This is a genomic window from Marinomonas sp. A3A (genome assembly GCF_018336955.1).
Lineage (GTDB): Bacteria > Pseudomonadota > Gammaproteobacteria > Pseudomonadales > Marinomonadaceae > Marinomonas > Marinomonas lutimaris.
In genome coordinates this window covers 2842479-2900149 of record NZ_CP025532.1, presented here as the reverse complement: position 1 = coordinate 2900149, position 57671 = coordinate 2842479, and the positions used below count along the sequence as shown (strand labels likewise).

The 57671-nt window shown below is 42.6% G+C and carries 52 protein-coding genes (1 of these 52 only partly in view); 27 read left to right on the top strand and 25 right to left on the bottom strand.

Features of this window, described 5'->3' with window-relative positions:
* Positions 1 to 116 precede the first annotated feature (116 nt).
* From sdhC to CYL31_RS13495, 12 genes are all read left to right on the top strand, one after another.
* Positions 117 to 494: a succinate dehydrogenase, cytochrome b556 subunit gene (gene sdhC / locus CYL31_RS13550; RefSeq protein WP_212915734.1), complete on the top strand. Its 378-nt coding sequence runs from the start codon at positions 117 to 119 to the stop codon at positions 492 to 494.
* Positions 488 to 835 (top strand): succinate dehydrogenase, hydrophobic membrane anchor protein, encoded by a 348-nt coding sequence (sdhD, locus tag CYL31_RS13545; RefSeq protein ID WP_072839974.1) that lies wholly within the window; start codon positions 488 to 490, stop codon positions 833 to 835. Before sdhC ends, sdhD begins: the two co-directional genes overlap by 7 nt.
* 3 nt (positions 836 to 838) lie before the next feature.
* Positions 839 to 2611 (top strand): succinate dehydrogenase flavoprotein subunit, encoded by a 1773-nt coding sequence (gene sdhA / locus CYL31_RS13540; RefSeq protein WP_212915733.1) that lies wholly within the window; start codon positions 839 to 841, stop codon positions 2609 to 2611.
* 12 nt (positions 2612 to 2623) lie between these two features.
* Complete coding sequence (locus CYL31_RS13535) at positions 2624 to 3328, top strand: succinate dehydrogenase iron-sulfur subunit (protein WP_212915732.1); 705 nt, start codon at positions 2624 to 2626, stop codon at positions 3326 to 3328.
* 377 nt (positions 3329 to 3705) lie between these two features.
* On the top strand, positions 3706 to 6543 hold the full coding sequence (locus CYL31_RS13530; RefSeq protein WP_212915731.1) for a 2-oxoglutarate dehydrogenase E1 component: 2838 nt from the start codon (positions 3706 to 3708) through the stop codon (positions 6541 to 6543).
* Between the two features lie 33 nt (positions 6544 to 6576).
* The gene (gene odhB / locus CYL31_RS13525; RefSeq protein WP_212915730.1) at positions 6577 to 8106 is read left to right on the top strand and encodes a 2-oxoglutarate dehydrogenase complex dihydrolipoyllysine-residue succinyltransferase; all 1530 of its coding nucleotides are present in this window, start codon (positions 6577 to 6579) and stop codon (positions 8104 to 8106) included.
* 86 nt (positions 8107 to 8192) lie between these two features.
* Positions 8193 to 9632 (top strand): dihydrolipoyl dehydrogenase, encoded by a 1440-nt coding sequence (gene lpdA, locus CYL31_RS13520; protein ID WP_212915729.1) that lies wholly within the window; start codon positions 8193 to 8195, stop codon positions 9630 to 9632.
* An 87-nt stretch (positions 9633 to 9719) separates the two neighbouring features.
* On the top strand, positions 9720 to 10886 hold the full coding sequence (gene sucC, locus CYL31_RS13515; protein ID WP_212915728.1) for an ADP-forming succinate--CoA ligase subunit beta: 1167 nt from the start codon (positions 9720 to 9722) through the stop codon (positions 10884 to 10886).
* Positions 10887 to 10888: 2 nt separating this feature from the next.
* Positions 10889 to 11761, top strand: a complete 873-nt coding sequence (gene sucD, locus CYL31_RS13510; RefSeq protein ID WP_212915727.1) for a succinate--CoA ligase subunit alpha — start codon at positions 10889 to 10891, stop codon at positions 11759 to 11761.
* Positions 11762 to 11838: 77 nt separating this feature from the next.
* A complete protein-coding gene (locus CYL31_RS20925) occupies positions 11839 to 12042 on the top strand; it encodes a cysteine-rich CWC family protein (RefSeq protein WP_212915726.1) in 204 nt (67 codons plus the stop codon).
* Between the two features lie 72 nt (positions 12043 to 12114).
* On the top strand, positions 12115 to 13338 hold the full coding sequence (gene lhgD / locus CYL31_RS13500) for an L-2-hydroxyglutarate dehydrogenase (protein ID WP_212915725.1): 1224 nt from the start codon (positions 12115 to 12117) through the stop codon (positions 13336 to 13338).
* Positions 13339 to 13434: 96 nt separating this feature from the next.
* Positions 13435 to 13905 (top strand): hypothetical protein, encoded by a 471-nt coding sequence (locus tag CYL31_RS13495; RefSeq protein WP_212915724.1) that lies wholly within the window; start codon positions 13435 to 13437, stop codon positions 13903 to 13905.
* An 89-nt stretch (positions 13906 to 13994) separates the two neighbouring features.
* Here CYL31_RS13495 and CYL31_RS13490 read toward each other — a convergent pair whose 3' ends face one another.
* The 9 genes from CYL31_RS13490 to CYL31_RS13450 all read right to left on the bottom strand — a co-directional run bounded on the left by CYL31_RS13490 (position 13995) and on the right by CYL31_RS13450 (position 24943).
* The gene (locus tag CYL31_RS13490; protein ID WP_249411583.1) at positions 13995 to 14405 is read right to left on the bottom strand and encodes a nucleoside-diphosphate sugar epimerase/dehydratase; all 411 of its coding nucleotides are present in this window, start codon (positions 14403 to 14405) and stop codon (positions 13995 to 13997) included.
* 6 nt (positions 14406 to 14411) lie between these two features.
* The gene (locus CYL31_RS13485) at positions 14412 to 15095 is read right to left on the bottom strand and encodes a response regulator (protein ID WP_212915723.1); all 684 of its coding nucleotides are present in this window, start codon (positions 15093 to 15095) and stop codon (positions 14412 to 14414) included.
* On the bottom strand, positions 15092 to 16690 hold the full coding sequence (locus tag CYL31_RS13480) for an ATP-binding protein (protein ID WP_249411582.1): 1599 nt from the start codon (positions 16688 to 16690) through the stop codon (positions 15092 to 15094). The genes CYL31_RS13485 and CYL31_RS13480 overlap by 4 nt, the downstream gene beginning before the upstream one ends.
* A 74-nt stretch (positions 16691 to 16764) precedes the next feature.
* Complete coding sequence (locus CYL31_RS13475; RefSeq protein WP_212915722.1) at positions 16765 to 18159, bottom strand: sensor histidine kinase; 1395 nt, start codon at positions 18157 to 18159, stop codon at positions 16765 to 16767.
* The gene (locus tag CYL31_RS13470; protein WP_212915721.1) at positions 18128 to 18814 is read right to left on the bottom strand and encodes a response regulator; all 687 of its coding nucleotides are present in this window, start codon (positions 18812 to 18814) and stop codon (positions 18128 to 18130) included. The genes CYL31_RS13475 and CYL31_RS13470 overlap by 32 nt, the downstream gene beginning before the upstream one ends.
* Positions 18815 to 18918: 104 nt before the next feature.
* Entirely contained in the window at positions 18919 to 19740 is an 822-nt protein-coding gene (locus CYL31_RS13465) for a MipA/OmpV family protein (RefSeq protein WP_212915720.1), read from the bottom strand.
* A 104-nt stretch (positions 19741 to 19844) separates the two neighbouring features.
* Entirely contained in the window at positions 19845 to 22946 is a 3102-nt protein-coding gene (locus CYL31_RS13460) for an efflux RND transporter permease subunit (protein WP_249411581.1), read from the bottom strand.
* The gene (locus CYL31_RS13455) at positions 22943 to 24118 is read right to left on the bottom strand and encodes an efflux RND transporter periplasmic adaptor subunit (protein ID WP_212915719.1); all 1176 of its coding nucleotides are present in this window, start codon (positions 24116 to 24118) and stop codon (positions 22943 to 22945) included. The genes CYL31_RS13460 and CYL31_RS13455 overlap by 4 nt, the downstream gene beginning before the upstream one ends.
* Before the next feature lie 96 nt (positions 24119 to 24214).
* Positions 24215 to 24943, bottom strand: coding sequence for a nitroreductase family protein (locus CYL31_RS13450; RefSeq protein WP_212915718.1), 729 nt, complete (start codon positions 24941 to 24943; stop codon positions 24215 to 24217).
* A gap of 124 nt (positions 24944 to 25067) precedes the next feature.
* On the opposite strand from CYL31_RS13450, the gene CYL31_RS13445 reads away from it, so the two are divergent.
* From CYL31_RS13445 to leuD, 3 genes are all read left to right on the top strand, one after another.
* Entirely contained in the window at positions 25068 to 25685 is a 618-nt protein-coding gene (locus CYL31_RS13445) for a TetR/AcrR family transcriptional regulator (protein WP_212915717.1), read from the top strand.
* A 310-nt stretch (positions 25686 to 25995) separates the two neighbouring features.
* Positions 25996 to 27414, top strand: coding sequence for a 3-isopropylmalate dehydratase large subunit (gene leuC / locus CYL31_RS13440; protein ID WP_212915716.1), 1419 nt, complete (start codon positions 25996 to 25998; stop codon positions 27412 to 27414).
* A gap of 1 nt (position 27415) precedes the next feature.
* Positions 27416 to 28030 (top strand): 3-isopropylmalate dehydratase small subunit, encoded by a 615-nt coding sequence (leuD, locus tag CYL31_RS13435; RefSeq protein ID WP_212915715.1) that lies wholly within the window; start codon positions 27416 to 27418, stop codon positions 28028 to 28030.
* Positions 28031 to 28066: 36 nt separating this feature from the next.
* Here the strand turns inward: leuD and CYL31_RS13430 are convergent, their stop codons facing one another.
* Positions 28067 to 28990, bottom strand: a complete 924-nt coding sequence (locus tag CYL31_RS13430; protein ID WP_212915714.1) for a LysR substrate-binding domain-containing protein — start codon at positions 28988 to 28990, stop codon at positions 28067 to 28069.
* 197 nt (positions 28991 to 29187) lie between these two features.
* Between CYL31_RS13430 and CYL31_RS13425 the strand changes: the two genes are divergently transcribed.
* Positions 29188 to 30471 (top strand): 2-hydroxycarboxylate transporter family protein, encoded by a 1284-nt coding sequence (locus CYL31_RS13425; RefSeq protein WP_212915713.1) that lies wholly within the window; start codon positions 29188 to 29190, stop codon positions 30469 to 30471.
* Positions 30472 to 30541: 70 nt separating this feature from the next.
* Here the strand turns inward: CYL31_RS13425 and CYL31_RS13420 are convergent, their stop codons facing one another.
* The 4 genes from CYL31_RS13420 to CYL31_RS13405 all read right to left on the bottom strand — a co-directional run bounded on the left by CYL31_RS13420 (position 30542) and on the right by CYL31_RS13405 (position 33703).
* A complete protein-coding gene (locus CYL31_RS13420; protein ID WP_212915712.1) occupies positions 30542 to 31423 on the bottom strand; it encodes an alpha/beta hydrolase fold domain-containing protein in 882 nt (293 codons plus the stop codon).
* Positions 31424 to 31497: 74 nt separating this feature from the next.
* On the bottom strand, positions 31498 to 32334 hold the full coding sequence (locus CYL31_RS13415) for a MipA/OmpV family protein (RefSeq protein ID WP_212915711.1): 837 nt from the start codon (positions 32332 to 32334) through the stop codon (positions 31498 to 31500).
* 43 nt (positions 32335 to 32377) lie between these two features.
* Entirely contained in the window at positions 32378 to 32776 is a 399-nt protein-coding gene (locus CYL31_RS13410; protein ID WP_212915710.1) for a DUF4267 domain-containing protein, read from the bottom strand.
* A gap of 45 nt (positions 32777 to 32821) precedes the next feature.
* Complete coding sequence (locus tag CYL31_RS13405) at positions 32822 to 33703, bottom strand: NAD(P)-dependent oxidoreductase (RefSeq protein ID WP_212915709.1); 882 nt, start codon at positions 33701 to 33703, stop codon at positions 32822 to 32824.
* A 126-nt stretch (positions 33704 to 33829) separates the two neighbouring features.
* Here CYL31_RS13405 and CYL31_RS13400 point away from each other — a divergent pair, with 126 nt between their 5' ends.
* Positions 33830 to 34456, top strand: coding sequence for a TetR/AcrR family transcriptional regulator (locus CYL31_RS13400; RefSeq protein ID WP_212915708.1), 627 nt, complete (start codon positions 33830 to 33832; stop codon positions 34454 to 34456).
* A 17-nt stretch (positions 34457 to 34473) separates the two neighbouring features.
* Here the strand turns inward: CYL31_RS13400 and CYL31_RS13395 are convergent, their stop codons facing one another.
* On the bottom strand, positions 34474 to 35373 hold the full coding sequence (locus CYL31_RS13395) for a LysR substrate-binding domain-containing protein (RefSeq protein WP_212915707.1): 900 nt from the start codon (positions 35371 to 35373) through the stop codon (positions 34474 to 34476).
* Positions 35374 to 35487: 114 nt separating this feature from the next.
* Between CYL31_RS13395 and CYL31_RS13390 the strand changes: the two genes are divergently transcribed.
* Positions 35488 to 36648, top strand: a complete 1161-nt coding sequence (locus CYL31_RS13390) for an alpha-hydroxy acid oxidase (RefSeq protein WP_212915706.1) — start codon at positions 35488 to 35490, stop codon at positions 36646 to 36648.
* Between the two features lie 82 nt (positions 36649 to 36730).
* Here the strand turns inward: CYL31_RS13390 and CYL31_RS13385 are convergent, their stop codons facing one another.
* From CYL31_RS13385 to CYL31_RS13370, 4 genes are all read right to left on the bottom strand, one after another.
* The gene (locus tag CYL31_RS13385) at positions 36731 to 38014 is read right to left on the bottom strand and encodes a 2-hydroxycarboxylate transporter family protein (RefSeq protein WP_212915705.1); all 1284 of its coding nucleotides are present in this window, start codon (positions 38012 to 38014) and stop codon (positions 36731 to 36733) included.
* Positions 38015 to 38270: 256 nt separating this feature from the next.
* Positions 38271 to 39989: a GGDEF domain-containing response regulator gene (locus CYL31_RS13380; protein ID WP_212915704.1), complete on the bottom strand. Its 1719-nt coding sequence runs from the start codon at positions 39987 to 39989 to the stop codon at positions 38271 to 38273.
* A gap of 13 nt (positions 39990 to 40002) precedes the next feature.
* Complete coding sequence (locus CYL31_RS13375) at positions 40003 to 40428, bottom strand: response regulator (RefSeq protein ID WP_212915703.1); 426 nt, start codon at positions 40426 to 40428, stop codon at positions 40003 to 40005.
* A gap of 14 nt (positions 40429 to 40442) precedes the next feature.
* Positions 40443 to 41939 carry a sensor histidine kinase gene (locus CYL31_RS13370; RefSeq protein ID WP_249411580.1) on the bottom strand — a complete coding sequence of 499 codons (1497 nt, stop codon included), beginning with the start codon at positions 41937 to 41939 and terminating at the stop codon, positions 40443 to 40445.
* Positions 41940 to 42548: 609 nt separating this feature from the next.
* Between CYL31_RS13370 and CYL31_RS13365 the strand changes: the two genes are divergently transcribed.
* Positions 42549 to 44177 (top strand): methyl-accepting chemotaxis protein, encoded by a 1629-nt coding sequence (locus tag CYL31_RS13365; RefSeq protein WP_212915702.1) that lies wholly within the window; start codon positions 42549 to 42551, stop codon positions 44175 to 44177.
* 134 nt (positions 44178 to 44311) lie between these two features.
* Here CYL31_RS13365 and CYL31_RS13360 read toward each other — a convergent pair whose 3' ends face one another.
* The 3 genes from CYL31_RS13360 to CYL31_RS13350 form a co-directional block, all read right to left on the bottom strand.
* Positions 44312 to 44908 (bottom strand): hypothetical protein, encoded by a 597-nt coding sequence (locus CYL31_RS13360; RefSeq protein WP_212915701.1) that lies wholly within the window; start codon positions 44906 to 44908, stop codon positions 44312 to 44314.
* Positions 44909 to 45004: 96 nt separating this feature from the next.
* Positions 45005 to 46069, bottom strand: a complete 1065-nt coding sequence (locus tag CYL31_RS13355) for an FAD:protein FMN transferase (RefSeq protein ID WP_212915700.1) — start codon at positions 46067 to 46069, stop codon at positions 45005 to 45007.
* 115 nt (positions 46070 to 46184) lie between these two features.
* Positions 46185 to 47171, bottom strand: coding sequence for an AraC family transcriptional regulator (locus CYL31_RS13350; RefSeq protein WP_212915699.1), 987 nt, complete (start codon positions 47169 to 47171; stop codon positions 46185 to 46187).
* Between the two features lie 127 nt (positions 47172 to 47298).
* Here CYL31_RS13350 and CYL31_RS13345 point away from each other — a divergent pair, with 127 nt between their 5' ends.
* Entirely contained in the window at positions 47299 to 48504 is a 1206-nt protein-coding gene (locus CYL31_RS13345; RefSeq protein ID WP_212915698.1) for an MFS transporter, read from the top strand.
* Between the two features lie 110 nt (positions 48505 to 48614).
* Here the strand turns inward: CYL31_RS13345 and CYL31_RS13340 are convergent, their stop codons facing one another.
* Positions 48615 to 49286, bottom strand: a complete 672-nt coding sequence (locus CYL31_RS13340) for a LysE family translocator (RefSeq protein WP_212915697.1) — start codon at positions 49284 to 49286, stop codon at positions 48615 to 48617.
* Positions 49287 to 49367: 81 nt separating this feature from the next.
* Between CYL31_RS13340 and CYL31_RS13335 the strand changes: the two genes are divergently transcribed.
* Both CYL31_RS13335 and CYL31_RS13330 read left to right on the top strand, forming a co-directional pair.
* A complete protein-coding gene (locus CYL31_RS13335; RefSeq protein WP_212915696.1) occupies positions 49368 to 50258 on the top strand; it encodes a LysR substrate-binding domain-containing protein in 891 nt (296 codons plus the stop codon).
* 15 nt (positions 50259 to 50273) lie between these two features.
* A complete protein-coding gene (locus CYL31_RS13330) occupies positions 50274 to 50699 on the top strand; it encodes a gamma-glutamylcyclotransferase family protein (protein WP_212915695.1) in 426 nt (141 codons plus the stop codon).
* Positions 50700 to 50769: 70 nt separating this feature from the next.
* On the opposite strand, the gene CYL31_RS20845 is transcribed toward CYL31_RS13330, so the two are convergent.
* Positions 50770 to 50901 (bottom strand): hypothetical protein, encoded by a 132-nt coding sequence (locus CYL31_RS20845; protein ID WP_283248207.1) that lies wholly within the window; start codon positions 50899 to 50901, stop codon positions 50770 to 50772.
* A 396-nt stretch (positions 50902 to 51297) separates the two neighbouring features.
* On the opposite strand from CYL31_RS20845, the gene CYL31_RS13325 reads away from it, so the two are divergent.
* The 5 genes from CYL31_RS13325 (at position 51298) to purU (ending at position 57539) form a co-directional block, all read left to right on the top strand.
* Positions 51298 to 52551 carry a sarcosine oxidase subunit beta family protein gene (locus CYL31_RS13325; protein ID WP_212915694.1) on the top strand — a complete coding sequence of 418 codons (1254 nt, stop codon included), beginning with the start codon at positions 51298 to 51300 and terminating at the stop codon, positions 52549 to 52551.
* A 32-nt stretch (positions 52552 to 52583) separates the two neighbouring features.
* Positions 52584 to 52877 carry a sarcosine oxidase subunit delta gene (locus CYL31_RS13320; protein WP_212915693.1) on the top strand — a complete coding sequence of 98 codons (294 nt, stop codon included), beginning with the start codon at positions 52584 to 52586 and terminating at the stop codon, positions 52875 to 52877.
* 12 nt (positions 52878 to 52889) lie between these two features.
* Positions 52890 to 55922 carry a sarcosine oxidase subunit alpha gene (locus CYL31_RS13315; protein ID WP_212915692.1) on the top strand — a complete coding sequence of 1011 codons (3033 nt, stop codon included), beginning with the start codon at positions 52890 to 52892 and terminating at the stop codon, positions 55920 to 55922.
* Positions 55915 to 56568: a sarcosine oxidase subunit gamma gene (locus CYL31_RS13310; RefSeq protein ID WP_212915691.1), complete on the top strand. Its 654-nt coding sequence runs from the start codon at positions 55915 to 55917 to the stop codon at positions 56566 to 56568. Before CYL31_RS13315 ends, CYL31_RS13310 begins: the two co-directional genes overlap by 8 nt.
* 104 nt (positions 56569 to 56672) lie before the next feature.
* Complete coding sequence (purU, locus tag CYL31_RS13305; protein ID WP_212915690.1) at positions 56673 to 57539, top strand: formyltetrahydrofolate deformylase; 867 nt, start codon at positions 56673 to 56675, stop codon at positions 57537 to 57539.
* 120 nt (positions 57540 to 57659) lie between these two features.
* Here purU and CYL31_RS13300 read toward each other — a convergent pair whose 3' ends face one another.
* Positions 57660 to 57671: the final stretch of a LysR family transcriptional regulator gene (locus CYL31_RS13300; RefSeq protein ID WP_212915689.1), read on the bottom strand. 894 nt of this gene lie beyond the right edge of the window; 12 of the gene's 906 nt are visible here — the last part of the coding sequence; the start codon falls outside the window, past its right edge; it ends in the stop codon at positions 57660 to 57662.

Below are 57671 nucleotides of genomic sequence, written 5' to 3'. Positions count from 1 at the left end.
AGATTTTCAAAGCAGGCCTATGACGTGATTGCGTTACTCTTTTTAAAGATTGTGTAATTGCGTATAGACATTGGGTCGTGATTGACCATTCAATCGATAAGATGGTGTAAAAAGTCGTGAATAAAAAAAGACCAGTCAACCTTGATATTTTAACAATATCGATGCCCGTCACAGCAATCGTGTCTATCCTTCACCGTGTAACAGGAATCATCCTTTTTGTGGGGTTAGCTTTCTTGTTTTATGCGTTCGATCTTTCTTTAGAATCTCAAGAAGGTTTTGATCAGGTGGTTAATGCACTGCAAACTAACTTTTTAGTTAAGTTTGTTATTTGGGGTGTTGTTTCTGCGCTGATGTACCACTTCGTAGCGGGTGTGAAACACTTGTTTATGGATATGGGGTATTTTGAAGAATTAGAAAGCGGACGTAGTGCTGCTATCGCAAATATTGTGATTGCTGCAGTTCTTATTGTATTAGCAGGAGTGTGGATATGGTAACTCAAATCACAAGTTTTGGTCGTTCAGGCCTTTACGACTGGATGATGCAACGAGTTTCTGCCGTTGTATTGTCTCTATACACGGTTTTCATTATCGGTTACTTGCTGCTTAATCCTGATCTTACATACGATCAGTGGAGCGCTTTATTTGAAGCAACATGGATGCGCATATTTAGCTTGATGGTGCTTTTATCTATTGGTATGCATTCTTGGATTGGCTTGTGGTCTATTTCTACAGACTATATTAAAGCAACTGGTGCTCGTTTCTTTTTTCAATCTCTATGCGGCCTTGTAATGTTTGTTTACATCGTATGGGGTGTTCAGGTTCTTTGGGGGCTATAAGTAATGGCAAATATTCGTACTATTTCTTTTGATGCCATTGTTATCGGTGGTGGTGGCGCAGGTATGCGTGCAGCACTTCAGTTAACTGAATCCGGTTTGAATACCGCATGTGTTACTAAAGTATTCCCAACGCGTTCACACACTGTGTCCGCTCAAGGTGGTATTACTTGTGCGATTGCAAGTGATGATCCAAATGATGATTGGCGCTGGCACATGTATGACACCGTAAAAGGGTCGGATTACATCGGTGACCAAGATGCTATTGAATACATGTGTTCTGTAGGTCCTCAGGCTGTTTTTGAGCTTGAACACATGGGTCTACCATTTTCTCGTACAGAGCAAGGTCGTATTTACCAGCGTCCATTTGGTGGACAGTCTAAAGATTTTGGTAAAGGTGGTCAGGCTGCTCGTACTTGTGCTGCTGCTGACCGTACAGGCCACGCTCTTCTTCATACGCTTTATCAGGGTAACCTTAAAGGCGGCACGACATTCTTAAATGAATGGTATGCGACTGATCTTGTGAAAAATAGCGAAGATGCGGTTGTTGGTGTTATTGCAATCTGTATTGAAAATGGTGAAACCGTCTATCTAAAAGCTAAGGCAACGGTTATCGCGACTGGTGGTGCTGGCCGTATTTATCAATCTACAACCAATGCTCACATCAATACAGGTGATGGTGTAGGTATGGCGTTGCGTGCTGGTTTCCCTATGCAGGATATGGAAATGTGGCAATTCCACCCGACGGGCATTTACGGTGCAGGTACGCTTGTAACGGAAGGTTGTCGTGGTGAAGGTGGATACCTAATTAATAAAGACGGTGAACGCTTTATGGAGCGTTATGCTCCAAACGCAAAAGACCTTGCTGGTCGTGATGTTGTTGCTCGCTCAATGGTTCTTGAAATTTTAGAAGGCCGTGGCTGTGGTCCTGATGGTGATCACGTATTGCTTAAATTGGATCACTTGGGTGAAGAGACGTTGAATAAGCGTCTTCCTGGTATTCTTGAGCTTTCTCGCACTTTTGCTCACGTCGACCCAGTTAAAGAGCCAATTCCAGTTATCCCTACTTGTCACTATATGATGGGTGGTATTCCAACGAATATCGGTGGTCAAGCAATTAAGATTAACGAAGCGGGTGAAGACGTTATCATTGATGGTCTTTATGCGTGTGGTGAGGCTGCTTGTGTGTCTGTACATGGTGCAAATCGTCTTGGTGGTAACTCATTACTTGATTTGGTTGTGTTTGGGCGTGCAGTTGGTATTCAAGTTAAAAAATCTTTGGATGAAGGTTTTGAATCGCTTGATGCTGACGATACCAATATCGAAAAAGCGTTGGTTCGTCTAAATCGCTTAAATAACACAACAGGTGGTGAAAGTGTTGCCGCTGTTCGTGCGGACCTTCAGCGTGTAATGCAGCTCTACTTCGGTGTATTCCGTGATGGCGAGGCAATGCAGAAAGGTTTGTCTCAACTTAAAGATATTCGTACTCGTGTTGAGAACTTGCACCTTGAAGATAAGAGTCAAGCCTTTAACACTGCTCGTATTGAAGCTCTTGAGCTTGAGAACTTATTGGAAGTTGCTGAAGCTACTGCTATTCCTGCTGAATTCCGTAAGGAAAGCCGTGGGGCTCACGCGCGTAATGACTTTACTGAACGTGACGATGAAAACTGGTTGAAACATTCTTTGTTCCACCCAGCTGATAAGAAAGTGACTAAGCGTGATGTAAACTTTGCGCCAAAAACTATGGAAGCTTTCCCACCTAAAATTCGTTCATACTAAGGAGTTGTGTCAATGTTAGTTAGTATTTATCGCTACAATCCTGAGAAGGACGACGCTCCTTATATGCAGGATTATGAAATTGAGTTGCCAGCAGGTAAAGACCTAATGGTGCTTGATGTTTTAAACTTGTTGAAGGCTCAAGATCCTAGTATTTCTTACCGTCGTTCATGCCGTGAAGGTGTATGTGGTTCAGATGGTATGAATATGTCAGGCAAAAATGGTCTAGCTTGTATTACGCCAGTTTCTGAAGCGGTTAAAAAAGGTAAGTTGGTATTGCGTCCACTTCCTGGTTTGCCTGTGGTTCGTGATCTTGTCGTAGATATGGGGCAATTCTATAAGCAATATGAGAAAATTCGCCCGTTCTTGATCAATGATGCGCCAGCACCAGCGATTGAGCGCTTGCAAAGCCCTGAAGAGCGTGAAAAGCTTGATGGCCTTTATGAATGTATCTTATGTGCTTGTTGTTCAACGGCTTGCCCATCTTTCTGGTGGAACCCAGATAAATTTGTTGGTCCGTCTGGCTTGTTGCAAGCATATCGTTTCTTGGCGGATAGTCGTGATACGGCAACTCAAGAGCGTCTTAGTGATTTAGATGATCCATTCAGCGTTTTCCGTTGTCACGGTATCATGAACTGTGTCAACGTTTGTCCTAAAGGATTAAATCCTACTAAGGCAATTGGTAATATTCGTACTATGCTTTTGCAGAGAGCGACCTAATAGTGCTCCGTGTGGTTCATAATTGCGTTTTGATGTGACCACCGAAAGTAGGCGGCTTGAATATTAATTTCAATGCCGCCATTTTTGCATATTCTTATGTAGAGAATGTAACAAAAAGAATTTAAAATTCGATCTTTACGAGCAAGGATGTACTAAGAAAAGCTACTGACTCAGTGATTATGGATTCAGGGTATTTTATTTAACTAAATAAAATACTTTTAGTGGCTTAGTATTAAAACGTAAAAGGGCGAAAGTAGCTGGAAATAAACAAAAAATCGAGGCTTTAATAGCCTTACGGGCCTGATAAAATGATCGACCTTAATCATAGGTTGATACCGGGACCCCGGTAGCTGGCTCGAACATAAGGGTGATCGAGAATGCACGAAAGTTTAATGGAGTTGCTGTGGAGCACCTCTCATTTTTCAGGTGGAAACTTGGAATATGTTGAAGGGTTGTTTGAAAGCTACCTCGTCGATCCGAACTCAGTGTCGGAAGAATGGCGTAAATGTTTTGATCAATTGCCTCGCGTAAGTGAAGCGCAATCAACTGATCTTCCTCATTCAGTGATTCAAGAGCAGTTTCTGCAGATTGGTAAGAATAAGTTCCGTTCAATGCCTGTTTCTACGGGTGTGGTAGCTAGTTCTGCACATGAACAGAAGCAAATTAACGTGTTGCAACTGATTAATGCTTATCGCGTACGCGGGCATCAACATGCGACACTTGATCCACTTGGATTGCAAAAGCGAGAAAAAGTTGCCGACCTAGATATTGGTTATCACCAATTAACTGGCGCTGACTTAGATACAACATTCAATGTAGGTTCTTTGTTTTTCAATAAAGACTCTCTCAAATTAAGTGAAATTGTATCTGAACTTGAAAAAACCTATTGCGGAAGCATAGGTTATGAATTCATGCACATTGTTGATACGCAAGAAAAAGCGTGGCTTCAACAGCGTGTTGAATCGGTTCGCTCGCATCCAGAATACTCACAAGAAACCCGTGAAAATTTACTAGAGCGTTTAACTGCAGCGGAAGGTCTAGAAAAATATCTTGCTAGCCGTTACCCAGGTGCAAAACGTTTTGGTCTTGAGGGTGGCGAGAGTCTGATCCCTATGGTGAATGAGTTGATTCAACGATCTGGCGCACTTGGCGCTAAAGAAGTTGTAATCGGTATGGCTCACCGTGGCCGTCTAAACGTCTTGGTTAATACACTAGGTAAAAACCCGAAAGACTTGTTTGATGAGTTTGAAGGTAAAAAACTAGTTAATACATCTGGTGACGTTAAATACCACCAAGGTTTCTCATCTAATGTGATGACAGCGGGTGGGGAAGTCCATATCGCCCTGTCTTTTAACCCATCGCATTTGGAAATCGTTTCTCCTGTTGTTGAAGGTTCGGTGCGAGCTCGTCAGGATCGTCGTAAAGACACGACGGGTAAAACTGTTGTTCCTATCTCAATTCATGGTGATGCTGCTTTTGCTGGTCAAGGTGTTGTTATGGAGACGTTCCAAATGTCTCAAACTCGCGCTTACCGCACTGGTGGTACGGTTCATATCGTTATCAATAACCAAGTTGGCTTTACTACTAACCGCCAAGAGGATTCTCGCTCTACTGAATACGCAACAGATGTTGCTAAAATCATTCAAGCGCCTATCTTCCACGTTAATGGTGATGATCCAGAGGCGGTGTTGTTTGTCACTCAGCTAGCATTGGATTACCGTTACGAATTTGGTCGTGATGTTGTGATTGACATGGTTTGTTACCGTCGTCGTGGTCATAATGAAACGGATGAGCCTTCTGGTACTCAGCCACTGATGTACAGCGTAATTAATAATCTGAAAACAACACGTACTCTTTACTCTGAGCGTCTAGTTGCAGAGTCTGTTGTTACACAAGAAAAATCAGACCAAATGGTCAGTGAGAATCGTGAAGATTTAGACAATGCTCGCCATGTTGCGAAAAGCCTTGTTCTTGAATCTCAAACTGGCTCATTTGTCGATTGGAAGCCTTATCTTGGTGTTGAATGGACTGATGCAGGTGATACGACATATCCATTGGCTAAATTACAGGAAGTCGCTAAGAAATTAACGAGTATTCCTGATGGTGTGGTTGTTCAGCGTCAAGTTCAAAAGATTTATCAAGATCGTGACAAAATGACAGCAGGTGCTTTGCCTCTAAACTGGGGTTACGCAGAAACATTGGCGTTTGCAACTTTGCTTGAGCAGGGTTATCCGATTCGTATTACGGGTCAGGATTCTGGTCGCGGTACTTTCTCGCATCGTCATGCGGTCATTCATAGTCAAAAAGATGGTAGTACTTATATTCCACTGAAACATTTGTCTGAAGATCAGCCTACACTAGATCTTTATGACTCTTACCTTTCAGAAGAAGCGGTATTGGCCTTTGAATATGGTTACGCAAGTACTTCACCGAAAGGTTTGGTTATTTGGGAAGCGCAGTTTGGTGACTTTGCCAACGGTGCACAGGTTGTTATTGACCAATTTATCACCAGTGGCGAGCACAAATGGGGTCGTTTATGTGGTTTGACTATGTTGTTGCCACACGGTTATGAAGGTCAAGGTCCTGAGCATTCATCAGCACGACTAGAGCGCTTCTTGCAGCTTTGTGCTGAATATAATATTCAGGTTTGTGTGCCGACTACACCGTCACAAATTTTCCATATCATTCGTCGTCAAGCGATTCGTCCAATGCGTCGTCCGCTTATCATCATGTCTCCTAAGAGTTTGTTGCGTCATAAACAAGCGATTTCGACACTAGAAGACTTGGCGGAAGGAAGCTTTAAAACGGTCCTACCAGAATCATCTGAAACAGTTACTGCGGATAAAGTGAAACGTATTGTCCTATGTAGCGGTAAGGTTTATTTCGACTTGATTAATCGTCGTGAAGAGCTACAAAAAGATGATGTTGCTGTGATTCGTTTGGAGCAATTGTATCCGTTCCCATACGCTGACCTTGAGTCTGAGTTAGAACAGTACAAAAATGTTGAGAGTTTGGTTTGGTGTCAAGAAGAGCCGAAAAACCAAGGTGCTTGGCATGCCAATCGTCACCGTATGAATCGAGTATTGGAAAAATTGTATCCAGAGTTAAAAATCCGCTTTGCAGGTCGAATTTCGTCTGCTGCACCAGCGGCTGGTTACATGTCTATCCATGTTGAAGAACAAGAAGCGCTGGTCAACGACGCATTAGTTGGTTAGTACCATAGCCTGTCAGAGAGATAAGGGTATAAAATGAGCATTGAAATTAAAGCACCTACTTTTCCAGAATCTGTAGCAGACGGCACCGTTGCTACTTGGTACAAACAGCCAGGCGAAGCCTGTGCACGTGATGAGCACATTGTAGATATCGAGACAGATAAAGTTGTCTTAGAAGTCGTTGCACCTGCAGATGGTGTGCTAAAAGAAATTTTAAAAGCGGAAGGCGACATCGTATTGAGCGATGAGGTTTTGGCTATTTTTGAATCTGGTGCAGCCGCTTCTGCTGCTCCAGCTCCAGCTGAAAAAGCAGCAGCCCCTGCAGCTGCTTCTTCTTCAAAAGAAACCGTTCAAATTAAAGCGCCAACTTTCCCTGAATCTGTTGCTGATGGTACGGTTGCTACTTGGTACAAACAACCAGGCGAAGCTTGTACACGTGATGATCATATTGTTGATATCGAAACCGATAAAGTTGTTCTAGAAGTTGTGGCGCCTGCTGATGGCGTGATCGGCGAAATCTTGAAAAACGAAGGCGATACTGTTCTTAGCGATGAAGTTCTTGCTAACTTCTTGGTAGGAGCATCTGGCTCTGAAGCGGCATCTGCTCCAGCAGCGTCTACTTCTGCTTCTGACGCAGAGGAAGACGGTGTTGCCGGTCCTGCTGCTCGTAAGGCTCTTTCTGAAGCTGGTCTAACTGTTGCTCAAGTTAAGGGCACAGGTAAAGGCGGTCGTATTACTAAAGAAGATGTTGATGCTGCTGTTAAAGCAAAATCAACCGCTCCTGCTACCCCAGCTAAAGCAGCGTCTGCAACTGCTGCTAAAGCGGCTACTGCGCCTACATCTACAGCACTAGGTGCTGAAGGTCGCATTGAAAAACGAGTTCCTATGACTCGTCTTCGTGCAACTATTGCTAAGCGTTTGGTTGAGGCTCAGCAAACTGCTGCTCTATTGACGACTTACAATGAAGTGAACATGGGTCCAATCATGGAACTTCGTAAGAAGTACAAAGATGAGTTTATCAAAGCTCATAACGGTACTAAGCTTGGTTTTATGTCGTTCTTCGTGAAAGCTGCAACTGAAGCGCTTAAACGCTTCCCAGCTGTAAACGCATCTATCGATGGCAACGACATGGTTTACCATGGTTACCAAGATATCGGTGTTGCTGTTTCTACTGACCGTGGTTTGATGGTTCCTGTTCTTCGTAACACTGAAGCGATGGGGCTTGCGGATATCGAGTCAGCAATCATGGATTTCGCACTTCGTGGTCGTGATGGCAAGCTTGGTATGGATGACATGCAAGGCGGTACTTTCACTATTACTAATGGTGGTACTTTCGGTTCTTTGCTATCTACTCCAATCATTAACCCACCTCAAACGGGTATCTTGGGTATGCATAAAATCCAAGAGCGCCCAATGGCTGTTAATGGTCAAGTTGTGATTCAGCCAATGATGTATTTGGCCTTGTCTTATGATCACCGTATGATTGACGGCAAAGAAGCCGTACAATTCTTGGTAACGATCAAAGACCTGCTTGAAGACCCAGCTCGTCTTTTACTTGAAATCTAAGTATTCGTACCAATTATTTGTATGAATTGAATACTGGACTGCATGTGTTATATGCAGTCCAGTTTGACTGAAAAATGGGACCTCTTATGTCTGATAAATTTGATGTTGTTGTAATTGGCGGCGGCCCTGGTGGCTATGTAGCCGCAATCCGAGCTGCTCAGTTAGGTCTGAAAACGGCTTGTATCGAAAAATGGTTAGACAAAGACAACAAGCCTCGTCTTGGCGGAACTTGTTTGAACGTTGGCTGTATTCCTTCTAAAGCCTTACTAGACTCTTCACAAAAATACCATGACGCAAAAGACGCTTTCGGCGTACACGGTATTAGTATGAAAGATGTCGCTATGAACGTTGATACTATGGTTGATCGTAAAGATAAAATCGTAGATCAATTGACTGGTGGTATCACAGGTCTGTTCAAAGCAAATGGCGTTACTAGCTTTGAAGGTTTCGGTAAAGTTTTAGCGAACAAGAAAGTAGAATTTACTGCTCATGACGGCACTGTGACTGTTATTGAAACTGAAAACGTTATTTTAGCAACGGGTTCTGTACCAGTTAACATTCCACCTGCTCCTCGTACAGGCGATATTATCGTTGATAACGAAGGTGCTCTTGATTTCCGCGCTGTACCAAAACGTCTTGGCGTTATCGGTGCTGGTGTTATCGGTCTAGAGCTTGGTTCTGTATGGGCTCGTCTAGGTTCTGAAGTAGTAGTGCTTGAAGCACAAGACTCTTTCCTTAGCCTTTGTGACCAAGACCTTGCTAAAGAAGCAGCGAAAATCTTTAAGAAACAACATCTTGATATTCGTCTTGGAGCCCGCGTTACTGGCAGCCAAATCAATGGCGAAGAAGTTGAAGTGACTTACCTTGATGCGAAAGGTGAAGAGCAGAAGCAAACGTTTGATAAGCTAATCGTAGCTGTTGGTCGTAAGCCATTCACTCAAGGTTGTTTCTCTGAAGACTCTGGTGTGAAACTAGATGAGCGTGGTTTTGTCTTTGTTGACGAGCAGTGTCGCACTTCTGTACCAGGCGTTTTCGCTATTGGTGATATCGTTCGTGGTCCAATGTTGGCTCATAAGGCGTCAGAAGAAGGTGTAATGGTTGCGGATATTATCGCTGGCCATAAAGCACAAATGAATTACGACTGCATTCCATCTGTTATTTATACTCACCCAGAGCTAGCTTGGGTTGGTAAAAATGAGCAAGAGCTAAAAGCAGAAGGTGTTAAGTTTAAAGTGGGCAAATTCCCATTTGCAGCGTCTGGTCGTGCTATGGCGGCTAATGACACTGATGGTTTCGTTAAGATGATTGCTTGTGAAGAAACTGATCGTATTTTAGGTTGCCATATCATTGGTGGTCATGCGGCTGATTTGATTGCACAAGCGGTTATTGCAATGGAATTCGGTTCTACAGCAGAAGATATTGCTTTGACTGTCTTTGCTCACCCAACAGTAAGTGAAGCAGTTCATGAAGCAGCGCTAGCGGTAGATAACCACGCGATCCATATCGCAAACCGTAAAAAGCGTTAATAAATTAGATTTGCCGGCTTCGAGCCGGCAATTTCTGTCTTAGCGGGCAGAGCTTATGTCAATCATTCAGATGAGCGGAAGAATCAAATGAACTTACATGAATATCAGGCTAAACAGCTTTTTGCTGAATACGGCCTGCCAGTATCTACAGGGTACGCAGTAGACACGCCAGAAGCGGCAGTTGAAGCAGCGAAGAAAATTGGTGGTGACAAGTGGGTTGTTAAAGCTCAGGTTCACGCTGGTGGTCGCGGTAAAGCAGGCGGTGTAAAGCTTGTTGATTCTTATGAAGAAGTTGCAGCGTTTACACAAAACTGGTTGGGTAAAAACCTAGTTACTTACCAAACAGATGCAAATGGTCAGCCTGTTGCTAAAATTCTAGTTGAATCTTGCACTGACATTGCTAACGAATTGTACCTAGGTGCAGTTGTTGACCGTTCTACTCGTCGCGTTGTTTTCATGGCGTCAACTGAAGGCGGTGTTGAAATTGAGAAAGTTGCTGAAGAAACTCCAGAACTTATCCACAAAGCGATTATCGACCCTCTAGTAGGTGCACAACCTTACCAAGCTCGTGAATTGGCATTTAAATTGGGTCTTAACCCAACTCAAATCAAGCAATTCACTAAAGTATTCCTTGGTTTGTCTCAAATGTTCCACGATTACGATTTCGCACTTCTTGAAATCAACCCTCTAGTAATCACTGATGAAGGTAACCTTCATTGTCTAGATGGCAAAATCGGCATCGACAGCAACGCTGTTTACCGTCAGAAGAAAATGCAAGAGTTCCACGATCCATCTCAAGAAGATGAGCGTGAAGCGCATGCAGCTAAATGGGAACTTAACTATGTAGCTCTAGACGGAAACGTTGGCTGCATGGTAAACGGTGCCGGCCTAGCAATGGGTACTATGGATATCGTTAACCTACACGGCGGCAAACCTGCTAACTTCCTAGACGTTGGTGGCGGTGCAACTAAAGAACGTGTTGCTGAAGCATTCAAAATCATCCTTTCTGACAGCAATGTTAAGGCGGTATTGGTTAACATCTTCGGTGGTATCGTACGTTGCGATATGATCGCTGAAGGTATTATCGGTGCGGTAGAGCAAGTAGGTGTTAACGTGCCTGTTGTTGTTCGTCTTGAAGGTACTAACGCAGAGAAAGGCCGTGAAGTTCTTGCAAATTCAGGTCTAGACATCATCGCTGCAACAAGTCTAAAAGACGCGGCTGAACAAGTTGTTAAAGCTGCGGAGGGCAAATAATAATGTCTGTTTTAATTAATAAAGATACTAAAGTAATCTGTCAGGGTTTCACTGGCGGACAAGGTACGTTCCACTCTGAGCAAGCGATTGCATACGGAACGAAAATGGTTGGTGGTGTTACTCCTGGTAAAGGTGGTCAAACTCACCTAGGTCTACCAGTTTTCAACACTGTTAAAGAAGCCGTTGAACAAACAGGTGCAGAAGCTTCTGTTATCTACGTTCCAGCTCCTTTCTGCAAAGACTCTATCCTTGAAGCGGCGAATGCTGGTATCAAACTAATCGTTTGTATCACTGAAGGTGTTCCGACTCTTGACATGCTTGACTGTAAAGTTAAATGTGACGAGCTAGGCGTACGTCTAATCGGACCTAACTGCCCAGGTGTTATCACACCAGGTGAGTGTAAGATTGGTATCATGCCTGGTCACATCCACATGCCTGGTAAAGTAGGTATCGTATCTCGTTCTGGTACTTTGACTTATGAAGCTGTTAAGCAAACTACTGATGCTGGTTTCGGTCAATCTACTTGTGTAGGTATTGGTGGTGACCCAATTCCTGGTACTAACTTCATCGACGTATTGGAAATGTTCCAAAACGATCCACAAACTGAAGCGATTGTTATGATCGGTGAAATTGGTGGTACTGCTGAAGAAGAAGCGGCTGCTTACATCAAAGCAAACGTAACTAAACCTGTTGTTTCTTACATTGCTGGTGTAACTGCACCTGCTGGTAAGCGTATGGGTCACGCTGGCGCAATCATTTCTGGCGGTAAAGGTACAGCTGACGAGAAATTCGCAGCTCTACAAGATGCTGGTGTTAAAACTGTTCGCTCTCTAGCGGACATCGGTACTGCACTTAAAGAAATCACTGGCTGGTAAGCTAGTATTCTAAAGTGTTGCTGATTATAAAATCCCTGCTTCGGCGGGGATTTTTTTTGCCTACATAGGTGTCAATTATGATGTGTCCCTTTTGTTTGAGTGATAATGCATGCGGTGTTGCCAATATTGAACCTTGTTGGTGTTTTAATATCATCATTCCTAAGGAAATGTTAGCACTGCTTTCTTCAGAGCAAAAAGACAAGATGTGTGTTTGTCGGCAATGTATTGATTGGTATGAAAGAGATAAATCAGGCTTTTTAAAGAAATTTCATTTAAGTTAAGGTTGTTTCTATAGCTTGTTTCTGGCCTGAGTTTAGACAGGTGTTTTTTAAAAAAATAAAAAGGATTGGGTGATGAGTAATGAATTAAAAAAATCAATTTATGACATTACTGTCATTGGTGCAGGTATTGTTGGTCTATCTACTGCGTGGCAGTTGCTTCAGCGTTATCCTAAATATCGCATTTTATTGGTCGAAAAAGAATCCGAAGTAGGGGTGCATCAAACAGGGCACAATTCTGGTGTTATACATGCTGGTGTGTATTACGCGCCAGGTAGTCTTAAGGCGGATTTTTGCCAGCGTGGAGCAAAAGCGACTAAGGCTTTTTGTCTCCAGCATGATATTGAGTTCGACGAATGCGGTAAGTTGTTGGTTGCGACGAATGCGCTTGAAGAAGAGCGTATGGAAGCCTTGTACCTGCGTTGTCAGGACAATGGTTTGGAAGTGCATAAGTTAGATCAGGCTCAATTAAAAGAGCGTGAACCGAATGTTAAAGGCGTTGCTGCACTGTTTGTCCCATCTACTGGGATTGTGAACTATCGGAAGATTTGTCAAAAGCTGGCTGAGCTTTTTGTGCAAAAAGGTGGAGAGTTACGTTTAAGTGCCGAAGTCCAGAATCTTGAAGAAAGCTATGAGCGGGTTGCAATCACGTTAAATAACGATGTGGTTCATACTTCCTACCTTGTTAGTTGTGGTGGTCTTATGGCTGACCGTTTGACTAGAATGCTCAATATTCCGACTGATTTTCAGATTATTCCTTTTCGGGGCGAATACTATCAATTGCCAGCGAAACATAATCAGATTGTGAATCATCTTATTTATCCTATTCCGGATCCAGGCTTGCCTTTTTTAGGAGTACATCTGACTAGGATGATTGATGGTTCAGTGACGGTTGGTCCTAATGCGGTACAAGGATGGAAGCGAGAAGGGTACGGTCGAATCAATATTGATTTGCGTGATATTTTCGACATGGTGTGTTTTCCAGGTTTTTGGAAATTGCTAATGAATCATTGGCAAACAGGGTTGGTAGAGACAAAAAACTCTTGGTATAAGCCTGGCTATTTAGCCCAAGTTCGAAAGTATTGTGATCTTATTTCTCTGGATGATTTACAGTCCTATCCTGCTGGAATAAGAGCTCAAGCCGTAATGAGCGACGGCAGTTTGGTGCATGATTTTCTGTTTGCCCAAAGCGCTCGAACCTTACATGTTTGTAATGCGCCTTCACCTGCAGCTACCAGTGCATTTCCTATTGGTGCTTATATCATCGACAAACTCGATGAACAAATTACGTCTGTTTAGTACGAAAGCATTGTGAAATAAAGGTGGCTTGGTTTGTGCTATGTAAGGGTTTCGATATAGAGTAGAGTACGTAATAATCACTGATAAGGAATAAGTATGACGGGTTTGAAGAAAAATCTAGGCTTTACTCATCTGGCGCGAGGTATTGCAGCCGCGTTGCTTATTACTCAAGTGACGGCATGTGGTACTTTGCTTTATCCTGAGCGTCGTGGTCAAACAAATGGCCAAATCGACGTGGGTGTTGCTGCATTAGATGCTATTGGTTTGTTGTTCTTTTTTGTTCCAGGTGTTGTGGCGTTTGGTGTGGACTTTATTACCGGTGCAATTTATTTACCAGGCGGCGGTATGGCGAGTTTAACGGAAGATGAATTGAACTCGATTAAAAATGGCCCTGATTCGATAGACGTTGAAAAGTTTAAAACTGTGATGGCTCAGCGTAGCGATATTAAACTGCCAAAAGATGCTTACACAGATCAATTGAATGTGATGGCCATGTCGTCTACTCAGTCTCTTAAAACGGCAATGAACATGTCTAATGAGCGAGTTGCTTCTGCTCAAGCTTACTAAGCCGTTAAAGTAAAAGAGTAAGTTTGGATTTATAAGCCAATTGAATCTTTAAACTAAAGAATGGATTTTTTAGTTTAAAGATTTAAAAACTACTCAGCCGTACACGCCTGATAAATGATTTTTTGCATGGCTGTTATATCTTGGCCTTGGTCTAGTGTTACTAATTTAGCCTTTGTCTTAAAAATATATTCCCAAATATTGTCAGCGATGCTGATAGATTCTCCCTTAATTTGTATTATTAATGCGACATCGTGCTTTCGAACGAGGGCGGATATTTCACTTGGTGAAAATACGGTTGCCCCAAGAACCTGAGTTCGGTTATTCCATGGTTCATCATCAATGAACGCCGTAATTTCGATAGGTTGCTGTGCATGTTTGTTGTTGTCTAGTAGAGATTTCGATAAAGAAAAACATAGATAATCTATTCCAATAACAATCACTTTTTTGGGTGTCGCATTACTCTGAAAAAGTCGCCTAACAAAATGCATTAGTTGAATCATGTCTCATTAAACCGTTTTGCTATAGCGTTGTTTTGGTCTGCCACCCGTCTTGTAGTCTAGCGTCATGCTGACTTGGCCTTGGGCTTCTAAGTACTCAAGATAACGTCTGGCAGTAATTCGGCTAAGGTTGATAGCTTCGCCTATGTCTTCTGCAGTGAACGGACTCTCATCCATGGTGTCAAGATACTGAGTGAGTTTGTCTAGGGTGTTTTCATCAATACCTTTTGGTGTTTTACGGCTTCCGTCTAACGCTGCACTTTTTCTAAATAGGGCATCTATATCTTGCTGATCAATTTTATCATTTTTAGTAAGGCGTTTTTTAAAGTCCAAATAATCATCAAGTGCTTGTAAGACACGAGACATTCGAATGGGCTTTACAAGGTAATCCATCACACCAAGCTGAATGGCTTTTTCAATAGTCGCCGTTTCTCGCTCAGCTGTGGTCATAATAAAGGCCGCTTTCATGCCTTTGCTTTTTAATAATTTTACTAGATCAATTCCGTTACCATCGGGTAGGGAAATATCCACCATAATAAGCTCCGGATCGAAAGCTTCTGCTTTTAACTCCGCTTCTATAAGGCTTTCGCAAGCTGCGACAACATAGAAATCTGTGTGTTGGTTGATGGTACTTTCTAATACATAGCTAGCACGTAGATCATCTTCCACTATCATGACCGGAATGCGATTCATCTTGTTAGCGCTCGTTTTTCTAAATAAATACTAAAAACAGTGGTGTTAAACTCACTGCGTTCCCAATCAAGACTGCCGTGATATTGATCGACAATTTTTTTGACCAAATAAAGCCCAATGCCGTGTTGTTCTGTATTGTGTTTGCTGCTGACGCCAAAGTCTAATATTCGACTTTCCAGCTTTTCATCAACTCCAGCGCCACTGTCTTCAATTTGGATCATGATGTGGGCATTTCGGTCACTAATATACAGCTTAACAAAAGGTGGTGTAAGTAGTCTGTTAGACCAAGCGGCCAATAAAGCGTTGTCGATTAGATTTCCTACTAATGTGACTAATGCTTCGTTGGTTTTGGATGGATATCGGCCAAGCTGGCAGTCGCTTTCGATCAGCATGTCGACTTTTAGGTCTTTAGCTTTATTGTGTTTGGCGAAAATTAGCCCTGCAACAGCGCTGTTCTCAATAGTTTTTATAATGCGTCTTAGTGCGACTTGATCGCCGTCGCTTTCCTGCTGAAGAAATTCGATTGCATCATCATAGCGTTCTGCCTGCAACATGCCGGATAACACGTTTAAGTGATTGGCATACTCATGGGTTTTTGCACGAAGTAGGTCTGCATAGTTTTTGGTAGACGTGAGTTCTTGTTCTAAGGATTTTTCACCGTGGTCTGGAAAAAATACAATGACATAGCCAATATCGCCTTTTTGGATTTTTATCGGATATAAAGTCGCAATGAACTCTAATTTTCCTAAATTAAAACGGTTTTGTGTGATTTTTCCTTTGGCTTCTAGTGCGAAGTGAGAAAGACTTTGTGATTGTTCGCTCAATGGTTTACTAACAACCTGAGGGGCATTCAGCACATTCATGGTTAGCCACTCAATTGCCATGCTGTTGATTGCCGTGATGTTTTGTTCATGATCGATCGCCACAATGCCATCGCGAATACTGTCTAAAATTAATTCATGCTCTTTGAATTTTTGAACAATCTCTTCTGGTTCTAGGCTTAAAAACGTACGCTTTAATTTGGCAATTAAGACGATAGCGATAATGACACCAAGTAGGTAAACGAATGCTACTAATAGGCCCGCTTCACGAAGGTGCTGATGAATCAATTCGCTGGTGGTCTTGGATAAATAGCCAACACTGACGGCACCAATAATGCCTGTTTCGTCTCTGATTGGGGTAAAGTTACGAATGGCTTCTCCCAGTGAGCCGCTGGCCATACTGGTAGAGTCTATGCCTTGTTGTAATGTTGGGTAGACATCATCACCGATAAATGCCTTACCGATAAGGGAGGCTGTGGGATGGCTAAGACGAATGGCTTTTTGGTCAACTACCACAATGTATGAGGCATCGGTTTTGCTGCGTAAATTTTCAATATGATTTTCAATAGAGGCCGGTTGCCCGCTATTGCTGGCACGTGCAGCCTGAATGACTTTGTCATCTTGAGCGACAACACGAGCCAGCTCTAATCCGCGTTTGCCAATGCCATCTAAATACGCATGTTGCAAGGAGTAACCAAATACTAACGCGACAGCCACTACAATAATGGTGATGGTCGCAATGGTAATTAAGGCAAGGTAAGACTTGAGTGTCATCGGCGCTTCATTAACATGAAAAAAAGAAGCGTGATTATACAGCATACGTTGAGATCACTAAACATTACGCGAAATTAGGTTGGAATTCTTGTTAATTCGTTCTCTGGTCCTTGTGGTGAAGTATATAAAACGAATGACGCGCCTGGCGATGAATTATACGCAGCGATTTTCCAACCATGAATCGAAGCAATTTCCAAGCAAATAGCCAAACCTAAACCTGCACCGCTGATTTTTTGCTTAGGTGCACGCCAAAAACGATCAAATAGCAATGCCATGTGTTGTTCGTCAATTCCTTCGCCATAATCTCTAATGACTAGTGCATTATTTGTGATAGTGATATCGACAGGGATGTCGGCTGGTGAGTGATAAATGGCATTCTCAATTAGATTTTTGAGTAGTATGAAAAGTGTACTGGGGTCTGCATTGAGGTGAATGCTTTTGGTATCATCATGTACTTGAATTGAGGTGTCATGTGTTTTAGCAAGGCGCGAGAGGTAATGTGTTACATCATAGACCACATCCATAAGCGCTACTTTTTGGAAAGCATAATTGTGTGATTCACGAACTTCAGCCAGATGCAGTAACTGGTGAATTTGGCGTGAGATATGATCAACGTCTTTTAGCATTATATTTTTAGAGTTGACTCCTTCAAGCATCTCTATTTCTCCGCGAATGAGTGATAAAGGTGTTTTTAGTTCGTGTGCGGCCGTTGCTAAAAATTCTTGCTGTACTTTGTATCCTTGCTCTAATCTCTCAAGTGCTGCATTTAATGCGCTGATGAGCGGTACTAATTCTTCTGGCATGCCTGTTATGGATAATCGTCCTTGTAGATTTTGCGGCGTGATCTTTGAGGCCACTTCTGATGCTCTTCTCAAGGGGTGCAACATGAAATGTATGGTAGCGATGACAGCGAAACAGACAATCAATAATGAGAGTAAGGAGACGAGTAAAACGGTTTTGGATATAGGCGAAATATTGGTTATTTGGAATACATCTAATAATCTCAAGCTTGTTGCTACTTGTAAGGTATAGCCATCGAAAGGTGTGTCGAGTGGTCTGTTTAGCGCGTAGAAAAACGCGTTGTGATGTGTAAAAGTAAAGTGAGTTGTGCGGGCATTGTAGGGCATATTATCTGTAGTAAATGGTTGAGAAGAATTGCTTGACGCAGAAAAAACGCCTCCGTCTTCATCGATAATTTGGTAAAAAATATCGTCTTTTAATGTGAGGTATATCCAGTTACTGCGTTCATTGTCTTCTTGTGAAATGTAAGGTTTTCCATGACTATCAATGACAATATCATCGACTATGAAGTCCACTTGTTTATTTAAAATATGCTCTATGAGAATGTTAGGATTGAGAACAAATAAATAAGTATAAGTACCGCTAACAAGCACAGTCAAAGCGGTAACAAAGGTGATAATTAGGCGAAATTTAAGACTATTCTTGATGATTCTGTTTAGACATAGCATAACCAAGCCCTCGAACATTGGAAATTATCAACTGCGATCCTACGTTGAACAGCTTGCGACGAATTCTGTGCAGTGCAACATCTAGTGCATTGGGCGTGACCGCTTGCGTTAATCCCCATGCGCCTTGTTCTAGCTTATTTCGATTGACCGTTGTGCCAGAGGATTGCATCAGTATGTGTAAAATTTGAACTTCGGCAGGGGCAAGAGCGACAGACTTAGTGCCGCATTTAAGTTGGGCATTATTGACATCTAGTGTTAGGTCTTCAAAAGTGGGCGAAAGAGACATTATATTAGCCGGTCTGCGAAGTAGAGCACGTACTCTTGCAACCAATTCATCCATGGCAAAGGGCTTAACTAGATAATCATCCGCACCGCTTTCTAAGCCTTCTATGCGGTCGTGTATAGCATTTCTAGCCGTTAAAATTAAGCAGGGAAGAGTGATGTGTTGTTGGCGTAATGAGTTTAGTAGGACCAATCCGTCGCCGTCTGGTAATCCTCTGTCTAGAATCAATAATCCATATTCTTGCATGTCCAGCGCGTGTTTAGCCGCGGCTAAGTTGGCGAAAATATCTAATTCAATGCTAACTTTTTGCAAGGCGACCGACACCATGTGAGCTAGGCGATCATTGTCTTCAACTAAGATGATTCGATTCATAAAAATAAACGGCTATGTAAAAATAAAAAACCTGCTTTAAAACGAATGATGTCATAAAGCAGGGCTGTTCTTCTTTTTAGCTTCTTGTTTTGGTCAAAGAAGCATTATTTAAAGCGATAAATATAGCCTAGATAAGCCGCTGCAGTCGTCTTCTTATCGACTAATGGGCTATCTTCAATTTCATCACCGAATTGTTTCACACTAACATCCAATGCTAATGACTGTTGTTTATCTAAAGCATAGTTAAAACGAACACCAGCATCTAAAACTGTTGTTGATTTACCATCGTATTGTGATCTGTTTGCATTTACTTCAGAGGATTTTACGCCATAGTAATAGTTAACGTATTTATCACTATACCATGTCGTGCCAATACTTGGTTCGACCTGCAGGCGCTCACTGATTCTAAAACCTTTCGATATTGAAACAGAGGCTTGTTGGCCTTCGCTGTTGTCCATTGCGTCTACTAGAGCTTCAAGTTTTAAATCAAACATAGGGTTACTCCACGTCATTGCTGGGCCAATCCAGAGACTTGAATCTCTGCTGTCCATGCCATCAAAAATATAAGAATCTGAGTCGTCATAACCATCACCTAAGGCATATTTTCCGCGTACGCTAAAGGTGGCGCTGTTCATATTGGCTACTTTAACGTCCAACGTGGTGCCGACAAGAGAAATCCAAGAATTATCAACAAACACAAGAGGCAATACTTCGAATTCATTATCGACGCCAATGTATTCCGAATCACTAAATCCACCCCCTAGACCCAAAGCGAATGACGTTGTGCCATCAGCCATTGCATAGCTCATAGGTAGGAAGGCCGATAAAAGTGACAGGCAACCGTAACGAGAAACGGTTTTATTTAGACTGCTCAATTTCTTCATGCTGGTGTTGTTTGCTTTTGTGTTCTCGATGAGAGGTCGCATTATTTTCTCCAATGACAATTAAAATATGGTGTTACTGTATGGGCTGAAACATTACTGGATACTTACGGGCTCAAACTTTTATGTAAGAGCCCTTAAATTCACTACTATTTGCTGTCTATTATGCGGTTGTGATTAGGCGCGTCGTGTTTAATCGACGATTTACCTTTGAATAAAGAGACGAATTTGTGCTCAATGTCGTGCATGTAGGTAAACACCACTGGGACAACCAACAAACTCAAAAGTGTGGAGGTAATGAGTCCACCAATCACCGCAATGGCCATAGGTTGCCGAAAGCTTGCGTCAGCGCCTAAACCAATGGCAATCGGCAGCATGCCGGCAATCATTGCCGCGGTGGTCATGATGATAGGGCGTGCCCTTTTGTGACAGGCATCGACCAAAGCGTCGTACATAGTTACCCCATGCTGTTTCATCGACATCACGGCATACTCCACCAGTAAAATAGAGTTTTTGGTGACAATCCCCATGAGCATAATTAAGCCAATCATCGATGGAATATCTAATTCACTGTCTGCTAACAATAAGGCAACAAAGGCGCCGCCCAACGATAAAGGAATGGCTGACAAGATGGTGATGGGCTGTAAAAAGTCTTTAAACAACAGAATCAGCACACACAATACACACAGCAACCCAGTAATAATCGCCGTGCTAAATCCCGAACTTAATTCGTTCATTAGTTCTGCATCACCCGCTTCCGTGAGGTGTACGTTATCAGGCAGTCCTTTGATAGTAGGTAACGCATAAACAGCACTGACCACATCGCCTAATGCGCGTCCATTGAGTTTTGCATTGATAGTAATAAAGCGCTCACGATCATATCGATCTATTTGTGATGGTCCGCTTTCAAAGGAAAGGGAAGCCACACTGGAAAGAGGAATAAGGCGTCCGTCACGTCCTGGCACACGCAGATTATTCAGTGTCTCCATATCGAGTCGATGGCTATCGGCCAACTGCACACGAATATAAACTTGTCGAGCATCCAAATTCAGCTTAGCAAGCTGAGAATCGTAATCACCACTGGTCGCAATGCGAATCGTATCGCCAATGGCGGACGTGGATACGCCAAGTTCTGCAGCACGCTGTAAATCCGGTCGCACAATGATTTCAGGGCGTTCTAAACTTGCTGTAGATTCAATGTTTGAGATGCCGCTTACACCACGTAGTTCTTTTAACAGACTGTCCGCATTGGCTTTAAGTGCAGCGTTGTCGTCACTGGCAAGAATGAGTGATAACTCTTGTCCTAGTCCACCGCCGACAGAAAACCTTGCACCCGGTACATTAATTAAAACGCTACGTAAGGTTTTCTCAATCTCACTTTGTGTCGCTCGCTCACCACGTTCTTTTAAGATCAACGTCAATTTACTTTTGCGGATATCGCCACTTGAGCCTTCGCCACCTGCAACACCAACGGTTGTAAATACGTGGTCAATGCCAGCAACTTCCATGAGTGCTTTTCTCGCCTCCTCTGATTTTTCCAACGTTGTATTGAAGGCGCTGCCTGGCGCGAGTTCAATATTGACACTGGTATACTTAGTATTAGAGGCAGGCATGAGCCCAGTATTTAACAGCGGCACTAAGGAAATAGAGGCGGCAAAAATCACAAAAGTAGCAATCAATGTGGTAAAGCGATGGGCTAAAGTCCACTGCACAATAGACAAGTAAAACGTCAGCAGCTTTCCTTGTTTTTTGTCTACTTTATGTGCTTTTGGTTTTAGCAAATAGGCTGCCATCATAGGCGTTAATAAGCGTGCGACCAACAAGGATGACAACACGGCGACCACCGCTGTCCAGCCAAACTGTTTGAAGAACAGTCCTGTTACACCACTCATCATGGCGGTTGGGGCGAATACCATAACAAGCGTCATGGTGGTTGCCATAACCGCTAAGGCGATTTCCGTAACAGCGTCTCCAGCGGCTTTCTTGATGTCTTTCCCCATGCTAGCGTGACGTTCGATGTTTTCTATTTCAACAATCGCGTCATCCACCAGAATGCCAACAATCACGGCAAGCGCGAGTAGGGTGAGTGTGTTTAATGAGTAATCAAGGAAATACATCGCGGCGAAAGTTGGCAAAATGGAGAGAGGTAATGCCGTTGCCGCTATTAGCGTCGCGCGCCAGTCACGTAGAAACCACCAAACAATCAATACTGCCAAAAAAGCGCCTTCGAACAGCATATTCATCGAGCCGGTATACTGCTCTTCGGTTTGAGAAACCTTGTCATACACCAACGTGAAATCCACTGCGTCTTTGGCTTTTAGATCTTCAAGTTCTTTTTTAATGCCCGCTGCGATTTTTGTCTCATCAAAGCCATTGGCTCGATAGACTTGGAAGCCTACGACGGCTTGGCCATCTAAAAGTGCTATTTGGCTGCGTTCTGCGGTTGTGTCTTGTACGTTGGCCACTTGGTCTAGTCGTAATTGACGGCCATCTGCCAGTACAATCGGGAAGGCGTTTAATTCTGCCGCTGTTTTCACGGTTGCTATGGTACGAACCGATTGCTCCATATTTCCCAGCTGCATTCTGCCGCCAGAAGATTCTAACTGGGCATTACTAAGGGCTTGGGACACATCACTTGCTGTCGCACCAAGTCCCGTTAATTTGGTCGGATCTAATCCAATGCGTATTTCTCGCTGTACACCACCCACTCGCTCAAAACGACCAAGTCCTGGCACACTCAAAACATGCTTGCTGATAGTATTGTCGATATACCAAGAGAGTGCTTCTTCGCTCATGCGCGGAGCACTGATTGCATAAGTGAGTAGAGTGTCAGTACCAACCGTTTCGGCGCTCACCGATGGTTCTAATAGATCATCTGGTAGATCAGAGCGAATACTGTCTAGTGCGTTTTTGGCCTCAATTAGCGCGTCGGAAAGGGATTTCTCTAAGATAAACTCAACGCGTATGTTAACAACACCGTCGGTGATCGCGGTTTGTATATGGCGAAGTCCAGACAAGGTTGCTAATGCATCTTCTGCTTTTCTAGCAACCTCTGTTTCAAGTTGAGCGGGAGCGGCACCTGGTTGCGATAACACAACTACAACAGTGGGCAATTGAATATCAGGAAATTCGGCAATAGAAAGTTGTTGGAAGCTTTTGATACCTGCGATGGATAATAAAACAAACAATAAAATCGTTGGGATAGGGTTTCGAATAGACCAAGTGGCGAAATTTTCAGTCAACTTGCTCATAGTGTCTCCTGCTTTTGCGATATTGCTGAGTCAATGCTTGATGTGCTTTCACTTACTACTTTTACAATATCGCCTTCGCTAAGAAAGCCAGCCCCTTGATTTATGACGGTAGCGTCGGCCTGTATTTTACCTGTGACTTCGACATAATCGCCTTGGCGGCGTGCTACTTCGACAGGGCGTTGTATCACTTGCTGAGTTGCTGCAACTAGCTCAAAGACATAGCTGCGGCCATCACGAATAACCACACTGGCTGCAGGCACAACAAGCGCCGATGTTTTATTAAGTTGAATATTACCAGTGGCAAACATACCGGCACGTGCTTTGCTGTTTGGCTCAATCGCCGCGTACGCTGTGATCATTCGGGTCTCTGGGTTCATCGTGGGTGAAATCTGGCGTACATACGCTGTCGCCGTACTGTTATTGGCAAGATCAAGTGTCACTTTTTGACCTACAGCTAGCTGAGTTGCTTGCATCGCAGTAAATTGACCATGCCATTCAATTCGATTGTCTCTAATGAGGCGAAACAATTCTTGTCCCACTGAGCCAATAGCACCAAGCGTCGCGGAGCGCGAACTAATAACGCCATCGTCAGGGGCAACAACATTGATATAGCTCAATTGCAGCGTGTTCGATGCGAGTTGAGCTTTAACCGCCGCTACTGCAGCGGCTGTGGTCTGTTTCTGGGTTTCGGCTTGTAACAAGTTTTGTCTGCTGATACCACCTGTTTGGCTAAGGGCGAAGGCTCTTTTGTAATCTACGTAAGCTTGTGTCACTAAAGCAGAGGCTTCATCGAGATTCGCTTTTAATAGGGCTCTTTCATTAATAAGGCTGGCGCTATTAAAGCGAGCAATAATTTGTCCTTTTTTTACTTGATCACCAACGTCAACTAAGACGTCTGCTAATTGTAATCCGGTAAGTTGGGCGCCAATAATGGCTTCCTGCCAAGCGACAATGTCTCCCGATGCTTGAAGGCTACTATGCCACTCTAGTGAGCGTACTTTTGACGTCGTCACAGTGAGTGCGGCTTCTGCTTTTATGATGTTGTCGGATGCTTGAACTGGCGACGAAAAATACAGTGCTGCAACTAGGCTACTGCTCGCCACTAGAGCGATAAGCAGCACATTTTTGTGTGTTGATATTTTTGTTGTCCCCCATCGCTTGGTAATACTCATTACGGTTATTCCTCTGTGCGGTTGTTAGGTAATACTGGCTAATTAAAGGTTTAGGTTAATTCGTTAACTCTTACCCAACACTTACTGGTGCTTTATTTAGTGTTCTATGGTGATGGTTTTTAAAGTGCGGCGTGATTGTTCTTCCACTCTGGCATTTTCTGATCGATAGCCCAGAGCGATCACAACTGGAATAACAGCGCCGCGAGGAAGATCGAGAAGTCTGCTTAATTTTGCAGCCGAAAAACCTTCCATCGGGCATGAATCAATGCCTTTTGCAGATGCTGCAAGCATTAAAGTTTGTGCTGCAAAGGTTGCGTTTCTGGCGGCCCAATGACGACTGCCCAAATGCCCAATTGGTAGTAAAGAAAGGCAAGGGCGTAACATCGATAGAAGTGAAACGATGGGTGTCCAGATTGGCAAACCACCTATTTTTAATATTTTGTCAAATTTGGTTAAAATTTTTCGATGATAGTCCTTTGATTTATCCGGCATGGTCGTTGAGCGATCAATGTTGGTAAGCTGCTCGACAATCGTCTGACGCGCATAGTCTGTATTGGCAACGATAACAATAATCTCAGCGGCGGTTGTAGCGGCTTTTTGACCGTTACAAAACTGAGCTACTTCGATTTTTTTAGCTGAATCTCTTACCCAATGGAATTGATATGGCTGAAGGTTAACGCTGGATGGCGCGAGTTGTGCTTCGGTTAGTATCGCGTAGATCTCGTCCTCTGATATTTGTTGACTGCTAAAATCTCTTATCGCTCTGCGATGATGGTTTATTGATTGGAAAATACCCCAGTTTAGTGAGTCTGTTTGCTTATTCATCTTGTTACTCTTTTTGTGTTGTCTTAGTGGTGGGTTGATTGATGTATCTGTTTTGTTGCTTATCTTGATGAATAAATAGTAAGCTATTACTTTAATTTTGAAAACTTGCATTCAGGAGCGTGTTTTGGACAACAAAAAAGAGCCCTCAAAGTCGCGTAAAATGCCTGTACAGAAGCGTTCTAAAGCAACCGTGGACGCTATTATTCAAGCTTCTACTTACATTTTGATGAAGTCAGGATGGGGCGGTTTTACGACAAACGCCATTGCAGAGCGAGCGGGCGTGAACATTAGTTCGTTGTACCAATTCTTTCCCAATAAAGAATCAATCGTTGCAGAATTGCAAAAACGGCATTCTGACGATATGCGCACAGACTTGTTGAATACCCTTAGTAATTTACCTGCTGGACTTACTTTTAGGGAAGTGCTTACGGAGATTATTGACGTGCTTGTTAAAAAGCACCAAATGGAGCCAGAGGTTCACAAAGTCCTTAATAAAGAAATTCCGTTTACGGTGAGGTCCGTTTTAGACGAAGCAACCGAATTGCGTGATCGGCTTTTATTTATCTTAGAACCTCACATGGTGAATGTGCCAGACCGAAAACTGTCGATTTATATTATTGGTGTGTCTATTGATGCGGTGATAAATGAAGTGATATCCAGTCGACCCCATATGCTCTCGGAAGCAGCTTTAACAACGGAGTTGGTGACTTTATTGGAGCGTTTTTTGGTTCGACCTGTTTAGAAAAGGTGCGAACATGCTCTCTTGTTTTGGGCCTTTCAGAGAAAATGTTATGTGTTTCTTTGAAAGGTACCTACATTCCTTCCTTCAAATTCGTACTTTCCTTAGCTTAAACGCTTTTCTCAGGGTTCTTTTTCGATTAGCTAATGTCTTTAGTATGTTTCAGTAAATAATTGATAAGGCCGTTAGTTTTGTAGTTTAAACACGAAGTGTGAATCATATGCTTATATTTTTGATATTGATAAACAATTTGAATTCAATATGCTGATATGCAGTACTGCTAAAGATCAAAATAAAAAGCGAGATATTCAGAATGAATCAGCCAAAAACACTATATGACAAACACATAGACTCTCATACTGTTTGCAGACTTGATGATAAGGGACATGTTCTTTTATATGTTGATCGTCAAGTTGCCAATGAATACACAAGTCCACAAGCTTTCAGTGGACTAAGAGAGGCAAATCGAGAGGTGTGGCGACCCTCGGCTACATTGTGTGTAGTGGATCATGTCAATCCTACGTCACCTAATCGCATTGCGGCTATTACAGATCCAGGTGGGGCGAATCAAGTTACTTACTTTGAAAAAAACTGTAAGGACTTTGGTCTAGAGCTTTTTGATGTGTTGGATAGCAGGCAAGGAATCGAGCATGTAGTGGCTCCTGAGCAAGGATTTATTTTACCCGGGATGGTGGTAGCAGCAGGAGACAGCCACACAACAACTTATGGGGCTTTAGGTGCCTTTGGGTTTGGCATTGGCACATCGGAAATTGAACATTTACTTGCTACTCAGACTTTAGTTTATAAACGGCTAAAAACCATGTTGGTTTATGTACATGGCGACATGTCTGAAAACATTACTTCTAAAGATATCATTATGGCACTTATTCGTAACATTGGTGCCTCTGGAGCAACGGGTTATGCTATCGAATTTTCAGGTCCTGTTATCAATTCATTAAGTGTTGAAGCGAGAATGACCATTTGTAACATGGCCGTTGAAGCGGGTGCTCGTGGTGCATTTATGGCTCCCGATGAAAAGGTATTTCAATATTTAGTAGATAAACCTAGAGTTCCTAAAGGTGAGCTTTGGAAAAAAGCTGTTGATAAATGGCGCCATTTAGCAAGTGATCCCGGAGCATCATTTGATTTAACAGTAGATCTTAATGTAACTGATTTGTCTCCGATGGTCACTTGGGGAACCAGTCCTGATCAAGCAATTATGATCTCGGAAAGTATTCCAGATCCTTTAACTGAACAAGATGAAGTGAAAAGACTTGGTATGCAAAGAGCACTTCAATATATGGACTTAACTGCTGGTTGTCCTATTTCGGAAGTGAAAATTAGTCATGCCTTTATAGGTTCGTGTACTAATGCTCGTATTGAAGATTTAAGGGATGCAGCCCGTATTGTTGGAGAGCAAAAAGTCGCAAAAGGCGTAAGAGCTATTATTGTTCCGGGTTCTACTAAAGTCCGAATGCAAGCTGAACAAGAAGGCATCGCTGACATATTTATTAAAGCAGGATTTGAATGGCGTCAATCAGGTTGCTCTATGTGTCTTGCTATGAATGATGATGTACTAGAGCCAGGAGATCGTTGTGCTTCAAGTACCAATCGAAACTTTGAAGGTCGTCAGGGGGCTGGGGCTAGAACTCACCTTATGAGTCCTGCAATGGTTGCAGCTGCAGCTATCTCTGGACACCTTACCAGCATTCAACTACATAATGGAGCATGATATGGATTCTAAATCTTTAATTTCTTATGATGGTATTGCGGCTCCATTAATGACCGCGAATGTAGATACAGATGTAATTATGCCTAAGCAGTTTTTAAAAGGAATTGATCGTAGTGGCCTAGATAAAGGCGTGTTTTTTGATCTTCGTTTTTTGAAAAATGGCTCACCTAATCCAGATTTTATTTTGAATAAAGCTCCTTGGGATGATTCAAGTATTCTTGTTGTTGGTGAAAACTTTGGATGTGGATCTAGTCGTGAGCATGCTGTATGGGGACTGAAGCAATTGGGGATAAAGGCTATTATCGGTACGACCTTTGCGGGAATATTCTTTGATAATTGTCAACGTAATGGTGTGTTGCTAGTTCAATTGAAGGCTGAAGAAGTTAAAAAAATAGGTGAGATAATTCAGTCGGAAATTTTCTCTTTTTTGAGTATTAACTTAGAAAAGCAGGAAGTATTAATGGCTGATAAATCCCGTTTTTTATTTGATATAGACCCATTACGAAAAGAGCAGCTAATTTTAGGATTAGATGCTATAGATACTACGTTACAGAAGGAGTTGGAAATAAAGAAGTTTGAAGAGCAGCACTTACTTGATAATCCTTGGCTAATATAAGTTGTAAAGGTCGCCTTATTTTTATGGCGACCTCTTCTAAATAGATAGGGTTTTAAAATGTTCTTCAAGAAATTCCACGCAAACGCGCAGTTTAGCTGAATTAGATAGCCTTGTTGGGTATATTGCCCATACGTTAGCATCTTGACTATATTCTGTAAGGACTTGTACTAAAGAGCCATCATCTAAAAATGGTTTTACATCCCATAAAGAGCGTAAAATTAGCCCTCGTCCATGTAAGGCCCACTGCAATACAATCTCTCCATTATTTGAAGATAATGAACCATTTATTTTAATGGTTTTCTGCTCATCATTACTACTAACTAACCAAACACCAAAAGGGTTATTTCTTTCTTTTATTACTAGACAGTTATGATGAGTTAGTTCATCAATATTTTTGGGCTCACCATATTTTGATATATATTTAGGAGAGGCACATATTACGCGTTTGTTACTAATTAGCTTTTTGCATATATGTTGTTCTGGTAAATCATTGCCTATTCGAATTTCAAGATCAAAACCTTCACTGATGAGGTCAATAGATTTATCTGAAACTTCTAATCTAATATCTAATTCTGGATATTTTTCTGCCAAATCAGAGACTGCGGGAGCAACATGATTACGACCAAAACCAAATGTACTGGTGATATAAATATGCCCTCTAGGAGTGAGCTTTGATAATGATAAATCATCCACAAAATCGTTCAGATCTCCTAAAAGGCGAGTGGCCCACAGCCTTGCTTTTTCACCATCGTCTGTTAATGCTAATCGCCTAGTGGATCGATGTAATAATTTAGTTTGAAGCGTCGTTTCTAAGACTTGAATGCGCTTGCTAATATAGGCTGGAGAAACGCCGAGTTCATCGGCTGCCCCTGCAAAACTTTGTTTGCGAATCACTGTAATAAAAACGCGTAAGTCCTCAGGTAATGGCCATTGTTCACGAATTGTGTTTTTATAAGTCATAAAATACCCATTAATTTATGTTTTAGGTTGCTATATTATAGATTTTGCTTGCTTATGGTAAGTGAAATATCAACTATAAAAACAAAAGGTATTTGAAAATGTCAAACTCACTTAGAAAAACCTGAACTAAATTAGTAATTTAATGTTTTTATTCTTATTTCAATTATAAGTTTATTTGATTTATAGGTCAGGTTTTTATGAAAGTTAATTTAATTTCGAACTCTATATTTAATCAAAAAATATATGGTCTTCCATGGCAGTATTTTTTTTGTATTTCTGCTCTTCTTATCGTTTCCATTTATTTAGAAGTTATTCCTGCTGGTTTAACTGGAAGTTTATTGGTTATGCTTGTGTTTGGTGAGGTTTTGGGTTTTGTAGGTGATAGAGTGCCTATATTGAAATCTTATCTAGGTGGTGGTGTTATTTTAGCTATTTTTGGTGCCGCATCTCTTGTTTATTTTAATGTGCTGCCTTCTAAGATAAGCGAAAACATTACTAATTTTATGAAAGTTGGTGGTTTTTTGAATTTCTATATTGTTGCCCTAATAGCGGGCAGCATTTTAGGTATGGACTCTAAAGCACTAATTAAAATAGGTGGAAGGTATTTTATCCCAATTATTGGGGCTACCTTATGTGCAGTTTTTTTTGCGACTATCGTAGGTGCGTTCTTCAGTTACTCTTTACAAGATTCTGTTTTGGTTATTGCATTGCCTATCATGGGCGGAGGGATGGGAGCTGGTGCAATACCAATGAGTCAAGTATATGAGCAATTGTTAGGTCAGCCCGCCAGTTATTATATTTCCCTTCTTGTTCCAGCTTTAGCTCTTGGTAATGTTTTCTCCATTATTATAGCAAGTCTTTTAAATAAGTTAGGAGAGAAAATTCCTACATTAAGTGGACAGGGTAAAATAATGTCAGGAATAAGTATTGATGAAGAGGAGCAAAAACTAGATTTAAGGAAAATGGGGATAGGATTAGTGGTTGCTATTGCTTTCTATCTTTTAGGGTCTATATTAAGTACTTTCATACCTCTTCATACTTACGCATTAATGATTATAGTGGTAGCAATCGCTAAAGTCTTTAATCTTGTTCCCAAGATTATTACCGATTCATCGTCTCAGTGGTTTAGTTTTGTTGCTAAGAATTTAACTTTGGCTCAGCTTTTTGGTATTGGTATTGCTTATACAAATCTTGAAACCGTGATCAATGCGTTATCAATTGAATATATTACTATCGTTTTTGCAGTTGTGCTGGGGGCCGCTTTTGGTGCTGGACTGTTCGGACGTTTAGTTGGTTTTTATCCAATAGAGTCAGCTATTACTGCAGGATTATGTATGGCAAATATGGGAGGCACGGGGGATGTTGCAGTTCTTTCTGCCGCAAAAAGAATGAATTTAATGCCTTTTGCGCAAATTAGTTCTCGATTGGGTGGGGCTTTCATCTTATTGTTATCTGGGATGATTGTTAGCTTCTTTTTATAAATTAATTGAGCCCTGCATAACAAGAACTTTATTTGTGAAAGTATGATATGTAGGGCTACTTTGATCTTAACTATATTATTGAAAAATCCGCCATTTTTTCTTGTGCTTTACGGCTTTCAGGGAAAAATAAGATTGGCCAGTCATGCATCAAATCTTCATGCTCTTCATACAGTATGTTTGGTAGGTTTGATTTGAGTGTACGAGTATCCGTTACCAAAATATCGTTACCGCCACCAAATACCAACAATGGTGGTAGATTCGACCAATTGTCCTTAAGTGGGTTAGCACGAAGATCATTTTGGCCTACATCACCAACGTACATGTCTCCTGCTGCGCGTAAGCCTTTTATGGATAAGATGGCGTCATGTGGTTCTATTACTCGTTGTTCAGGGTGATCAGGAGTGAGCTTTAACCAAGGGCTGATCAAAATGGCTTTGTCTGGCATTGGGACACCATGATTTCTTGCAGCGATTAAAGTCGCTGCAGCCAGTCCGCCACCGGCTGAGTCTCCCGCTACAATGCGTTGCTTCATTCTTGGTTGAGCCATCCAATAACGCATGAAACTAAGTGCGAAATCGGTAACGCATGCCACGGTTGAGTGTGGAGCGAGAGGGTAAAGTGGCACGGTAATATGCCAACCATAAATAGCGGCCATGCGTGCTAAAAAATCCCAATGGGCGGAGGTAGGCGGGTAGATATAAGCACCGCCATGCCAATAAAGAACATGTGCTTTTATCGCTTGATCATTGGGGGTGAGAGTCCAGACAGTATGTCCTTGAAAAGCGCTTTCTTCTATTAGGCAGGCTCTATGATTCTTGGCTGAGGGCCCATTTGCGCTGTTGAGCTGCTTTGCTTGAAAACCTGCAAAGTCAGACATATCTGTAGGTAAACGACGGAAAAAACCTGTTTTTCCCATTACATAGCTAATGACTCTTGCGGTTACACTGGCCATTTTTTATTCCTCTTGCTTTGAAATAAGAGATAGAACTAGACTAAATTAACTGTCTAGTTCTATTGTTACATTGGTTAAAAGCGATACAAATAACCTAACGTGATTTTGTTGGTTGTAGAGCTATCAACAAGCGGGCTATCTTGAATCTCATCAGCAAGGAAAGTGACGCCTACGTCGAGTAAAACAGATTGCTGTTTATCGACAATATAGGTTGCTCGTGCGCCTAGCTCGGTATTGATGGCGGCATCACCTTGATGGGCTGCGCGATCAGAGTTGGCTTCACTGTTTTTAACACCGAAGTAATAATCGACGTATTTATCATTCATCCAAGAAGTCGTAAAGCGTGGTGTTAACATGACTTTTGGTGTCACCCGCCATGTTTTTTCTAGGCCAATATTGACCATTTGTCCGTCACTGTCTCCGGATGTATCCGCTTGCCAATCGGTGCTAACATCAATGAATTCGTTATGCCATGTTACTTTTGCCCCTGTCCAAAGCCCTCCTTTACGTTTATCCATACCATCCAGAATGTCTGCGTCATCGGATTCGTAGCCGCTGCCATCAAGGCGTGCAAGAAGGCGAAAATCAAGATTTTGTGAGTCTGTGATAGGTTGGTTGTAGACCTTTAACTCAGCACTTAAACCGAATACCCGTATCCAATCGTTTTCGATATAAACTAATGGAAGGGCAAGATTGTCTCTATCCATATTGGTGTAAGGTTTTTGTGAGCTCATAGCCCCAACTCCCAATCCCCATTTTGTTTGGCTGGTGGCGGCATCTGCACTAGTTTGGTTATTGGTGTTTTCTGCTTGCGCTGCGAAAGGCGTTAGTAAAGCAAAAACCATTGCAAAGCCTGTGATCTGTTTTGCGCTAATAAACCTGTTGGTATTACTAAAATTTGAAAATAGCATGTCTTATTCCTCTAAAAATATGTGTGTTTGTTTGTCGTTCTGATCAAGATAAGGCAACCCAAATAGAGATTCCGCTCATCAGTAAAATAAAGAACGCATGTTTAAGGGCATGAATTGCCCCCATTGCAGAGCTAACAACATAGAAATCGAGTGAAGCAATTAAAGCGATACCTGCAAAAACGGCGACTAGAGCGCCTCTCATACCAGTAAGGGCTGCGAAAATAGCAATGAGGCTGATGGCAATGTTTCGTGACCCTACTGCTTGGACAAAATACAGTCCATCTGGGCTAGTAAGAGGGATTCCAAACGTTGCATCCCATCCCGCAGGAGACAGAACCTCAAGTATTCCAATGCTCAGCCAAACGAGCGCAACCGTAATGGTGATGATACGTGCTGATAATGACGGTGCTTTTAGGTTGGTAAACCTTTTTAAATGTGGCATATCATGCTCCTAGTTTACTGATTGAGTGACGAAAAACGATCTGAGTTACATTCCCGCGCGTTGACGTGTAATTTCTTGGATGGCGCTCCAGTCTTTGTCTTCCATTCCTTGCTCGATCGCCATGTCCATTTTGTTCGCTATAACACTGGCTATGTCGAGAGGGCATTGAACAGAAGAGGCGGCATCCAGCATCAAAGCAAGATCTTTTCTGCCCGCCGTCATAGTGAAGCCTGTGCCACTGTTGGTATCGCGTTTAAAAATTTTATCGACGTATACTTTCACACCAGGCAAAGGAAGTATTTTTTCTAAGAAAAACGCCAGATTTTCGCGTGGCACTCCAAGCTTTTCACCGAAGGTAAAACATTCGCCCATGGATTCAATGAGTGACGCGACAAAAAAGTTAATACAAAGCTTCTGACTGTTGGCAGTGCTTGCAGGACCGGACAAACACATGATTTGTTCTGCAAATACACCGCAAGTGTTTTTTGCTACCGCAACGGCACTTTCGTCACCAGCCAAAAACTGCACCAGTTTCCCCGCCGCAGAGGCGTCCGGACGTCCGACAACAGGGCCAGAAACATAACGAGTGCCATGAGCGTCATGCAGTGCTTGCAGTTGATCGGCATAGAGTGGGGAAATAGTCGTTACACACAAATGGATACTGTTTTTCTTCATTGCTGACAAAACAGGGCTTTGGTAGTGGAACAAGGCAGCGATGGATTTATCATCCAATAAGCTTGTAATAACAATATCAGCATCTTCAACGGCGTCAGATGGGCTGTTTGCCACCCGAGCACCTAATGACGCAAAAGGGAGAGCTTTGTCCTGGCTGCGATTCCATACAGTTAATGAATGCTCACCAGATTCGGCTAAACGAGTTGCCATGCCAGTACCCATTCGTCCAAGTCCTAAAAAGGCAATTTTCATAATATAGTCTCCTAATGTCGTTGTTTGTTGTGACACTTAAACCTAAGCAAAGCATCGAATGTAGGGATATAATATGAGTATTGCTCATATTTAAATACTCGCATTTTTATACTTATAGAGGTTTGCATGAAGGAAGATCAAGCTATTGATCCATATAGAAAAAAACCAAAACAAGTGCGTTCTGAAGAAACCATAGAAGTCATTTTTGAAGCGGCTGCTCGGATTTTACAGACAAAAGGTTTGGATAAATTTAATACAAATGCCATTGCTGGGCTGGCTGGCATTAGTATTGGCACCTTGTACCAATACTTTCCGAATAAAAACGCCATTTTGGTGGCGTTAGCAAGACGAGAGCTGGGAAAAGTAAGCGGCGTTATTATTAAAAATATCACAGCTGAGTACGCTTCTAATGAGAATGAGTTAGCACGTGTGGTTGTTCGTTCCTTATTGAAAGCCTTTGGTGGACGTCAGCGAGCACGAAAGGTATTAATCGAAGCTTTGGTTGCCAATGGTTTGTCACAAGAGCTTTCGCGACCGATTGACGATGTGATGCAAGCCATTTTTGCTCAAAAAACGCAACTGCAAACTCAGCATTTCAAGACCATGACACCAGTGGGTTTATACGTTATGACTCGTGCAGTCATTGGCACAATTCGCTCTGTCGTGATGGAACAATCGGACTATTTAGGGACAGAGGAGTTTGAAGAAGAGCTGGTGAGATTATTTCTATATTGCATGCGCAAAAATATCTAATTGATTAGATATAGGGACTAATTAATAACTAAGTAGTCTGCGAGCCATTGCCGAAAGGCTTTTAAGACAGGATGATCTTTTTTCTCTGGAGAATATAATAAATAATAATAGCGTTGAGTCGATAAACCTGAGAAAGGTAACTCGATCAGCTCCTTATTATTTAACTCATTTTCTACCAAGCAGCGAGCAATCAGGCCAAGACCTATTCCCATAACTGCAGCTTGAATAAGGTGGATAGTCGTTTCAAATTGTGGTCCAGCTAAGGTGCCTTTTGTGTTTATGTTGTGTTGGACTGCTAGTTCTCTCCATGCCTCAGATCTTGCCATTATGTGTAGCAGTCTATGAGTAAATAAGTCTTCTATGTTCCTTATGGGGGTGATCTCTAATAATTTAGGGCTTCCAACTATGATCATATCCTCAATAATGATTCGCTCGGACATTAACCCTACATATGGCTCTACTCCGACATTTATTGTTGCATCAAGTCCAGTGTCTTTAAGTTCGTATTCGCCCACACGAGAATGAATGTGAATGGCCATGTTTGGGTGTTGTTGGTAAAACCCCGCAAGTTTAGGAATTAACCATTTAGATGCGAAAGTAGGTAGTGCGCCTAAATTTAATTGACCTTCCTCACCACCATGAAAAGCAAGTGCTCTTGTGCTTGCTCCTCTAATCCTTGCCAGCGCGGGTGCTATATCGAGTGCATACCTACGACCTACTTCAGTTAGCTCTACATGTCTTCCTGATCGTAAAAATAGCGGTAAACCTAGCGCACTTTCTAGCGCCATGATTTGCCTACTAATTGCTCCTTGAGTTAAGGATAGTTCATTGGCTGCTTGGGTGAAGCTGCCAAGACGAGCTGATGCCTCAAAAGCCATGAGCATGGAAAGTGAAGGCGTAATTTTTCTTAAATTCATTATTACAATAACTCATTAAATGAATGATTTTTAATCGTTTTAGTATGCCTACAATGCATGTATAGAATGATTGAGTATTTATTAAAACAATATTTTTAATATAAAGGAGATTACATGTTCCATAGAAACTTATCACATATTTTATGTCTAGACGATTTTGAAGAAGTGGCGCGACGACATCTTCCTAAGCCATTATTTGGCTATGTAAGCGGAGCAACTGAAACTAATTTATCTTTACGAAATAACCTTATGAGCTTTCAAGAATGGAACTGGATTCCACATGTTCTTAATGACGTGTCAAAACGTCATACATCCATTAAGCTTTTTGATCAAACTTTTAGTGCCCCCTTTGGTATTGCTCCAATGGGTATTTCAGCGCTGACAGCATATCGTGGCGATCTGCAGTTGGCGATGGCATCTCAAGCTCAAAATATTCCAATGATAATGAGTAGTTCCTCTTTAATTAGCATGGAAGAGGTAGCGGAAAAAGCAGAGCAATCCTGGTTTCAGGCTTACTTGCCACGTGGTGCTGAGTCAGCACTAGCATTAGTTGATCGAGTTAATCATGCAGGCTTTAAAACTATGGTCGTGACAGTAGACTCTTCTGTTGTGCCAAATAGGGAAAACAATGTACGCAATCGTTTCAAGACGCCTTTGGAACCTGATTTACGTTTACTTTGGGATGGGGTAACTCATCCAAAATGGGCTATAGGAACTTTGCTTCAAACTATAGTAAGGCACGGCATGCCATATTTCGAAAATGTTGGAGCAGAAAGAGGAACAGCATTAATAGCAAAGCATGTAGAAAGGGACTTTTCAGGTCGAGAGCACTTAGATTGGGAAATCATTAGGGACATTCGCTCATTTTGGGATAAGCCGCTTGTTTTAAAAGGTATTGTAAATGTCGAGGATGCGTTAAAAGCTAAGAGCGTGGGTGTTGATGGTATTATTCTTTCTAATCACGGGGGGAGGCAATTGGATGGCACTATATCTCCTATGCGTGTTTTGGAAAGAATACGCGATGCAGTAGGCGATTCTATGGTAATTATGATAGATAGTGGGTTTCGTAGAGGGACGGACGTCTTGAAGGCTATTGCTCTGGGGGCCGACTGTGCGTTTATTGGTCGCCCTTTTAATTATGCTGCATCAATAGGTGGATATGATGGTGTTATCCATGCAATCCAATTGTTAAAGTCTGAGCTTTATGCTGATCTTGGCTTACTTGGTGTGAATACTCTTGGGGACTTAAATGCTCAATACCTCGAACGGATTTAACCACTTGTAGCGTAATGAAAAAAGCGGGATCGATATGTATTGATCCCGCTTTTGTTTTTAGGTAGTTTGAAAGATGGCTATATTACGCTATCGCTTGAACTACAAGTGTCGCAAGAATCAGCATAAAGGCGCCGCCAATTCGAGAAGATATCTGGGCGAAAGGCATTAGTTCCATGCGTTTACTTGCTGCAAGAACCGCTACGTCGCCTGTACCACCCATGTTAGCCATGCAAAGACCGCCAGTGATAGCCGCTTCGATAGGGTAGAAGCCCATCAACCAGCCAATCAAGCCAGCGCCAAACACTGCGCCAAGTACTGTGATTAAAACTAATAAGAAGTACATAGGAGACAAAGCGTCTAGAATTTGGTTTAGATCGGTATAAGCAACACCGATACCAACCAACAATGCCGGCGTTAGGTTGCCTACAACAAATTTATACCAAGAGAACGCTGCTTCTTCTAATGCTTTTGGCATGATGCCAGACACTTTGATGATCGCAATAGATAGGATCATTAGAGCGTATGTGTGCATGCTGATGTAATTTGATAGCAAAGTGCCAAGGAAATACATGCTTACCGCAAGTAAAGCGCCAATACCTAATGTTGTGATATTGAGAGAGGATGCTGTTTGATCTTCTTCCTCTATTGTTTTTTGACCACGAATTAGCTGGCCATTACCTGTAAGACTAGGTGCTACTTGACCAAGCTTGTGTAGCAAGCCCGCCATAACAATGGCAATAGCGTTACCAATAGCTAGTGCTGGAACCATTTGAGACATTAAAGATTCAGCACTCATGCCTGTTTTCCCAGACATGATTTCAACTAGAGGTACAGCACCTGCACCCATGCCACCGCCCATAATAGGTAGAGCGATCAGCATAACGGAATCGTAGAAGCTTTTGCTAACCAGCATGCCAATTAGACCTGTGAAGATACAAGCAAAGAAAGCCGATCCTAAAATGACAGGAATGTACTTCAACGCTGCTTTTTTAAGGGTCTGAGTATCCATACCGAATATAGAGCCGGTCACTAAGCTGGCAACATAAAAAGATAAAAAGCCGCCACTTTTCATGAATGTCGTGACATTACTTTCTGCGCTAGAAGGGAATAGGCCGCTGTGAAATAGATAAGCAGAACCAAAAATAACCACGATGGCACCGCCACCAAAAAATTGGTTGATAATCGGTGTTCTGTCCCCAATGTAATTAAGAATAAAGCCAACAATAACCATAATCCCTATGGCACCTATCATTCCGCCGGGCATCATGCCTGCAAAGGTGGCTAATAAAATAGTGATAGCGGCAATAGCTAATATGATTTTACTGGTGCGTTGATCTCGCACCGTCATTACATCATTAGTGATCATTGTAGACTCTCTTTTTTTCTGCTTGTTTTGATTATTCGCCGCAGTCTACCAACCTTCGTTCTAAGCGGAAGTTACTTTTCCTTTAATGAAACTAAAAAGCAGTTTTGAAACTTTTGTAAGGGTTTTTTTGGTGGGATTTTGCACAATTGCGAGTTTGTTTTGTCATGATCTGATTTACTGTACATCGTCAAAACACCGTTTTTTAACTATGAAAAAACGGTGTGGCGCATCAGAAAAGTATGTATTGGATAAGGTATTAGTGGATATTATTTTTTGGGCTGTACGATTGAATCCATGCTGTCATTTTATCTGCAGCCATCGGTTTGGCAATAAAGTACCCTTGACCCCGTAGGCAGCCCATGTCAATAAGTGCTTGCACGTGTTCAAGAGACTCAACCCCCTCAGCAATTAGGTGGTAGTTAAACGCTTTACTGAGCGCAACAACACAAGCGACGATAGAGCGATCCTCTTGGTTTGATAAAATGTTCTGAACGAAACTTTTATCGATTTTTAACGTGTTTAGTGGAAGTTGTTTTAAATAGCTAAGTGACGCATAACCTGTCCCGAAATCATCTAGTGCTACATGAACCCCTAATTCACAGCAAGCTTTTACCACTTCAACTGCATTGTTAATATCACAAATTGAAACAGTTTCTAGCACTTCAAGTTCTAATAAACTGGGATTGGTATTGGGAATATTTTTTAATAATTGACCCAGGCGTTGAGCGAAGCCTTTGCTAAGTAAGTGGGCTGGGGCAATATTGACGCTGACAACTAAGTCATTTTTTTGCCATAAGACGTGTTGTCTAAGAGCTTCTTGTAAAACCCATTCACCGATTAAAATTCCTGTATTTGGATGCTCCAATACCTCTGAAAACTCACCCGGATAGAGAAAGCCCATAGTAGGATGGTTCCAACGAATGAGAGCTTCAACTCCTATTAACTTATGATTCAGCATGTCTACTTGAGGTTGATAATGAAGAACAAATTCATTTCGTAAAATACCTCTTTCAGCTGCCTGCAACATTGTTCGTCGAGCATATTGGCGTCGCTCTTCTTCAGGATCAAAAAATATAATATTATTTCTTCCCATGTTTTTTGCTTGATACATGGTTTGATCAGCTCTGCGTAAAATAGTATCTGCATCTAGGCTATCGTTGGATACTAGAGCTACACCAATACTTGCTGATACTTGAACTTGGCAGTCAAATTCCGCTAATTCGATGGGAGTGTTGACTAATTCAATAAGGCGGTTGAGAAAACCGTCACATTCTTCTCTACAGTTAACATCACGAAGTAATAAAACAAACTCATCACCACCGATTCGGGCTAGAGTGTCGCTTTTTCGAAGTATCTGCTTTAGCCGATTTGCAATGGTAACTAGTACATAGTCGCCTGTATCGTGACCATAATTGTCATTTACAGGTTTAAAATTATCTAAATCAAGAAAGGCGACAGCTGCGGCATTTTGATTGAGGATAACTTGCTGTAAATTTTCGAGTAGCAAAGGGCGGCTTGCCAATCCTGTTAAGTTGTCATAATGAGCCATATCGTGCAGTTTTTTTTCTAACTCGGCCCGATGGATAGAGCTAATAATAGCGCGTATGAGCTGAGGGCTTTGTAATTGGCTCTTTAGCAGATAATCACTGGCACCAAGTCGCATTGCTTCAGCGGCGACTTCTTCATCGCCTAAGCCTGTTACCATGATCACTGCGCAGTGGCTATCCATTTTGGTGCGTATGTTATTGAGTAGAGTAAGCCCAGAATTTAGCCCTAAGCGATAGTCAACAATAACGCAGTCGTAGTCATTGTTACTGAGGAAATTCATAGAGTCCTCAACCGATGATGCTTCTGAAATATTGGTTTCTATATCGGATTTAGACAGCATTCTACGCAGGCGTTCGCGATCGACATCATCATCGTCGACAATTAAGAGTTTTAGAACGTGACCTTCATTGGTTTCTAATACTTCCATGATTTCTCCAGACCTAGCGATTGGGCTCAACAGCATTTCTATAGGCATCCATTAAAGCGGCAAGTTTTGCAAATTGTGGTCCCACAGCAGACTTGACCATATAGCCTGCTACATTATTGTCGTAAGCTCGCGAACGATCATTGTCATCATTCGAGGTAGTAAGGATAAAGATGACAGTATCTTGTAGGCTTGGGTCGTCACGTACATACTCTAAAAACTCAAAACCATTCATGACAGGCATATTCAAATCCAGTAACACCACATAAGGCGTTGTCAACGCTCTGCTTGGGTGCCTGTTTTCAAGAATTTCAATAGCAACCTTGCCATGCTCTGCAAAAACAAGGTTTATATCTGGCGCTACTTTTCTTAGGCTGCGTGTTATTGATTCTGCTGCTACATCATCATCTTCAACGATGAGTACACTTAATTCTTTAATCATGAGTGTCTTTCCTTTTAGATATGAGTATCTTTCCTTAAAAATCTAGGCCACCAGACATGGAAAGTGACGCCTCGTTGATGCTTATTTGCTTCAACACCTATACGTCCTCCATGTGTTTCTACCAAACGCCGACTGACTGATAAACCAATTCCTGTGCCGCTGCGCTCATTAGATGTCACAGTTTGAAATAGGCGAAAAATACGTGTGAATGCGGCTTCTGGAATACCAGGTCCATCATCACAAATCGTAAAATGACAAAGGTTGTTTTCAGCAACACAGCCAATGGCAATGGAGCCAGTATCTTGGTCATGATGCTTTATAGCGTTACTAATAAGGTTGCGCATGACGGTTTCGAGAGGTGTCCATACCGAAGTGAAATATTCAAGTTGGATGTCACGGGAAATTGTTATACCTTTTGGGACTTCCAAGAGTTCGAATATATTGTCGAATAGAGTATTTACATTAATATCTTGTGTGTTGGACTCCACTTTTCCTGCTCTAGCATAAGCTAATAAATTATCTATTAGCTGCTCCATGCGCTGAATACGAACGCTGATACGCTCAAGGTTTCGTGTCACATCAGGCAAGGGATCTTCACCAATATCTTCTTTAACCCATTCTAATAAATCTGCAATGCCTCTTAGTGGAGAGCGTAAGTCATGAGAGGCAACGTAAGTAAACTCTTCTAAATTGGTGTTGGTTTCACGTAGCTCCTGTTCTAAACGTTTGCGCTTGGTAATGTCCAATAAAGAAACAAGCACCATTTCGCTGTCTTCTTCGTCTTCAAATGGGCTTAGCCCTATTTCAACAGGAAATTCCCGTCCGTCCTTATGTAAGGCGGTAAGATCTCGACCCACGCCCATCATTCTTGGTGTTGGGCTTTTGTGAAAAGTATGACGTAAATGGTTGTGATGTTTGCGATAGCGTTGTGGCAGAAGCATATCCATCGACTGATTTATTAATTCCTCAGAGGTATAGCCAAAGGACTGGCACAGTGCACTATTTGTTAAATGTATAATGCCGTCAGCATCAATGACCAGTACACCATGAGGCGCATCTTGAATTGAGCGTTGGAACATATTACTTGCTCGTTGTCTTGTCGTGAGGTCAATCAAGGTTGCCAAGACAAAAGTTTGATCTCCCTGTTCTATTGGGTTTAAGCCAATTTCAATTGGAATATGTTTTCCATCTTTTTTGCGTGCATAGAGAGCCTGTCCAACTCCCATTTGGCGTTTACGAGGCTGACTGAAGAATTGCATCATGAGCTTTTTGTGGTTTGCTTGAAACTCGATAGGGAGTAAAAAATCAATATCTTCCCCTAATAGCTCTTCTGATGAATAACCTAATATTTCGGAAAGTGTTTCATTGATAAATAAGATTTTAGCGTCAGTATTGACCACCATGGCACCCATAGGTAAGCAGGTAACTAATTGCTGTAAAAAAGCATTTTCTGCCAACTGTTTGTTCTGTATCGGGTTATTGTTATTAGTGGCTTCATTATGATCCATCATGCATTCCAATTGTAAAGAAGACTCTATATATAGATAGACTAGGAATGAAAGAACAGCAATTAACCTAATTATTAGATTTGTTAAAAATAGCATCTATTACAATATGATGGCGTGAAAAACGAAGTGTAATTTTGGTTGTGTTTTTTGGAAACGCTAGTAGATGCAAGTTTGTCTGATTTTGCGGTATGCATCTCTTGGTAAGGTATGAGCAAGTCCTTCTGTCCTAGCTTCTAGACTATGCCTTTCGGGGCTCTCAGAGTAAACGTCACTTATCGTTGCTATATTTCGAAAGGCACCTTTTACGAGATACTTTCTTTACTTGAATATACTGTAATATAGCAAAATTACATCAAACCTAAATAGAGTAACATTTGTTAAAAAAAGTGATGAAAAAGTTACAAAAAAAACATGTTGAGTGATCGTAAATAGAGTTTTTGCCAATTGAATACTGCATTAATAAACGCTAGCATGCTTTCGTTTTATGAAATGTTGTTTCTTCATTTTTTAAATGAAGATGAGTTGCGTTTTGCCAGTAATGTTTTAAAGATTTAAGTCCTAAATCTTATTGGTTAATAGTAGTGGTTTATTAAATGGAGTTATGAAAAATTAATGAAAAACATTAAGTTAAGTGTATTGCTTTTTTCTAGCTATGGATTGATTGTTTTAGGCTTAATCATGATCGTTGTGTTGTCTTTCACTCGAATGAACAACATTAATAGTCAGTCGACAGTCATTTCTGAAGACTGGTTGCCATCAGTGCGTTTAGTTGAGCGTATTAACACTCAGACTGCAGATTTGCGTAATGCTGAAGCGGTTCATATTATTTCTCATATGCAAGAAGAGCAGGCGAAAGCTGAGAAAGAGATTGAAGACTTGAAGTCTAAAATTGCTAAGTCTATTGATAGCTATAGAGCGATGTCTTCTAGCCAAGAAGAAACGTCATTATTAAAGCAGTTTGAGCAAGAATACAAAAACTATTTAGGTATTCAAAATCAATTACTTAATTTATCAAGACAGAATGAAGATGAGGCTGCTCGATCTTTATTTATGTCGCAGTCTTTAATGAAATATAATCAGTACTCGGATGTATTGTTAAAACTTTCTGAAGTGAATACGGAAGGCGCCAACCTAGCAAGTAAGAATGGCGACATGGTTTATCAAGAGTCTATTTCTATTCTTGCTATCTCTGCAGCTGTTATTGTAGTGATGGTCTGTATTGTGGCTTTCTATATAACACGAACATTAACTCAGCAGGTCGGGTACATTCAAAATGCCATGACGCGTTTGTCAGGTGGTGATTTAAGTTTTCGTTTAGATAATGTCTCTCGCAGCGAATTAGGTATGTTAGCGAGTCACTTCAATACAACAATCGAACAACTATCTACAACTGTTAACGATATTCAAGATGCGGCGACTCAGTTGGCTTCTACATCAGAAGAGCTTAGTACTGTTACGGAAAAATCGACTCAAGACATGCACCAGCAAAACGAGCAGTTAGAGTTGGCTGTTTCTGCGGTAACTGAAATGACATCAGCTGTTGAAGATGTGGCGCGTAATGCGGTCTCTACTTCGAAAGACTCTGATATTGCTGATGAGCGCGCTGAACTAGGTCGAGATCAGGTTCAGCAAACCATAAAAACTATTCAGTCTTTACTGACAGAATTAAAAACTACGACTCAAGGTGTGAATGATTTAGCAGCGCAAGTTAGCAGTATTGGCTCAGTATTGGATGTCATTCGTGGTATCGCAGATCAAACGAACTTGCTGGCATTAAACGCGGCGATTGAGGCGGCTCGTGCTGGTGAAACTGGTCGAGGTTTTGCGGTTGTTGCAGACGAGGTGCGTGCCTTGGCTCATCGTACTCAAGAGTCGACAAAAGACATTGAGAAAATGATTCAGTCAGTACAAAGTGGAACAGATGTTGCGGTAAGCTCAATGCAACGTAGCCATGACAAGGCCAATGCGACATTGGATATTGCTAACTTGTCAGGTGATGCACTAAAAGCTATTGCCGAGTCTGTTTCTCGTATCAATGATCAGAATATTGCTATTGCCAGCTCGGCAGAAGAGCAAGCTTTAGTTGCACGTGAAGTAGATAAAAACTTACTGGCTATTCGTGATATTGCAAACGAAGCGGTTGCTGGGGCAAATCAATCCAGTGCAGCGAGTTTAGACCTTGCACGACTAGCAGAAAACTTAAATGGATTAACGAAACGTTTCAAACTGCTTAAGTCGTAACGTTATATCTGTTAGATTGTAACTAACATGAAATGATATTAAAAAGACCGAGTAGTTTGCTATTCGGTCTTTTTGTTTTACCTAAGTATTAACGAATTAATGAAAGGCAAGTAGCAATAATGGCTGCCTGTACGCTAGTTTATTCTATGGAATGGACGCTTAGAGTCGAGTCTGGTTGGTCTCTGTAACGTATCTTGGTCATCAGCTCCAGTGTAGAGATTGTCGTTATTGATATAAATGATGTTGTATTCTTCAGGGTAGAAGTGGGCGCCATCATATCGCATAGTGCGACTATCTACTTCGGTGACGATTGTGCCATCATTCAGCATAATGCCGTTCCCCAATGTAAATTTGCTAAGTGATGTAGGGTTCGGGGCCCCTGGTAAGGGGCTAGTGCAGCCAGCATCAATGTAGTTTTTGATATCGGTGGTGAATTCGCTACGACTGAAGGATACGGTCACGATATCATAGTGCGCTTCACCTTCTACGTGCCCACATGGCTTTCTCCAAGAGCCTTCAAGGTCACTGGTCGTCACGGTGGCGTTATATACTTTTTCGATATCGTTAGGATTGTTTTCTGTGTCGTTACCTTCGCTCTCGGTATCCTCGACTTCTGTAACAGGGCTTTCGTCGCTGCCTTTGAAATAATTCCCAATTTTGGTGTAGCTTTCATTGCCTACGCAGCCAGCCATTAGTACAGAAACTAGGCTTACCAATACAAGCTTTTCCATAGCACTTTTTCCTTACGAAATTGTCAGTTCAATATATGATTAAAATAGTCTCGCATAAGGCGAGCAGTAGTAACAAGCATTACACCTGCTTGCTTTTTAATCAAATTTCACTCTGTCTGTTTTTAGCAAAGCGGCACTGCTGGAGTTCACCAACTTGTCGCTTTTTCTTTCGATGAAGAAGACTTCTAGGTTTTCATTTTTGGCGATTTTTGCACCTTCAACTGGGCCAAGGCAAAGCATAGTTGTTGCCCATGCATCGCTGATCCTTGGATCAGTACCAAATACCGACGCTGAGACAAGGTCGTGTGTAATCGGCTTTCCTGTACTTGGATTAATGATATGGGAATACTCTACGCCGTTATCGTCGAAGTGGCGGTTATAAGTGCCTGATGTATCAAGAGTGACGCCATCTTCGTTTTTCACTGTGATGACTTTATAGACTTTTGGTGCGCCGTCAGCAGAAGGAATAGGGCTTTGGATCGCGACTCGCCATTTGTCACCATTAGGCTTGCGTCCTTTGATTTTCATATCGCCACCAAATTGCACCATGTAATTATCGTAGCCTTTGGATTCTAATACATGACTTAACTTGCCAATGGTGTAGCCTTCGCCCATGGAAGAAAAATCAAGCTGCAAAAAAGGACGTGTTTTGCGTACGCGCATATTTTCTTCGTCGACCTCTATCTTCTCTATCCCAAGTTCAGATTTTAGGGCGGTTAATTCCTCTGGTGTTGGCACATGAAGTTTGTCGGTCTTAAAGCCCCATAAATCGAACAAAGGCCCTATAGTTGGATCGTAACAGCCTTCTGATTTAGCGTGTATGTCTTGGGCAATTTTCACTAGCTCAACAAAATCTTCGGATACTGGTTGCCAGCCAACGGAAGGGCTGCGGTTAAACTCGGAAATGAAGGAATCTGGACGATAAGTGGAAAGCTCTTTATCAATCTTCGCAAGCGTATCGTTAAACGCAGCTTGTACCTCGGCGACTGGAACTTCGTCTTCGGACCAAAAGCTAATTTGATAGGTTGTGCCTTGGGCATAACCTTCCACCGTTTCAAGTTTTGGTGGTTCACTGCAACCCACTAAGAAAGTCGTCATCAATAGCGTGCTAAATCCCGTGATCTTGGTCACACTCAAACCTGATTTTATTGAAGCTGACATATTATTTTAGCCCTATGAAAAGTAAATTCAGTAAGTTTACCAGTGGATTATGATCAACTCTATTAACCAGCTTATCATCCACACTTATGTGCATTTTGTTGTTCTACTTTTGTTTTCAAAGCTCTGGAAGCAGGCCATTTCTAACGGCGCCGGGGGAGATGCCTGTCATTCGTTTGAAGGCCCGACTAAAAGATGCTGTTGAGCTATAGCCAAGGCGATCTGCGATTTCGTCAAGATTCAGGTTGTCTTGGCTGATCCATTGGCTTGCGAGTCGCATGCGCAGATTGCCTAGGTATTGCTGTGGTGTGGAGTGGGTTAATTCGGTAAAGCGCTCAGCAAAGACAGACCGTGAAACGCCCATTTCGGAAGCCATATCCGCGACCGACCATTGTCGACCTGGGTCATGGTGTAGGGCGGATAAAACCTGTGCCAATTTGGGGTCGCGCATGGCTTCAACCCAGCCACACACATCGCATCCAACTTCTACCCAACGACGTAAAATCGCAGCGGCCACGACATCGGCAAGCCTTGTTAAAATGACGCTGTATCCAGGTCGTTTGGCTTTTAGTTCTTTGGTCATGACATCAAGAATGGCCGGGATTTGAGGGTCATAATCGGGCACGGTTTCAATATGCATGACTTCGGGCTTCAAATGGGCTAGTGGATGAAGCCAGCCTAAGTTGAACTCCATCGCACAACTGAAAATATAGTTGTCTTTTGATCTACAGATTTCAGTATCACAAGCACGGATTTCAGAGGAGGCATCACACAGTGATACTTTTTCAAAGGCATCGATACTGACTAATGGCACGCCGTCTTCGCTATAAATATCGTGCGCTCCAGCACAAGGCAGCAATACAGCATCACCACAGGCAAGTTTGTGTACTGCACCACTCTTGGTTCGAAGTAATACTGAACCTTGGCCAATAAAATGAAAGTACGCCAATTTTGTATCGGCTCCTTCTCCATATTGCAGGCCGAATGGTGCTGAAATTTCGACACGCCGATATTCAAGGCCTTTAAGGCGAACACCCGACAGAAGCTCGTTTACCATGTCGTGTCGGCTTTCATTGAATTGGCTAGTTGGTAAAGAAGGTTGCATAATGCTCCGGACGAAATGGTATAAATTTAAGATATATTGGTATATATCGTCTGGACTGTCCATATTATTCTTCTCTGCATGTTGTTCGATAGGCAATGTACAAACATTTATATCCAGAGGATTTTCAATGACGAATACCGTAAATGAGCCATCCATGCAGACAAAAGAAACGCCTGCTTGGTGGGCTGTGATAGCCATGACGTTAGGGGTTTTTGGGTTAGTTACGGCAGAGTTTTTGCCTGCTAGCCTTCTTACTCCGATGGCGTCAGACCTTTCCATTACCGAAGGCATGGCTGGCCAAGCGGTTTCGGCTACTGCTATTTTGGCGGTTGTCGCCAGCCTTTTAACGGCTACCGTGACCCGCAGAATAGATCGTCGATACGTATTGCTGGGCTTCTCTGTGTTATTAATTATCTCAAGCGCTTTGGTTGCGCTTGCTCCGAACTTCTTCTTGCTGCTGGCTGGTCGGGTATTACTTGGTATCGCGCTTGGTGGTTTCTGGACTATGGCGGCCGCTGTCGTTATGCGCTTGGTTCCCGATAAAGACATTCCTCGTGCGCTGGCTATTATGTTTAGTGGTGTGTCAGCTGCGACGATTTTTGCGGCGCCGCTTGGAAGTTACCTTGGTGGTACTATTGGCTGGCGCAATGTCTTTTGGCTTGTCGCTTTACTAGGCGTTCTGGTTCTTTTTGTCCAGTTTGCGACCTTGCCGAAAATGCCGCCACGTGGGCGAGCGACATTGGGTACATTAATAGCAGTAATGAATCGACCGAGAATGAAGTTTGGCCTAATAATGCTGGTGCTTATTTTTACAGGTCACTTCGCATTATTCACCTATGTCCGACCCTTTCTTGAAAACGTAACAGGCGTTGCTACGGCTGGTATTTCTGGCATTTTGTTGGGCTTTGGTGTGGCGAACTTCATTGGGACTCACCTAGCTGGTGCGTTAATTGCGCGATCTCTGCGTCTTACCTTAACTGTTGCACCATTGATCATTGGCTTAGCAGGAATAGGGATGGTTAGCATTCAGGGCGCTGTTGCTCCAACCGCTGTATTGGTAGCGATTTGGGGTATGGCGTTTGGTGGCGTGCCTGTTGGTTGGTCGACTTGGATCACGCGTAGTGTGCCGGACGAAGCCGAAAGCGGTGGTGGACTTTTAGTTGCTGCTATTCAAGTAGGGATTGCTACCGGTGCCGCAGCGGGTGGATTGGTGTTTGATACAAGTGGTGCGTTGGGTGTCTTTAGTATCGCTGCTTTGATACTTCTGGCGGCTTCCTTGTTTGTCTCAATCGGCTTGAGAACTAAACCCACGGCAGTTGCAAAAAGCATTTGATCTAAAAAACGCCTATCTATAAAAATCATTAGCCTAATGATTAAAGCACTCTGATTATATTGTTAATAGTCAGGGTGCTTTTTTATTCATTGGGTATTAGTGTTTAAAGGTCAGTCTATTAATAATCGCAATCCGAGTGATGCCATTAGTAAACCTGTCACCCGCTCGATCCATATCTTAAAAATCAGTACTTTTTGTTGGATTCTGGCTGACGTGAGTAAACATGCGACCAGTGCAAACCAGAGAAAATGCGCTAAAGCGATATAAGCGCCATAACCAAGCTCCATCAATAAAGAGGTATCAGTAGAAATAACTTGGCTAAACAAGGATACGATGAACAACATGGTTTTTGGGTTGAGTGCGTTACAGGCAAAACCAGACCAAAATGCAGAGCTGTGTTTAGATACTTTGTTTTGAGGCGAGTCTTCTTTTTTTGATAGCTCCGATGTTTTCCTCTTCCTGAGTTTTGAGCCCAAAATGATTGCCTTTATATCGGGCCATAAGGCAGAAATGCCTAGCCAAATAAGGTACATGGCGCCGAGATAGCGCAAGGTATTCAGAACCCAAATATTATTTGCAAACACAATCCCCAGTCCCAAGAGTGTATAGGCTAAATGTACACTGATGGCAGCGCTTATTCCGATGGCGCATAAAATGCCATCTCGTCGTCCTTTTAATAGTGAGACTTTTGATACCATTGCAAAATCTGGCCCTGGGCTCATAACAGCCAATAGCGTGATAATGGCAACGGAATATAACTCAAATTGGTCGATATTTAACATGGTAAGATACTCTCATCTGTGAATAATAAGAGCATGGATGAATGGGGAAATTAATAAAATCGATAATTAATGGTAGATATTGTGAGTAATAGTCACATAAAAAGACGACTACCTCCTTTGGGCGCATTGACTGCGTTCGAAGCAGCAGCGCGCCATCAAAGCTTTTCTCGTGCGGCTCAAGAGCTTCATTTAACTCACGGTGCGATTAGTCGAGCGGTTGCGCAAATAGAAGACCGTATTGGTGTGCAGTTATTTGTTCGGCGTAATCGACGAGTGTATCTCACGTCAGCTGGGCAAAGATTGTTAAAAACCACATCTGAAGCGTTAGATGCACTGAGTCATACAGTGGAAGAAATCCATCGGCATGATAGCTCATCGCCATTTCTTACTGTGTCGTGCGAACCCAGTTTAGCGATGCGTTGGTTAATGCCACGTTTGGGGACTTTTCGGGAATTATGTCCAGAATTGAATATAGACCTTAGGATGGCGGGTGGTCCGATTGATCTCTTATCGGAAAATTGTGATATTGCGATTCGACGCATGGACTTTGGCTTTCATGAAGATTATCAAGTAACGACACTTTGTGCTGAATCAGCTGGCCCTGTGTGTTCTAAAGTTTATTGGGATGGTGTTCAGAAAGATGTAAACAAGGCTAGTTGGCTACACAGTCGTACTCGGCCTAATGCATGGAATGACTGGAAACAGGTTAATGGAATGGAAAACCTGGCCTCAAAAAATGAGCAGTATTTTGATCATTTCTTTTATGCCTTGCAGGCCGCACAAGAACAATTAGGTATGGCAATTGGTTCTATTCCGCTTGTAGAAGATGACTTAAAGGCGCAGCGGCTTATTGCACCATTAGGTATGCAATCTACAGGATATGATTACGCGATACTAACGTTGGATGACCCGAAGAAAGATCTGAGAATTGAGGCATTTGTTAATTGGTTAATAGGGCAAATTACTCGCTAAAAAGGAGCAAACTAGATGCCTAAAGTGTTTGTATTTGGAACCTTGAAGGAAGGTTTCCCTAATTTTAAAACGAATAAAGGTATTCGCTACCGCGGGGAGTTTGCAACCAAAGCACGTTACCCCTTATATCTTGTAGGCGAGCGGTTTTCGCCTTGGTTGGTGTTGAAGGAAGGTGAAGGGCATCCTGTGAAAGGGCAGGTGTTTGATGTGACGGATGACGTTTTAGCCGAGATGGACACATTGGAAAGAATTACGGCGGTAGATGGTTATCGCAAAGTTAGCCTGCCTGTTGTTTGCTTGGAATCAGGCGACGAAATTACGGTTCTCGCATACGGAAAACCACCCGAAATGTTGCAAGATGTTCAGGTGATGCAAGAGTTAGCTGGTGAGTATGGCCTTGAGCATGCGGTGCTTTATCGTAGCCGTGTGGCAGTTGAATAGTTATGTCTTAGTAAGTGCATATTGGTTCATGTTAAAAGCTCTAGGTTGTTCATCCTAGAGCTTATTTAGATCAGTCATTTTTTTCGTGCTTATGAACCTTGAGCGGTTTGTGTTTTGGTTTGTTTTCAGGGGTTACTCTCTGCCTTTTATCTTCTTTTCCTGTTGATTTTGCAATTGGTTTTGGACCTGGTTTGATTCCCATTTAGTACTCTCCAGTAGTTTTTTTAAATAATGTTCTATTTGAATATAGCTGATAAAAATAAAGTATGGCTCAACGGTATGTGTATTTAACCTGTAACTATATTTAACAAATGTAGTTAGCAAAACTTTTCCTCTAGAAAGCCCTAAATAAGAAGCTTTAAATTAGGCTTTTGTCTTTCCATCTCAATGTAATTCTTTGCCATATCCAAAGCCGTCATCCTCTCTGTCGTAAATTGTCATTCGCTGGACGCTTCCAAGCATTAGGGTAGAAATCTTTATCTCTATTATCACGGTGAACGCTTAATCTACGGCGTCTTGGCAGACTAAGACGCTGCAACCTTTTTTAAACACACCACGATAATCGTTGAAGCGATTATTTATCTAAGGAGCTGATCTGATGCAGCATTATTCCGGCTTTGGGTTGTTAAAGCACAGTTTTAGCCATCACGAGAATTGGCAGCGGGTGTGGCGTAATCCAACCCCGAAAAAGAAATACGATGTGATCATCGTCGGTGGCGGCGGCCACGGTTTGGCGACGGCGTATTACTTGGCGAAAGAGTTTGGTGTCACCAATGTCGCGGTGATTGAAAAAGGCTTTCTTGGCGGTGGTAACACAGCTCGAAATACCACAATCGTTCGTTCTAATTATCTGTGGGACGAAGCGGCTCATTTGTATGAACACGCGATGAAGTTATGGGAAGGTCTGTCACAGGATTTGAACTACAACGTGATGTTTTCTCAGCGTGGCTGTTTGAACCTTGGTCATACTTTGCAAGACATGCGCGATATTGAACGTCGCGTGAATGCCAATCGATTAAACGGTATTGATGGCGAAGTATTAGACGCGAAACAAGTGCAAGAAATTGTGCCTGTATTGGATTGTTCTGATCGTGCGCGTTATCCCGTTATGGGGGCGTCTTGGCAACCACGTGCAGGTGTTGCTCGTCACGATGCCGTTGCTTGGGGTTTTGCCCGTGGCGCTGATGCTCATGGTGTGGATCTGATCCAACAAACAGAAGTTGAAGATTTGATCATTGAAGATGGAACTGTTGTTGGTGTGCGTACTGCCCGTTACGGCGAGATTCGTGCCGATCGTGTAGGTTGCGTGGTGGCTGGTAATTCCAGTGTATTGGCGAAGATGGGTGGCTTCGAGCTGCCATTAGAGTCTCATCCTTTACAAGCTCTAGTGTCCGAACCAATTAAACCAATTCTAGATACGGTTGTTATGTCTAACCAAGTACACGGTTACGCGTCGCAATCTGACAAAGGGGATTTGGTAATCGGCGCTGGTATAGATGGCTACAACGGCTACGGTCAGCGTGGTTCTTATTCCACTATCGAGCATACGATTCAGGCAATTGTGGAAATGTTCCCAGTCTTTAGCCGTGTGCGTATGAATCGTCAGTGGGGCGGTATCGTTGATACCTGTCCAGATGCTTGTCCGATTATCAGTGAAACACCAGTGAAGAATTTGTATTTTAACTGTGGTTGGGGAACGGGCGGTTTTAAAGCGACACCAGGCTCAGGTCATGTGTTTGCTGCATCTTTGGCGAAGGGTGAAATGCATCCGTTGGCAAAACCTTTTTCTATGTTCCGTTTCCATAATGGCGCCCTTGTAGATGAACACGGCGCGGCTGGCGTAGCACACTAAACGGGCTAATACCGAATAAGGAGAGAGTTACCATGTTTCATATTTATTGCCCGCATTGTTGCGAATACCGTGAGGAAGAAGAGTTCCACGCGGCAGGACAGTCGCATATAGCACGACCACTAGATCCAGATGCCTGCACGGATAAGGAATGGGGTGAATACATGTATTTCCGTGCTAACCCGCGAGGAATACATCACGAGCTTTGGGTGCATGCGGCAGGTTGTCGTAAATTTTTTAACATCACTCGTAATACCCAAACTTACGAAATCAAAGAAGTCTACAAGGTGGGCGAAAAACCATCAGTTGTAGCCGACGAAGCGAAATAGAGGCGGGATAACATGACACAAGATTTGAGTAAGCAGTCTAATCGTCTTCAAGAAGGCGGACGTATTGATCGCTCTAAGCCGCTAACTTTCACCTACAATGGCAAACAATATAAAGGCTTTGACGGTGATACGCTGGCGTCCGCTTTGTTGGCGAATGGTGTTGATATTATCGGCCGGAGTTTTAAATACAGCCGTCCGCGTGGCATTGTTGCCGCTGGTGCTGAAGAGCCAAATGCGATCATGCAAATTGGTTCTACTGAGGCGACGCAAATTCCAAACGTGCGAGCGACTCAACAGTCTTTGTATGCTGGTCTGGTGGCTAGCAGCACTAATGGTTGGCCGAATGTTGAAATGGATTTGATGGGGTTAGTGGGGAAAATTGGTGGGAAAATGATGCCGCCAGGTTTTTACTACAAAACCTTCATGTACCCAAAATCCATGTGGGAAACGTACGAGTCTTATATTCGTAAAGCAGCAGGTCTTGGTCGCGCACCAAAAGAAAATGATCCAGACATCTACGACAAGATGAACCAACATTGTGATCTCTTAATCGTGGGTGCTGGTCCAGCTGGTTTAATGGCCGCATTGACAGCGGCTCGCTCTGGCGCTCGAGTGATTATTGCTGATGAGCAAAGCGAGTTTGGTGGTAGCTTGTTAAGCAGCAAAGAAACGCTTAACGGTAAGCCTGCGACAGAATGGGTCAAGGACGTGGTTCAAGAGTTGTCTGGTTTTGATGATGTATTGATGCTGCCTAATTCTCAGGTGAATGGTTATCACGATCATAACTTCTTAACCATTCAGCAGCATTGTACGGACCAGTTTGCAGACCGTGCGCCGAATGGTCAAATTGCTCAGCGTTTGCATCGTGTACGAGCGAAATGGGTTGTTTTAGCGACCGGTGCTCATGAGCGTCCTTTGGTTTATGGTAACAATGATGTGCCTGGTTGCATGGTCGCTAATGCTGTGTCGACTTACATCAATCGTTATGGCGTGGCTCCTGGTAAAGATCTAGTACTAATGACCTCCAATGACAATGCTTACCGCGCAGCGTTAGATTGGCATGATGCTGGTCGCAATGTGGTGGCGATTGTTGATTCTCGCAAGAATCCTCAAGGTACCTTTGTGGATGCAGCACGTGACCGTGGTATCAGTATCATTGTTGGTTCTGGTGTCATTGAAGCACATGGCAGCAAGCGCGTATCGGGTGTATCTATTGCACCATTGAACGATGCGGGCGATGCGGTTGTCGGTCCTATCATTAAGATGGCGGCGGACACGGTAGCAAGTTCAGGTGGCTGGAGTCCGGTTATTCACTTGTCTTGTCATACGGGCGCTCGTCCAGTGTGGAATGATGAAATTTTAGGTTTTACGCCAGGTGCTACCTATCAGAAGCAATTAACTGCAGGTGCGATTAATGGTGCGTTTTCTACCGCACAAGCTTTGTCTGAAGGTGTGAAAGTTGCATCTGATGCCTTGTCTCAGTTGGGATTAGCTAAATCAGACGTGGCATTGCCAGAAACTGAAGTCGTCGAAGAGGGCAAAGCCATGGCTTTGTTCCATATTCCACATACAAAACCAACATCAAAAGCGCCTAAGCAGTTTGTCGATTATCAAAATGATGTCACAGCAGCAGGTATTGAATTAGCGTGTCGTGAAGGTTTTGAGTCTATCGAGCACGTTAAGCGTTATACCGCCATGGGCTTTGGTACGGATCAAGGTAAGTTGGGTAACATCAATGGTATGGCGATTGCGGCAAAAATGCTCAATCAAACGATACCTCAAACAGGTACGACTATTTTCCGTCCTAACTACACACCAGTTACTTTCGGTGCGATTGCAGGACGCGATTGCGGTGAGTTGTTCGACCCAGAACGCTATACGGCAATGCATGCTTGGCATGTTGAGCACGGCGCGAAGTTTGAAGATGTGGGGCAATGGAAGCGTGCTTGGTATTACCCTAAAGGCAACGAGACGATGCAACAAGCATTGGATCGTGAATGTTTAGCGACTCGTAAGTCTGTAGGGATATTGGATGCCTCTACATTGGGTAAAATTGATATCCAAGGTAAAGATGCTCGTGAGTTCCTTGGCCGTGTTTACACCAATGCATGGGCGAAATTACCAGTAGGTAAATGTCGTTATGGCTTGATGTGTGGTGAAGACGGCATGGTATTTGATGACGGTGTGACATCTTGTTTGGCGGAAAATCATTTCTTAATGACTACCACGTCTGGCGGTGCTGCACGCGTTCTGTCTTGGTTAGAAATTTATCATCAAACTGAATGGCCTGAATTGGAAGTGTATTTCAATAGTGTGACGGACCATTGGTCAACCATGACAATTTCTGGCCCGAATAGCCGTAAGTTGTTAGAAAAACTGACGGATTATGATGTGTCAAAAGAAAATATGGCCTTCATGGATTGGAAGCCTATGACGGTTGCTGGCGTACCAGCCCGTGTGTTCCGTATTTCCTTTACTGGTGAGTTATCTTTTGAGATTAACGTACAAGCCAACTATGGCTTACATGTTTGGAAGGCACTATTTGAACATGGTGAAGAATTTAATTTAACACCATATGGCACGGAAACTATGCACATCTTGCGTGCAGAAAAAGGCTTTATCATTGCAGGTCAAGACACTGATGGTTCCGTACATCCGTTTGATCTAGGCATGTCATGGGCTGTCTCTATGCAAAAACCATTTAGCTTTATCGGTAAGCGCGGTATGCAGCGTGAAGACTGTGTTCGTGAGAATCGAAAACAGCTTGTTGGCTTGAAAACGATAGATCCTAAAGCAGTATTACCAGAAGGTGCGCAAGGTGTACTTGATCCGAAGGCGCCAATTCCAATGCCAATGGTTGGTCATGTGACATCAAGTTACTGGAGCGCGAACTTGAATCGTTCTGTGGCAATGGGTTTTGTAAAAGGTGGCTTAAATAAAATGGGTGAGAGAGTCTTTTATCCATTGGCAGATGGCCGTGTTATTGAAGCTGAAATTTGCAGTCCAGTATTTTTAGATCCAAAAGGGGAGCGTCAAAATGTCTGATGTCACAGTAGAAGCAATGGAAGGGAAGTTGGTGACAGATCAACTTCCAACAGGCGCTATTGTAGGTGAAAGCCCTCTGCATCACTCTGATCTTGCTAGTATTGCTAAGAAAGGGCCGCAGCAAGGTGGCGTGCACTTTCATGAGCGTAAATTGAAAGGGCTGTTAACTCTACGTTGCGCACCTTCAGCAGAGCAACTAGCAGTGATTGAATCTTTATTGGGTGTGGCTTTGCCAATGCAGCCGTTGACTTCAGTAACGACTGACGCGATTTCAGTGCGTTGGATGTCTCCCGATGAGTGGCTCATTATTGTGGCGGGTGAGCAGGCTTTTGAAATAGAAACTCAATTCCAAGAAAAGCTTACTGGACATTATGCATTAGTGAATATTAGTGGCGGCACAACCATTTTCGATGTATCTGGCAGTCATGTTGTTGATATGTTGAAAAAGTCTACACCGGTGGATTTACATGCGAGTGAATTCCCTGTTGGTAAAGTTGTGTCTACGGTATTTGCTAAAAGTGGGGCGACTATTTGTCGTCTGGCTGACGACAAATTTGAATTGGTTGTACGTCGTAGCTTTGCAGACTATCTCTGGTTATGGATTCAGGACGCGAGTCGAGAATATGGCCTACTGGTAAAAGCGTAACTTTTTCTCATTCACTTGTGTTAATTCACGGTTTTGGTTGGCCACTTTCTAGTGGTCAGCCGTTTTCGTGACGTAAAAAACTTAAGATAATAAGAGACTATTTTATGAAATCAAAAACCGCGCCTTGGATTTTTACTGCTAGCTGCCCAAGCATAATAGGAACGGTCGACGTAGTAACTCGATACATGGCGCAAGCCGGTAACTATGTTGATGAAATTCACTCTTTTGATGACCGCGAATCAGGTCGTTTTTTTATCCGCATAGAATTTTTGCCACAACATGCTGATTTCAATGAAGACGTGTTTAAAACTGAGTTCGCAGAACGCGCTGCTGAATTTAATATGGATTGGTCGTTAACCGCACCAAACCACAAACCAAAAGTCGCGATCATGGTGTCGAAATACGATCATTGCTTGAATGACTTATTATACCGTTTTCGTACTGGGCAATTGAATATTGATGTTACTGTCATTATTTCCAACCATCCTGATTTAGAAGACCTTGCTAAATGGCATGGTATTCCTTATTACCATTTGCCTATTACCGCTGAAACTAAGCTAGAGCAAGAAGCGCAAGTTCGTGACTTGATTGAAAAATATGACACTGAATTGGTGGTATTAGCACGTTACATGCAGGTGCTTTCTCCAAGCATGTGCGAATACCTAGATGGCCGAGCAATCAATATTCATCACTCTTTATTGCCAGGCTTTAAAGGCGCTCGCCCTTATCACCAAGCTTGGGAAAAAGGCGTGAAAATGGTCGGTGCGACGGCTCACTATGTTAACAATGATCTCGACGAAGGTCCAATTATTTCCCAAGGTATTCAGGTAGTAAACCATGCGCATTACGCAGAAGACTTGATCGCGAAAGGGCAAGACATCGAACGTGTTACCTTGTTTAACGCGGTGAAATGTCACGTTGAAAAGCGTGTTTTCTTGAATGGTAAACGCACCGTGGTATTTGGTGGGTAGTCTGCTTATCTAGCAGCAGATTAGTGCAAGTAAAAAGCTGCTCCGGGGAGCGGCTTTTTTTGTTTAAAATTCAGTATTCAAAATTGTTCTTTAGTGTGGCATGTTGCTTAGGATGGTTTGTTATATAAGAAA

What these genes read in the sequence shown, in the direction of transcription:
- CYL31_RS20925 (WP_212915726.1), top strand. Translation starts at nt 11,839, where the DNA reads ATGATGTGTCCCTTTTGTTTGAGTGATAATGCATGCGGTGTTGCCAAT.
- CYL31_RS13480 (WP_249411582.1), bottom strand. Translation starts at nt 16,690, where the DNA reads ATGACACTCAAGTCTTACCTTGCCTTAATTACCATTGCGACCATCACC.
- leuC (WP_212915716.1), top strand. Translation starts at nt 25,996, where the DNA reads ATGAATCAGCCAAAAACACTATATGACAAACACATAGACTCTCATACT.
- CYL31_RS13375 (WP_212915703.1), bottom strand. Translation starts at nt 40,428, where the DNA reads ATGATTAAAGAATTAAGTGTACTCATCGTTGAAGATGATGATGTAGCA.
- CYL31_RS13405 (WP_212915709.1), bottom strand. Translation starts at nt 33,703, where the DNA reads ATGAAAATTGCCTTTTTAGGACTTGGACGAATGGGTACTGGCATGGCA.
- odhB (WP_212915730.1), top strand. Translation starts at nt 6,577, where the DNA reads ATGAGCATTGAAATTAAAGCACCTACTTTTCCAGAATCTGTAGCAGAC.
- CYL31_RS13350 (WP_212915699.1), bottom strand. Translation starts at nt 47,171, where the DNA reads ATGCAACCTTCTTTACCAACTAGCCAATTCAATGAAAGCCGACACGAC.
- CYL31_RS13360 (WP_212915701.1), bottom strand. Translation starts at nt 44,908, where the DNA reads ATGGAAAAGCTTGTATTGGTAAGCCTAGTTTCTGTACTAATGGCTGGC.
- CYL31_RS13355 (WP_212915700.1), bottom strand. Translation starts at nt 46,069, where the DNA reads ATGTCAGCTTCAATAAAATCAGGTTTGAGTGTGACCAAGATCACGGGA.
- CYL31_RS13380 (WP_212915704.1), bottom strand. Translation starts at nt 39,989, where the DNA reads ATGGAAGTATTAGAAACCAATGAAGGTCACGTTCTAAAACTCTTAATT.
- CYL31_RS13410 (WP_212915710.1), bottom strand. Translation starts at nt 32,776, where the DNA reads ATGCCACATTTAAAAAGGTTTACCAACCTAAAAGCACCGTCATTATCA.
- CYL31_RS13315 (WP_212915692.1), top strand. Translation starts at nt 52,890, where the DNA reads ATGACACAAGATTTGAGTAAGCAGTCTAATCGTCTTCAAGAAGGCGGA.
- CYL31_RS13310 (WP_212915691.1), top strand. Translation starts at nt 55,915, where the DNA reads ATGTCTGATGTCACAGTAGAAGCAATGGAAGGGAAGTTGGTGACAGAT.
- CYL31_RS13490 (WP_249411583.1), bottom strand. Translation starts at nt 14,405, where the DNA reads ATGATTCAACTAATGCATTTTGTTAGGCGACTTTTTCAGAGTAATGCG.
- CYL31_RS13475 (WP_212915722.1), bottom strand. Translation starts at nt 18,159, where the DNA reads ATGCTATGTCTAAACAGAATCATCAAGAATAGTCTTAAATTTCGCCTA.
- CYL31_RS13415 (WP_212915711.1), bottom strand. Translation starts at nt 32,334, where the DNA reads ATGCTATTTTCAAATTTTAGTAATACCAACAGGTTTATTAGCGCAAAA.
- CYL31_RS20845 (WP_283248207.1), bottom strand. Translation starts at nt 50,901, where the DNA reads ATGGGAATCAAACCAGGTCCAAAACCAATTGCAAAATCAACAGGAAAA.
- CYL31_RS13465 (WP_212915720.1), bottom strand. Translation starts at nt 19,740, where the DNA reads ATGCGACCTCTCATCGAGAACACAAAAGCAAACAACACCAGCATGAAG.
- CYL31_RS13320 (WP_212915693.1), top strand. Translation starts at nt 52,584, where the DNA reads ATGTTTCATATTTATTGCCCGCATTGTTGCGAATACCGTGAGGAAGAA.
- CYL31_RS13400 (WP_212915708.1), top strand. Translation starts at nt 33,830, where the DNA reads ATGAAGGAAGATCAAGCTATTGATCCATATAGAAAAAAACCAAAACAA.
- CYL31_RS13365 (WP_212915702.1), top strand. Translation starts at nt 42,549, where the DNA reads ATGAAAAACATTAAGTTAAGTGTATTGCTTTTTTCTAGCTATGGATTG.
- CYL31_RS13460 (WP_249411581.1), bottom strand. Translation starts at nt 22,946, where the DNA reads ATGAGCAAGTTGACTGAAAATTTCGCCACTTGGTCTATTCGAAACCCT.
- CYL31_RS13530 (WP_212915731.1), top strand. Translation starts at nt 3,706, where the DNA reads ATGCACGAAAGTTTAATGGAGTTGCTGTGGAGCACCTCTCATTTTTCA.
- CYL31_RS13345 (WP_212915698.1), top strand. Translation starts at nt 47,299, where the DNA reads ATGACGAATACCGTAAATGAGCCATCCATGCAGACAAAAGAAACGCCT.
- sucC (WP_212915728.1), top strand. Translation starts at nt 9,720, where the DNA reads ATGAACTTACATGAATATCAGGCTAAACAGCTTTTTGCTGAATACGGC.
- CYL31_RS13485 (WP_212915723.1), bottom strand. Translation starts at nt 15,095, where the DNA reads ATGAATCGCATTCCGGTCATGATAGTGGAAGATGATCTACGTGCTAGC.
- purU (WP_212915690.1), top strand. Translation starts at nt 56,673, where the DNA reads ATGAAATCAAAAACCGCGCCTTGGATTTTTACTGCTAGCTGCCCAAGC.
- lpdA (WP_212915729.1), top strand. Translation starts at nt 8,193, where the DNA reads ATGTCTGATAAATTTGATGTTGTTGTAATTGGCGGCGGCCCTGGTGGC.
- leuD (WP_212915715.1), top strand. Translation starts at nt 27,416, where the DNA reads ATGGATTCTAAATCTTTAATTTCTTATGATGGTATTGCGGCTCCATTA.
- CYL31_RS13330 (WP_212915695.1), top strand. Translation starts at nt 50,274, where the DNA reads ATGCCTAAAGTGTTTGTATTTGGAACCTTGAAGGAAGGTTTCCCTAAT.
- CYL31_RS13430 (WP_212915714.1), bottom strand. Translation starts at nt 28,990, where the DNA reads ATGACTTATAAAAACACAATTCGTGAACAATGGCCATTACCTGAGGAC.
- sucD (WP_212915727.1), top strand. Translation starts at nt 10,889, where the DNA reads ATGTCTGTTTTAATTAATAAAGATACTAAAGTAATCTGTCAGGGTTTC.
- CYL31_RS13425 (WP_212915713.1), top strand. Translation starts at nt 29,188, where the DNA reads ATGAAAGTTAATTTAATTTCGAACTCTATATTTAATCAAAAAATATAT.
- sdhA (WP_212915733.1), top strand. Translation starts at nt 839, where the DNA reads ATGGCAAATATTCGTACTATTTCTTTTGATGCCATTGTTATCGGTGGT.
- CYL31_RS13390 (WP_212915706.1), top strand. Translation starts at nt 35,488, where the DNA reads ATGTTCCATAGAAACTTATCACATATTTTATGTCTAGACGATTTTGAA.
- CYL31_RS13535 (WP_212915732.1), top strand. Translation starts at nt 2,624, where the DNA reads ATGTTAGTTAGTATTTATCGCTACAATCCTGAGAAGGACGACGCTCCT.
- CYL31_RS13420 (WP_212915712.1), bottom strand. Translation starts at nt 31,423, where the DNA reads ATGGCCAGTGTAACCGCAAGAGTCATTAGCTATGTAATGGGAAAAACA.
- CYL31_RS13455 (WP_212915719.1), bottom strand. Translation starts at nt 24,118, where the DNA reads ATGAGTATTACCAAGCGATGGGGGACAACAAAAATATCAACACACAAA.
- CYL31_RS13495 (WP_212915724.1), top strand. Translation starts at nt 13,435, where the DNA reads ATGACGGGTTTGAAGAAAAATCTAGGCTTTACTCATCTGGCGCGAGGT.
- CYL31_RS13385 (WP_212915705.1), bottom strand. Translation starts at nt 38,014, where the DNA reads ATGATCACTAATGATGTAATGACGGTGCGAGATCAACGCACCAGTAAA.
- CYL31_RS13370 (WP_249411580.1), bottom strand. Translation starts at nt 41,939, where the DNA reads ATGATGGATCATAATGAAGCCACTAATAACAATAACCCGATACAGAAC.
- lhgD (WP_212915725.1), top strand. Translation starts at nt 12,115, where the DNA reads ATGAGTAATGAATTAAAAAAATCAATTTATGACATTACTGTCATTGGT.
- CYL31_RS13395 (WP_212915707.1), bottom strand. Translation starts at nt 35,373, where the DNA reads ATGAATTTAAGAAAAATTACGCCTTCACTTTCCATGCTCATGGCTTTT.
- CYL31_RS13340 (WP_212915697.1), bottom strand. Translation starts at nt 49,286, where the DNA reads ATGTTAAATATCGACCAATTTGAGTTATATTCCGTTGCCATTATCACG.
- sdhD (WP_072839974.1), top strand. Translation starts at nt 488, where the DNA reads ATGGTAACTCAAATCACAAGTTTTGGTCGTTCAGGCCTTTACGACTGG.
- CYL31_RS13450 (WP_212915718.1), bottom strand. Translation starts at nt 24,943, where the DNA reads ATGAATAAGCAAACAGACTCACTAAACTGGGGTATTTTCCAATCAATA.
- CYL31_RS13470 (WP_212915721.1), bottom strand. Translation starts at nt 18,814, where the DNA reads ATGAATCGAATCATCTTAGTTGAAGACAATGATCGCCTAGCTCACATG.
- CYL31_RS13325 (WP_212915694.1), top strand. Translation starts at nt 51,298, where the DNA reads ATGCAGCATTATTCCGGCTTTGGGTTGTTAAAGCACAGTTTTAGCCAT.